Annotated in this window: 62 protein-coding genes, 10 tRNA genes and 1 pseudogene (1 of these 73 cut by a window edge); 62 read left to right on the forward strand and 11 right to left on the reverse strand. The window is 35.5% G+C overall.

Annotation, left to right across the window (positions count from 1 at the left end; genetic code table 11):
- Positions 1-8 precede the first annotated feature (8 nt).
- From ccoO to CQA66_RS04345, 6 genes are all read left to right on the forward strand, one after another.
- A complete protein-coding gene (gene ccoO, locus CQA66_RS04320; RefSeq protein WP_104763527.1) occupies positions 9-707 on the forward strand; it encodes a cytochrome-c oxidase, cbb3-type subunit II in 699 nt (232 codons plus the stop codon).
- A 39-nt stretch (positions 708-746) separates the two neighbouring features.
- Positions 747-989 (forward strand): cytochrome c oxidase, cbb3-type, CcoQ subunit, encoded by a 243-nt coding sequence (locus CQA66_RS04325; RefSeq protein ID WP_104763528.1) that lies wholly within the window; start codon positions 747-749, stop codon positions 987-989.
- Positions 973-1854 (forward strand): c-type cytochrome, encoded by an 882-nt coding sequence (locus CQA66_RS04330; RefSeq protein ID WP_104763529.1) that lies wholly within the window; start codon positions 973-975, stop codon positions 1852-1854. Before CQA66_RS04325 ends, CQA66_RS04330 begins: the two co-directional genes overlap by 17 nt.
- A gap of 12 nt (positions 1855-1866) precedes the next feature.
- The gene (locus CQA66_RS04335) at positions 1867-2070 is read left to right on the forward strand and encodes a DUF4006 family protein (protein ID WP_104763530.1); all 204 of its coding nucleotides are present in this window, start codon (positions 1867-1869) and stop codon (positions 2068-2070) included.
- Positions 2071-2359: 289 nt separating this feature from the next.
- Positions 2360-2881 (forward strand): hypothetical protein, encoded by a 522-nt coding sequence (locus tag CQA66_RS04340; protein ID WP_147289205.1) that lies wholly within the window; start codon positions 2360-2362, stop codon positions 2879-2881.
- A gap of 1 nt (position 2882) precedes the next feature.
- A complete protein-coding gene (locus CQA66_RS04345) occupies positions 2883-3518 on the forward strand; it encodes a hypothetical protein (protein ID WP_104763532.1) in 636 nt (211 codons plus the stop codon).
- A 348-nt stretch (positions 3519-3866) separates the two neighbouring features.
- On the opposite strand, the gene ung is transcribed toward CQA66_RS04345, so the two are convergent.
- Both ung and gatB read right to left on the reverse strand, forming a co-directional pair.
- Complete coding sequence (ung, locus tag CQA66_RS04350) at positions 3867-4559, reverse strand: uracil-DNA glycosylase (protein ID WP_104763533.1); 693 nt, start codon at positions 4557-4559, stop codon at positions 3867-3869.
- Between the two features lie 92 nt (positions 4560-4651).
- On the reverse strand, positions 4652-6079 hold the full coding sequence (gatB, locus tag CQA66_RS04355) for an Asp-tRNA(Asn)/Glu-tRNA(Gln) amidotransferase subunit GatB (RefSeq protein ID WP_104763534.1): 1428 nt from the start codon (positions 6077-6079) through the stop codon (positions 4652-4654).
- Between the two features lie 202 nt (positions 6080-6281).
- On the opposite strand from gatB, the gene CQA66_RS04360 reads away from it, so the two are divergent.
- From CQA66_RS04360 to cmoB, 8 genes are all read left to right on the forward strand, one after another.
- Positions 6282-6357 (forward strand) — tRNA-Ala (locus CQA66_RS04360).
- A gap of 177 nt (positions 6358-6534) precedes the next feature.
- Positions 6535-6610 (forward strand) — tRNA-Lys (locus CQA66_RS04365).
- Between the two features lie 23 nt (positions 6611-6633).
- Positions 6634-6708: transfer RNA gene (locus tag CQA66_RS04370), tRNA-Glu, on the forward strand.
- Between the two features lie 56 nt (positions 6709-6764).
- Positions 6765-6840: transfer RNA gene (locus CQA66_RS04375), tRNA-Val, on the forward strand.
- Positions 6841-6854: 14 nt separating this feature from the next.
- A tRNA-Asp gene (locus CQA66_RS04380) sits at positions 6855-6931 on the forward strand.
- A 100-nt stretch (positions 6932-7031) separates the two neighbouring features.
- The gene (locus CQA66_RS04385) at positions 7032-8204 is read left to right on the forward strand and encodes a DHH family phosphoesterase (protein ID WP_104763535.1); all 1173 of its coding nucleotides are present in this window, start codon (positions 7032-7034) and stop codon (positions 8202-8204) included.
- Positions 8205-8276: 72 nt separating this feature from the next.
- On the forward strand, positions 8277-9629 hold the full coding sequence (locus CQA66_RS04390) for a hypothetical protein (RefSeq protein WP_104763536.1): 1353 nt from the start codon (positions 8277-8279) through the stop codon (positions 9627-9629).
- A gap of 1 nt (position 9630) precedes the next feature.
- Positions 9631-10713, forward strand: a complete 1083-nt coding sequence (cmoB, locus tag CQA66_RS04395) for a tRNA 5-methoxyuridine(34)/uridine 5-oxyacetic acid(34) synthase CmoB (protein ID WP_104763537.1) — start codon at positions 9631-9633, stop codon at positions 10711-10713.
- Positions 10714-10740: 27 nt separating this feature from the next.
- On the opposite strand, the gene htpG is transcribed toward cmoB, so the two are convergent.
- Positions 10741-12579, reverse strand: coding sequence for a molecular chaperone HtpG (gene htpG, locus CQA66_RS04400; protein WP_104763538.1), 1839 nt, complete (start codon positions 12577-12579; stop codon positions 10741-10743).
- 221 nt (positions 12580-12800) lie between these two features.
- Here htpG and fabD point away from each other — a divergent pair, with 221 nt between their 5' ends.
- The 46 genes and pseudogenes from fabD to CQA66_RS04630 all read left to right on the forward strand — a co-directional run bounded on the left by fabD (position 12801) and on the right by CQA66_RS04630 (position 45863).
- Positions 12801-13787, forward strand: a complete 987-nt coding sequence (gene fabD / locus CQA66_RS04405) for an ACP S-malonyltransferase (protein WP_104763539.1) — start codon at positions 12801-12803, stop codon at positions 13785-13787.
- Positions 13788-13794: 7 nt separating this feature from the next.
- Positions 13795-14541: a hypothetical protein gene (locus CQA66_RS04410; RefSeq protein WP_104763540.1), complete on the forward strand. Its 747-nt coding sequence runs from the start codon at positions 13795-13797 to the stop codon at positions 14539-14541.
- Between the two features lie 18 nt (positions 14542-14559).
- Positions 14560-15465: a UDP-3-O-acyl-N-acetylglucosamine deacetylase gene (gene lpxC / locus CQA66_RS04415; protein WP_104763541.1), complete on the forward strand. Its 906-nt coding sequence runs from the start codon at positions 14560-14562 to the stop codon at positions 15463-15465.
- A 196-nt stretch (positions 15466-15661) separates the two neighbouring features.
- Positions 15662-15737 (forward strand) — tRNA-Thr (locus CQA66_RS04420).
- Positions 15738-15794: 57 nt separating this feature from the next.
- A tRNA-Tyr gene (locus tag CQA66_RS04425) sits at positions 15795-15879 on the forward strand.
- Between the two features lie 21 nt (positions 15880-15900).
- Positions 15901-15977: transfer RNA gene (locus tag CQA66_RS04430), tRNA-Gly, on the forward strand.
- A gap of 125 nt (positions 15978-16102) precedes the next feature.
- Positions 16103-16177: transfer RNA gene (locus CQA66_RS04435), tRNA-Thr, on the forward strand.
- Between the two features lie 53 nt (positions 16178-16230).
- Positions 16231-17430, forward strand: a complete 1200-nt coding sequence (gene tuf, locus CQA66_RS04440) for an elongation factor Tu (protein WP_104763542.1) — start codon at positions 16231-16233, stop codon at positions 17428-17430.
- Positions 17431-17456: 26 nt separating this feature from the next.
- A complete protein-coding gene (gene rpmG / locus CQA66_RS04445; RefSeq protein WP_104763543.1) occupies positions 17457-17630 on the forward strand; it encodes a 50S ribosomal protein L33 in 174 nt (57 codons plus the stop codon).
- A gap of 59 nt (positions 17631-17689) precedes the next feature.
- Positions 17690-17766 (forward strand) — tRNA-Trp (locus tag CQA66_RS04450).
- A 78-nt stretch (positions 17767-17844) separates the two neighbouring features.
- Positions 17845-18024: a preprotein translocase subunit SecE gene (secE, locus tag CQA66_RS04455; protein ID WP_104763544.1), complete on the forward strand. Its 180-nt coding sequence runs from the start codon at positions 17845-17847 to the stop codon at positions 18022-18024.
- Between the two features lie 16 nt (positions 18025-18040).
- A complete protein-coding gene (nusG, locus tag CQA66_RS04460) occupies positions 18041-18574 on the forward strand; it encodes a transcription termination/antitermination protein NusG (RefSeq protein WP_104763545.1) in 534 nt (177 codons plus the stop codon).
- Positions 18575-18658: 84 nt separating this feature from the next.
- A complete protein-coding gene (gene rplK / locus CQA66_RS04465; RefSeq protein WP_104763546.1) occupies positions 18659-19084 on the forward strand; it encodes a 50S ribosomal protein L11 in 426 nt (141 codons plus the stop codon).
- Between the two features lie 17 nt (positions 19085-19101).
- On the forward strand, positions 19102-19809 hold the full coding sequence (gene rplA, locus CQA66_RS04470) for a 50S ribosomal protein L1 (RefSeq protein ID WP_104763547.1): 708 nt from the start codon (positions 19102-19104) through the stop codon (positions 19807-19809).
- Positions 19810-19976: 167 nt separating this feature from the next.
- The gene (gene rplJ / locus CQA66_RS04475; protein ID WP_104763548.1) at positions 19977-20465 is read left to right on the forward strand and encodes a 50S ribosomal protein L10; all 489 of its coding nucleotides are present in this window, start codon (positions 19977-19979) and stop codon (positions 20463-20465) included.
- A gap of 1 nt (position 20466) precedes the next feature.
- Positions 20467-20841 carry a 50S ribosomal protein L7/L12 gene (gene rplL, locus CQA66_RS04480; RefSeq protein ID WP_104763549.1) on the forward strand — a complete coding sequence of 125 codons (375 nt, stop codon included), beginning with the start codon at positions 20467-20469 and terminating at the stop codon, positions 20839-20841.
- 154 nt (positions 20842-20995) lie between these two features.
- Positions 20996-29659, forward strand: coding sequence for a DNA-directed RNA polymerase subunit beta/beta' (locus CQA66_RS04485; RefSeq protein WP_104763550.1), 8664 nt, complete (start codon positions 20996-20998; stop codon positions 29657-29659).
- Between the two features lie 68 nt (positions 29660-29727).
- The gene (gene rpsL, locus CQA66_RS04490; RefSeq protein ID WP_104763551.1) at positions 29728-30111 is read left to right on the forward strand and encodes a 30S ribosomal protein S12; all 384 of its coding nucleotides are present in this window, start codon (positions 29728-29730) and stop codon (positions 30109-30111) included.
- Positions 30112-30135: 24 nt separating this feature from the next.
- Entirely contained in the window at positions 30136-30603 is a 468-nt protein-coding gene (rpsG, locus tag CQA66_RS04495) for a 30S ribosomal protein S7 (RefSeq protein WP_104763552.1), read from the forward strand.
- A 13-nt stretch (positions 30604-30616) separates the two neighbouring features.
- Positions 30617-32695, forward strand: coding sequence for an elongation factor G (gene fusA, locus CQA66_RS04500; protein WP_104763553.1), 2079 nt, complete (start codon positions 30617-30619; stop codon positions 32693-32695).
- Between the two features lie 241 nt (positions 32696-32936).
- Positions 32937-33824, forward strand: a pseudogene (locus CQA66_RS04505) (glycosyltransferase family 2 protein); the annotation flags it as partial.
- Between the two features lie 23 nt (positions 33825-33847).
- The gene (locus tag CQA66_RS04510) at positions 33848-34378 is read left to right on the forward strand and encodes a D-glycero-alpha-D-manno-heptose-1,7-bisphosphate 7-phosphatase (protein WP_104763555.1); all 531 of its coding nucleotides are present in this window, start codon (positions 33848-33850) and stop codon (positions 34376-34378) included.
- 153 nt (positions 34379-34531) lie between these two features.
- On the forward strand, positions 34532-34843 hold the full coding sequence (rpsJ, locus tag CQA66_RS04515) for a 30S ribosomal protein S10 (RefSeq protein ID WP_104763556.1): 312 nt from the start codon (positions 34532-34534) through the stop codon (positions 34841-34843).
- Between the two features lie 71 nt (positions 34844-34914).
- Positions 34915-35502, forward strand: a complete 588-nt coding sequence (gene rplC, locus CQA66_RS04520; RefSeq protein ID WP_104763557.1) for a 50S ribosomal protein L3 — start codon at positions 34915-34917, stop codon at positions 35500-35502.
- Positions 35502-36116 (forward strand): 50S ribosomal protein L4, encoded by a 615-nt coding sequence (rplD, locus tag CQA66_RS04525; RefSeq protein ID WP_104763558.1) that lies wholly within the window; start codon positions 35502-35504, stop codon positions 36114-36116. Before rplC ends, rplD begins: the two co-directional genes overlap by 1 nt.
- A gap of 4 nt (positions 36117-36120) precedes the next feature.
- The gene (locus CQA66_RS04530; protein WP_104763559.1) at positions 36121-36402 is read left to right on the forward strand and encodes a 50S ribosomal protein L23; all 282 of its coding nucleotides are present in this window, start codon (positions 36121-36123) and stop codon (positions 36400-36402) included.
- Between the two features lie 17 nt (positions 36403-36419).
- Positions 36420-37247: a 50S ribosomal protein L2 gene (gene rplB / locus CQA66_RS04535; RefSeq protein ID WP_104763560.1), complete on the forward strand. Its 828-nt coding sequence runs from the start codon at positions 36420-36422 to the stop codon at positions 37245-37247.
- Between the two features lie 10 nt (positions 37248-37257).
- Positions 37258-37539, forward strand: a complete 282-nt coding sequence (rpsS, locus tag CQA66_RS04540) for a 30S ribosomal protein S19 (protein WP_104763561.1) — start codon at positions 37258-37260, stop codon at positions 37537-37539.
- A 27-nt stretch (positions 37540-37566) separates the two neighbouring features.
- Positions 37567-37941: a 50S ribosomal protein L22 gene (gene rplV, locus CQA66_RS04545; RefSeq protein WP_104763562.1), complete on the forward strand. Its 375-nt coding sequence runs from the start codon at positions 37567-37569 to the stop codon at positions 37939-37941.
- Positions 37942-37988: 47 nt separating this feature from the next.
- Positions 37989-38669 carry a 30S ribosomal protein S3 gene (gene rpsC, locus CQA66_RS04550; RefSeq protein WP_104763563.1) on the forward strand — a complete coding sequence of 227 codons (681 nt, stop codon included), beginning with the start codon at positions 37989-37991 and terminating at the stop codon, positions 38667-38669.
- A 2-nt stretch (positions 38670-38671) separates the two neighbouring features.
- Positions 38672-39097 (forward strand): 50S ribosomal protein L16, encoded by a 426-nt coding sequence (gene rplP, locus CQA66_RS04555; RefSeq protein WP_104763564.1) that lies wholly within the window; start codon positions 38672-38674, stop codon positions 39095-39097.
- The gene (rpmC, locus tag CQA66_RS04560) at positions 39084-39287 is read left to right on the forward strand and encodes a 50S ribosomal protein L29 (protein WP_104763596.1); all 204 of its coding nucleotides are present in this window, start codon (positions 39084-39086) and stop codon (positions 39285-39287) included. The genes rplP and rpmC overlap by 14 nt, the downstream gene beginning before the upstream one ends.
- A gap of 36 nt (positions 39288-39323) precedes the next feature.
- Positions 39324-39590 carry a 30S ribosomal protein S17 gene (gene rpsQ / locus CQA66_RS04565; RefSeq protein WP_104763565.1) on the forward strand — a complete coding sequence of 89 codons (267 nt, stop codon included), beginning with the start codon at positions 39324-39326 and terminating at the stop codon, positions 39588-39590.
- Entirely contained in the window at positions 39587-39955 is a 369-nt protein-coding gene (rplN, locus tag CQA66_RS04570) for a 50S ribosomal protein L14 (RefSeq protein ID WP_104763566.1), read from the forward strand. The genes rpsQ and rplN overlap by 4 nt, the downstream gene beginning before the upstream one ends.
- The gene (gene rplX, locus CQA66_RS04575; protein ID WP_104763567.1) at positions 39955-40179 is read left to right on the forward strand and encodes a 50S ribosomal protein L24; all 225 of its coding nucleotides are present in this window, start codon (positions 39955-39957) and stop codon (positions 40177-40179) included. The genes rplN and rplX overlap by 1 nt, the downstream gene beginning before the upstream one ends.
- A 12-nt stretch (positions 40180-40191) precedes the next feature.
- On the forward strand, positions 40192-40737 hold the full coding sequence (rplE, locus tag CQA66_RS04580) for a 50S ribosomal protein L5 (protein ID WP_104763568.1): 546 nt from the start codon (positions 40192-40194) through the stop codon (positions 40735-40737).
- A 1-nt stretch (position 40738) separates the two neighbouring features.
- A complete protein-coding gene (locus CQA66_RS04585) occupies positions 40739-40924 on the forward strand; it encodes a type Z 30S ribosomal protein S14 (protein WP_104763569.1) in 186 nt (61 codons plus the stop codon).
- Between the two features lie 34 nt (positions 40925-40958).
- Positions 40959-41354 (forward strand): 30S ribosomal protein S8, encoded by a 396-nt coding sequence (gene rpsH / locus CQA66_RS04590; RefSeq protein ID WP_104763570.1) that lies wholly within the window; start codon positions 40959-40961, stop codon positions 41352-41354.
- 13 nt (positions 41355-41367) lie between these two features.
- The gene (gene rplF / locus CQA66_RS04595) at positions 41368-41904 is read left to right on the forward strand and encodes a 50S ribosomal protein L6 (RefSeq protein WP_104763571.1); all 537 of its coding nucleotides are present in this window, start codon (positions 41368-41370) and stop codon (positions 41902-41904) included.
- Positions 41905-41920: 16 nt separating this feature from the next.
- Positions 41921-42277, forward strand: a complete 357-nt coding sequence (gene rplR / locus CQA66_RS04600; protein ID WP_104763572.1) for a 50S ribosomal protein L18 — start codon at positions 41921-41923, stop codon at positions 42275-42277.
- Positions 42278-42286: 9 nt separating this feature from the next.
- On the forward strand, positions 42287-42727 hold the full coding sequence (gene rpsE / locus CQA66_RS04605; RefSeq protein ID WP_104763573.1) for a 30S ribosomal protein S5: 441 nt from the start codon (positions 42287-42289) through the stop codon (positions 42725-42727).
- A 39-nt stretch (positions 42728-42766) separates the two neighbouring features.
- Positions 42767-43183: a 50S ribosomal protein L15 gene (gene rplO, locus CQA66_RS04610; RefSeq protein WP_104763574.1), complete on the forward strand. Its 417-nt coding sequence runs from the start codon at positions 42767-42769 to the stop codon at positions 43181-43183.
- A 52-nt stretch (positions 43184-43235) separates the two neighbouring features.
- Positions 43236-44495 (forward strand): preprotein translocase subunit SecY, encoded by a 1260-nt coding sequence (secY, locus tag CQA66_RS04615; RefSeq protein ID WP_104763575.1) that lies wholly within the window; start codon positions 43236-43238, stop codon positions 44493-44495.
- A gap of 7 nt (positions 44496-44502) precedes the next feature.
- Positions 44503-45261 (forward strand): type I methionyl aminopeptidase, encoded by a 759-nt coding sequence (gene map, locus CQA66_RS04620; protein WP_104763576.1) that lies wholly within the window; start codon positions 44503-44505, stop codon positions 45259-45261.
- Position 45262: 1 nt separating this feature from the next.
- A complete protein-coding gene (gene infA, locus CQA66_RS04625; protein WP_104763577.1) occupies positions 45263-45487 on the forward strand; it encodes a translation initiation factor IF-1 in 225 nt (74 codons plus the stop codon).
- A 97-nt stretch (positions 45488-45584) separates the two neighbouring features.
- Positions 45585-45863, forward strand: a complete 279-nt coding sequence (locus CQA66_RS04630) for an EscU/YscU/HrcU family type III secretion system export apparatus switch protein (RefSeq protein WP_104763597.1) — start codon at positions 45585-45587, stop codon at positions 45861-45863.
- Positions 45864-46120: 257 nt separating this feature from the next.
- Here the strand turns inward: CQA66_RS04630 and CQA66_RS04635 are convergent, their stop codons facing one another.
- Together CQA66_RS04635 and CQA66_RS04640 are read right to left on the reverse strand one after the other, a co-directional pair.
- Entirely contained in the window at positions 46121-47212 is a 1092-nt protein-coding gene (locus CQA66_RS04635; protein WP_104763578.1) for an NAD(P)-dependent alcohol dehydrogenase, read from the reverse strand.
- A 65-nt stretch (positions 47213-47277) separates the two neighbouring features.
- Positions 47278-48594, reverse strand: coding sequence for a BspA family leucine-rich repeat surface protein (locus CQA66_RS04640; RefSeq protein ID WP_104763579.1), 1317 nt, complete (start codon positions 48592-48594; stop codon positions 47278-47280).
- 81 nt (positions 48595-48675) lie between these two features.
- Here CQA66_RS04640 and galU point away from each other — a divergent pair, with 81 nt between their 5' ends.
- Positions 48676-49500 (forward strand): UTP--glucose-1-phosphate uridylyltransferase GalU, encoded by an 825-nt coding sequence (galU, locus tag CQA66_RS04645; RefSeq protein WP_104763580.1) that lies wholly within the window; start codon positions 48676-48678, stop codon positions 49498-49500.
- Between the two features lie 30 nt (positions 49501-49530).
- Here the strand turns inward: galU and lon are convergent, their stop codons facing one another.
- On the reverse strand, positions 49531-52185 hold the full coding sequence (gene lon / locus CQA66_RS04650; RefSeq protein ID WP_104763581.1) for an endopeptidase La: 2655 nt from the start codon (positions 52183-52185) through the stop codon (positions 49531-49533).
- Positions 52186-52227: 42 nt separating this feature from the next.
- The gene (locus tag CQA66_RS04655) at positions 52228-52920 is read right to left on the reverse strand and encodes an outer membrane protein assembly factor BamD (RefSeq protein ID WP_104763598.1); all 693 of its coding nucleotides are present in this window, start codon (positions 52918-52920) and stop codon (positions 52228-52230) included.
- Between the two features lie 209 nt (positions 52921-53129).
- Here CQA66_RS04655 and fliW point away from each other — a divergent pair, with 209 nt between their 5' ends.
- Positions 53130-53543, forward strand: a complete 414-nt coding sequence (gene fliW, locus CQA66_RS04660) for a flagellar assembly protein FliW (protein WP_104763582.1) — start codon at positions 53130-53132, stop codon at positions 53541-53543.
- A gap of 40 nt (positions 53544-53583) precedes the next feature.
- Here fliW and CQA66_RS04665 read toward each other — a convergent pair whose 3' ends face one another.
- From CQA66_RS04665 to groL, 4 genes are all read right to left on the reverse strand, one after another.
- A complete protein-coding gene (locus CQA66_RS04665; RefSeq protein WP_233707784.1) occupies positions 53584-54240 on the reverse strand; it encodes a hypothetical protein in 657 nt (218 codons plus the stop codon).
- A 190-nt stretch (positions 54241-54430) separates the two neighbouring features.
- On the reverse strand, positions 54431-55270 hold the full coding sequence (locus CQA66_RS04670) for a hypothetical protein (RefSeq protein ID WP_104763583.1): 840 nt from the start codon (positions 55268-55270) through the stop codon (positions 54431-54433).
- Positions 55271-55280: 10 nt separating this feature from the next.
- On the reverse strand, positions 55281-56189 hold the full coding sequence (locus CQA66_RS04675; protein ID WP_104763584.1) for a hypothetical protein: 909 nt from the start codon (positions 56187-56189) through the stop codon (positions 55281-55283).
- Positions 56190-56475: 286 nt separating this feature from the next.
- Positions 56476-57282 carry the final stretch of a chaperonin GroEL gene (groL, locus tag CQA66_RS04680; protein WP_104763585.1) on the reverse strand. The gene runs 831 nt beyond the window's last position, so 807 of the gene's 1638 nt are visible here — the last part of the coding sequence; its start codon lies off the right edge, out of view; its stop codon occupies positions 56476-56478.

The raw sequence follows: 57282 nt of genomic DNA on the forward strand, positions 1-57282 counted from the left end.
GAATTTATATGTTTGCTTGGTTAGAAAAAAATCCATTTTTCTTTACAATTGCTTTCGTAGTTGTTTTTTCTATTGCCGGTTTAGTCCAGATCATTCCAGATTTTAGAAAATCTTCCCAGCCCTTAGAGGGGTTACGGCCTTTGACTGTTCTAGAAACGGCTGGAAGACAGGTATATATGAAAGAAGGTTGTTATAACTGCCATTCACAGCTTATTCGCGATTTTAAAAGTGAAACTATGCGATATGGTATGTATAGTTTAAGTGGCGAATATGCTTATGATAGACCATTCCTTTGGGGCTCTAAAAGAACAGGACCAGATCTTCATAGGGTGGGAGATAATAGAAGCAGCGATTGGCATGCTAATCATATGTATGAACCTACTTCAGTTGTCCAGGGTTCTATTATGCCAAGATATAGACATCTTTATGAAAAAGAGGTTGATTTTGAAACTGCCTATGCAGAAGCACTGACACAAAAGAAAGTTTATAATGTTCCTTATGATGTTGACGGCTTAAAAACAAGCGTTAAGTTGGGTGATATTCATGAGGCAAAAGAGCGGTTTATTAAAGATGCTGCTGAAGTTGTTGAAGATATGAAAAATGAACCTACATCAAAAATATTTGATGGCGGAAAAGGTAAAATTACTGAAATTGTAGCCTTAATCGCCTATATGAATAGCTTAGGTTCAAGACGTATTGTTAAATAGCTAAGTTTCAGTTAAAAGTTTTGAATCTGAGGAAATACTATGAGTCTTGAAATTTATGGGTTTGACCTTATAAGTCTTAATGCAGCCTATTTTTTTTCTATCGTTTTTCTTACTATTTGGCTATATTCTTACATTATTTATCTTTATCGTGCTCAAGCAACGGGTAAAGTGGATTATGAAAAATATGGCAAATTAGCACTTGACGATTCTTTAGACAGTAAACCTATTGAATCAATTCAAAATAATACAATTAAAGGAGATGATAATGGATTGGTTAGATGACCATATTAATCTTATTGGCTTGATTGGAGCGGTGATTATCCTACTCTTAACCATTGCTGTTGGTTGGTTCTATATAAAAAAGATGAAAACAGAAACCAATGACGGTGTTTTGACTGGACATGATTGGGATGGTATTCGCGAATTTAGTAACGACGTTCCGGTTGGTTATTTGTTTGCATTATTTGGGGTGTCGCTTTGGGCTATATGGTATATCCTTTTTGGTTATCCTCTTAACTCCTACTCTCAAATTGGAGAGTATAATGAAGAATCTCAAGCATATAGTAAGAGATTTGATTCTCTTTATGCCAATTTAGATTCTGAAAAGCTTAAATTAATGGGAGAACAGCTATTCCTTGTGCAATGTGCACAATGCCATGGGATTACTGCGGAAGGAATTGATGGAAAAGCACAAAATCTTACTCATTGGGGTAAGCTTGATGGAATTATGGACACTATTAGACATGGTAGTATGGGATTAAAAAATGATGAGGGTGAGGAATATGGAGCAATGCCCGAAGGCTTACTTACTGAGGAAAAAGATATACAAGCAGTAGCCCATTATATTATGAGTGAAATTGTGGGTGATACCAACAATACCTATGATGAAGAGTTAGTAAAATATGGTAAAGAGATTTATCATGGTGAAGGTACTTGTTTTAGCTGTCATGGAGATAATGGTGAAGGTATGGAGGGTGTAGCGCCTTCCCTACAAAATTATGGCAAAACAGAGTTCTTAGCAAATGTACTTAAATATGGGAAAAAAGGAAACATAGGATTTATGCCGTCTTTTGAATATTTAGGACTTAGCAACAAAGAAGTTGAAGCATTACAATCTTTTATTGCTTCTCGACACAAAATTCAATAATGAGGAGCAAAAATGCAGGCAATTATTAATATTTTAAACAGTTTAGTAGGCTTTATATTGGCAGTTCTGATCGTAGTATTGGCAGCAGTTATAGTTGGCTATAATGCTATACGCGTTCAACAATCTACTGCCACTACTTTTTATACTATTGATACACAGAGTTTGAAAAAGAAAGATGGTAATAACCATAAGGCATTTCAAACTGTTCAAGAATAAAGGAGATTTATATGAAATTTACACCGTTTGAGAAATTAGTAGCTTGGACTCTTGTAGGCTTTGCAGTTTTAACTATTGCATTAACACTTTCTCCTTATCAATATCTTCATGCCGTATAAAGATAAAGCCCATAGTTATGAAGGGTATTTTGCAATTATTTAGCTTGTGTATTCTAAGTGTTGTATGCCACAACCTATCTGTTGCAAATGAATTATCACAAGAGACATGTTGTAATAATTATTTTGTGGATGAGGCTAATATATTTTCTGATCTTGCAAAAAGTTCCGTTATGAAAGTATCTAGTTTGATATATAAAAATACAGGGTTTAAATTATTCGTTCATGTTCTTAAAGAAACACCGATTATGACGAAAGTTACTGATAAGAATCGCTTATTAAGTTATCAAGACAAGTTTAAATTGCGACGTGATTATGAAAATAACTTTTTATCTGGAATACAGGGTAATTATGCGGTTCTCTTTCTCTTTTATGACGATCATCATATTACGTTAAAAAGTAATGTTGATTTTTTGGATACATCTTATTTGCTTAATGAATATGCATACCCCTATTTACCTGCGGTGAGTACTTCTTCAAACGAATATAGAGAAGGGGTTAACACAGGGGTATCAAATGTATATTTAGCAATTGCCCACGAAATAGCTTCGCACTATAAGATGGATTTGAATATTCCACAACCAATGCAAAAACCGAGTGGTGGGGTACGTTCTATAATCTATATTATGCTGTTTTCTCTTATTAGTTTGTTTTTGCTTGTGTATTTTGGATTTCTTAGTAAACACAAGGAATAATATGTCTAATAGACGTACTTTTTGGCCATTGGGTATTTTGTTTATTATTCTTTTGGGAATTATATTAATTGTAGTATCCGTACGCATTTCTTCAATTCAAAGCATTGCACCAGATTCTGCTTTTAGCCAAAAAAAACTATTTGTTGATACAAATATCAATGAACTTATGAATATACAAAATCGTTTTGAGACATTTTATATTCCCTATCTTGGTATTAATAAACACCCAAATAGAGAAAGTATTTATAAGATACAGAATCCTTATTATGTAAAACCCCCTGCACCCAAAACAGAGCCACAAGAGCATATTAAATTAAAACCTGAAGACAATATGTTATTTTTGGTTTTTGCTGGACAGGCAACAAATAATAGAGATGGACAATATCCTTTAATAAAGTTTGCAGAATTAGAATTTGTACGTTTAAATATGGAGAGCAAAGAGGTTGAGTCATTTAAAGTTCCGTTACATGAATATAGAGATGAAAAAATAGAAAATAACGATGTTGTATTTGAATCAGAATCTTTCTCTTTACCGCTAAAAGGATTCTATCAAGCGAGATTTAGTATTCACGTGCAATTTCATGGAGATACTAATACACAGAAAGTATTTTTCTATCACTGGGTATTTAATACTTAATGATGCTAAAATTATAGTTTAAATCATAAATTATAATTTTAAGCTCATTAGTTTTGATAATTTAGTAAGTGTTGATATTTAATAAGTCCCGTAAGGTCGTTACTTGAATATAGTTAGCAAGAACTTGTTATTTTTTATGATTATGTACGGCATGAATAGTGGAGTTGATTCTTGTGAAAAATGGAAATTAAGCCAGTCAATATAAATTATATTGTCCTCAAAGCATTGCATTACCCAACTTGTTTTGTTTAATGTGCTTTTGTGGTTTTTGTTTTGGAAAGGATTATATACATTAATCAGAATATTTTACTTTTAGTTTTGTGTTGTATAAGAATTTGTAGAATGTGATTATAGTGACCAATCAATAGGTTCTTTGCCACGTCTTACTAGTTCTTCGTTTGCGCGTTTGAATACATTACTTCCTATAAACCCTCGCGATAGTGGACTAGGGTGAGGAGCAGCAATAACAATATGCTTGTTGCTATCAATCAGATTGCTTTTGCTTTTAGCAAAATTTCCCCATAGCATAAAAACAATCCCCTCAAGCATTTTTGAGATTCTGGCTATCACAGAATCGCTAAAATATTGCCAACCGAAATCCTTATGCGACCCCGCCTTTCCTTTCTCCACTGTGAATATTGTATTTAAAAGCAATATTCCTCGTTTTGCCCAGATAGTTAAATCGCCATGATTTGGCATTACAATATTCAAACTTTGAGAGATCTCTTTATAAATATTTTTGAGACTTGGCGGAATTGGCACTTGTCTTGGTACACTAAAACTTAATCCCATAGCTTGTGGAATCTCTTGTCCATTTGACTGAAAACTTCCATGATAGGGATCTTGTCCCAATATGACAACACGCACTGTGGCAATTGGAGTTAGGTTAAAAGCATTAAAAATTAATTCTCTTGGAGGAAAGATAGTCTGGTTCTGTGCTTGCGCCTGCTTGTAACATTTAATGATATTCGCGAAATAGGGCTTCGAGAATTCTTCACTTAGAAATTCACACCAATCTTTATTGAGCGTTTTTGGATACAAGCTTTTCCTTCATTGTGCGTAATCAGATTATTGTAGCGATTCTTTATAAATTGAAACATTTGTGGATATAAGATAAAGAATACAATATTGGTTTATTGTAATTTTTTTCTTAGAAGCTCATTTACCCTTGAAGGATTTGCGCCTTTGCTTTGTTTCATAACTTGCCCAATGAAAAATCCCAGCATTTTTTCTTTTCCAGCTTTATATTCTAATACTTTATCTGCATTTTTACTAAGAAGTTCATCAATAATTTTATGTATCGCATTATCATCATTAATTTGTTCTAATTTGAGTTCCTGAATTAAGGAGTCTATGTTGCCGCCTTTATTTTGTATTAAGTTATCAAGTAAGATTTTTGCTCCAGCACCACTGATTTTTTGTTCTTGTAGTCGTAGCAGCAACATGTAAAAACTTTCTTGTGTGATTCCACAAGTGGCAATTGTATTTCCATTTTTCAGCCTGCCTTGTAGCTCTACTGTTAGCCAAGAGCATGCAAGTTTTGGTTGAATAGAGCGTTCAACAAGAAATTCAAAATACTTTACTAAATCTATATCTTGTGTAATTACTCTTGCATCACTTTCTTTAATGCTTAATTCTTCTACGTATCTCTTGATTTTTTTGTCTGGCAGTTCAGGAATGTTTTTTCCTTCATCAAGCAGAATGGAATCTATGAATATAGGCAATAAATCTGGATCATTGAAATATCGATAATCGGCACTCTCCTCTTTTCCTCGCATAGATTTTGTAATACCCTTTTGTGTATCAAATAATCTTGTTTCTTGTACAACCTCTTGACTATAAGTATTGGCTTCAAAGGCATTACATTGTCGTTGAATCTCGTAATCTATTGCTTTTTGAATAAATTTAAAGCTATTAAGATTTTTGATTTCTACGCGCGTGAAGAATTTTGTTTCACCTTTTGGTCGAATAGAAACATTGGCATCGCATCTGAAACTTCCTTCCTGCATGTTTGCGTCGCTAATTTCTAAGAATTTGACAATAGAGTGCAGCTTTTTTAAGTAGATAACTGCTTCGTTACTGCTGCGCATGTCGGGTTCGCTTACAATCTCTAAAAGCGGCACGCAGGCGCGATTTAAGTCTACTTTAGAAATATTGCCATCGTGGATATTCTTTCCTGCATCTTCCTCTAAGTGGGCTCGTGTTATTCCAATAGTTTTTGTAACACCATTAATTTCAATGTCAAGATGCCCCTTGCCTACAATTGGAATCTCAAATTGACTAATTTGATACGCTTTAGGTAAATCTGGATAAAAGTAATTTTTTCGTGCAAATAAAGAGTTTTGGTTAATGGTGGCATTAATGGCTGTGCCAAAGGAGATGGCTTTTTTGAGTGCTTCTCGATTGAGTACAGGCAATGCCCCTGGTAATCCTAAACACACTGGGCAGACGTTGGTATTAGGAATGTCTCCAAAGTTAGTTACACAAGTGCAAAAAATCTTAGTTTTTGTGTTTAACTGTACGTGTACTTCTAACCCAATAATTGCTTCAAAACCGCTCATATTTGTCTCCAGTTAATTTATGTTTTGTAATTTTAATAGTACGGAGTAAATAAAGTTAATTTGCAAGTTTTTGAGAATAAATGGTTTTTTAACGCTTTGAGATTTTGGGTATTTTGCGGAAAGTGCTTGAACATTTTTTAAATGCCTAACCAATTTCAACTTGTATTAAGCACAAAGCAGTTATAATGCGCAAAGAGAAAGAGGGGTGTTAGCTCAGCTGGGAGAGCGCGACGCTGGCAGCGTTGAGGTCAGGGGTTCGAATCCCCTACACTCCACCATATTTTATATTTGTGATTTAGAATGTTTTTGACATTGATGAGATAAGGTTTTGCTACTTTTACAAATTTTCTTAATTGAGGTAACTCTATGAAGGATTTGCAAATTTAAAGATATATGAATTAAATTCTTGACTTTATTGGTAAAATGGAGTATAATTCTGGTCTTTTTTGCAAAATGACCCGTTAGCTCAGCTGGTAGAGCAATTCCCTTTTAAGGAATGGGCCGTTGGTTCAAATCCAACACGGGTCACCATTGTTGCAGCTATTTATCGTAATGGCCCCTTCATCTAACGGTTAGGATACCACCCTTTCACGGTGGCTACAGGGGTTCAAATCCCCTAGGGGTCACCATTATGATTATTAAACCTTATAATCTTAAGACGATTAAGATATGTTGATTCTTGCTTGGTCGCTTAACTCAGTTGGTAGAGTGTCACCCTTACAAGGTGAATGTCACAAGTTCGAGTCTTGTAGCGACCACCAATAGGGTTATACTTGGAGCAGTAGTTCAGCTGGTTAGAATACCTGCCTGTCACGCAGGGGGTCGCGGGTTCAAGTCCCGTCTGTTCCGCCACTTATTTTACATAAACGACTTTCTACATTTATTTTATAAAGCGATAAATCCATTTTGGCTATAATACTTCATTAAAGATTTTTATATTAAAGAAGTATTTATGAAAGTTTTTCACCTCTCACATATTGATTTAGATGGCTATGGATGTCAACTCGTTTCACGGGAATTTTTTCAAGATATTACCTTTTACAATGCAAATTATGGTAGAGAAGTCGCAGTTCGTTTAAACACGATATTGAATGCTATTTCTAGTTATAAAAAAACTACAGCCTCAACGGCTATGATTTTTGGTAAGCCCGTTCCAATTCACGTTGATACAAGCGACACGTTAGATTCTAAACAAAAATTTATTATCCTGATTACAGATTTGAATCTTACACCTAGTGAATCGAAGTTTCTCAATGAACAAGTAGCCGCTTTAAAGTTGGCGCAGTTAGATGTTGAAGTTATACTCCTCGATCATCATGCAACAGGAGAAGAGAGTGCAGAGACATACAATTGGTATTATTTAGACGTCAGTCGATGCGCAACAAAAATCACTTACGAGTATTTTTTGAATAGATTTGGATTAGAATCTCATGTGCAAAAGTGGTTGAAACCTATGGTAGAAATGATTAACTCTGTAGATATTTGGTTGGAAGATGGTTTTGGATTCGAATTTGGCAAGGTGGCTATGAGTATGATTGCGACAAGCAATGAAATTAATCGTTTTATGTTTGATAAAGAACATAGAGAATATAAGTTAGATTTATTGCAGCGGGCTTCTCATTTCCTAAGAAAATGCAATTCTAATAAAGCGGGAGGTTTGATTGATGGTATGGCGTTTGATGAGGTAGATTTTGATAATGAATTGTTTTTTCTCAAGAAAGCTGCATTAGGCGGAGATAGGAATAAGGAAACGATGGATAATATTGTTTCCCGTGCGTTAGTGAAGCTCTTGGAAGAAAAAAAAGAAACGTGTAAAGTGTTTTATGAAGATAGAATGGGGTTTTTGAGTTATTGTATGGGCGGAATCTCCGTTGTAGCGAATCGTTTTTTACATAATAATGCTGAATTTGATTTCTATATTGATGTAAGTAATAGGGGGAATGTAAGCTTGCGTTCTAATGGGAAATGTGATGTTAGTATGCTTAGTCAAGCATGTTTTAATGGTGGAGGGCACAAAAATGCAAGTGGCGGACGCATGGATGGTTTTAAGGAGAGTTTTTTGTATGACGATATAAAATCACAAGTACAAGAATTTCTTGAAATGCGAGATGAATGGAATCTCTAAATAAGCGGATTGATGAAATAACTCGCATTTAGATTCCATCAATTATGTGGAAGCAGAAATCTAAGGAAAACCATGAGGTTAGGTAAAGCATTGGATATACTTTATGGGACATTGCTTAATGATCCTTATATTAGTTGTTTTCATGGTATGGCTTCTACGGTTCATGGGGGGAATGTTAGAGATTCTCATATTAAACAAGAATCTTTGCAAGGCGCGCTTTTTTTTGCGGTTGATAAATGCGATATTGCAGAAGCAGTTAAGCAAGGAGTATACGGCATTGTTTTTGAGGGCAAAGCTGATATTACAGACAATGAAATAGCGTGGATTAATGTAGAGGATATTCATGCGAGCATTAAAAGACTCGTTCGTTACTTAATTGGCGAATCAGAATCTCATGTGATGCTTGTAAGTAAGCTGGAGCTTTATATTTTAAAGAGTATTGCCCCTCACTTGGCTATTTGCGATGCGAATTCCTTGCCAGATTCGTTGCAGTTCTTTTATACACATTATAAGTTACATAGTAGCGAAGAATTAGATTGCAAGAATGCGTCCGCTTTTTCTCATTTTGTTTTTGCAAGCATTGAATCTTTGCAAGAAATCGACATACCAAAAATATATTCTTACTATTATAAAATGACATTTCAAGATACAGAGCCTGATGTCATTACCATTCGTAAAAATAACGATACTATTTTTAAGTTATTTTCCTTTAATCTTTTGGAATCCAAAATTATTTATCGTGGATTATCCTATGTGCTGGGTATACCTTTTATTTTTTTGCCTTTTGTTAAAAGTGTGCTTGCATTACTTGAGTGGACTTTGTTGCATGAGTGCGAATCTCCAGGACGCAACGTATCGCATGCGCCAACACTTTTCTCTCAAGATTCTAATATATCGAAGTTATGTTCGTATAATTTAAAGTCTTTGCAACACTTTGAACTTTTTGAGATAGTGCGACATAGACATTTATCTTGCAATTCTTCAGCGTATAAAACTTTGATTTTTTGTAAGAATCCTGAGGTATTAGCTCTTTCACGTTGGGGTGTGCAAGATTTTTATTTCAGTAAGGAAGCTATGCAAATTATGCAAAAAGTATTGCCACGAATCCACGAGCCCTCTGTTGATTTGCTGCTTGCAGAGTACTTTGATTTACAGGCAGCACATTTGCGGCTTCTTTCCCTTTTCCCTCACGGGCATACATTTGGTAAAAATAGAGCAAAAAGCAATCTTAATCATAGTAAGCTCACTTTTGCTCATTATAAGCATTTATATCAGATTCTTTATAAAGCACCTTTTGATATAGCAATTATTTATGGGGTGTCCAAGGTGGAGTTTGCGAGAATAGAATCTCTTAATAAAACCATTATTAATGTGCCTAAGGGGCAACAATATTTTTTTGAAATAAACGATAATATGCAGCAGTAATATGAGCCGTCAATCAACTATACAAGAAGAAACATATCAGAATCTTACCCGAGATTTTACTACACAAGAAATAGCCAATCTTGAATCCGCATATAACCTTACCGTCTTACAAAGAATTGCGAATTTACAATCGAATATCAACATGTGTTTTAGTGTCCTTGATTCAAAATTAAGTGCCTATTTGCGAGGTATGCAATCTCAAACTACATCAGAATCATTGCAACAAATGTCTGTTATAGCACAAGCTTCTACGTTAAAATCTGCTAGCAATTTATTAAACGGAATACATATTGTTTTTGATTTGATTCCGCAAGATACACAATTTGCATTATTGCGTCAACTTGTATTTCTGTTGAAACCATGGCGTAAGGGGCCTTTTTATTTGCGCGATACGACAAAACATTTCCTGTTTATAGATTCTGAATGGCAGAGTCATATTAAAATGCAATTGGTATTGAACGCATTTGAGAAGTTAAATTATCAGATAGCAGGCAAAGAAATCTTAGATGTAGGCTGCAATAATGGGTATTACATGTTTGATTTAGCACTGCGCGGCGCAAAAAGCATTGTGGGTATTGATCCTGTCGCGACATTCTTTTTGCAGTTTTATCTTATTATGAAACTTACAAGATTAAGCAATGTTTCTTACCGTCTTTTGGGCGTGCAAGATATTGAAAGACTTGGCAAAAAATTTGATTGCGTTCTTTGTATGGGTGTTTTATATCATAGACAAGAACCATTACATACACTTAAGCAACTCAAAAGAGCATTGAAGAAGGATGGAATCCTCATTATCGAAACACTTATTATTGATAGTCCAGCACCTGTTGCTTTATTGCCGTATCCGACTTATGCCAAAATGACAAACGTTTTTTATATTTTTAGTCCAACTGCGTTGCAGAATCTTGCATTGAAAGCGGGTTTTAGTGAATGTGAGTTAATAAGCTTTTCTTATACAGAGAACAGTGAACAAAGAAGTACGCAGTTTATCGATAAGCAGAGTTTAGGAGATTTTTTACACGTTCAACATACAATAGAGGGTTATCCCCCTGCTTGTAGAGGGATATTTGCGTTATGTTTGTAAAAGTTTATTGTAGTAGATCTTACTAAATTACACTAAATTTTTCAGTAGTAATTCATGCACATTATCAATATATGCTTTAGAATCTTTAAGGCTTTGCCCCTCTAGGATTTTTGCACCATTGAAAAGTACAAGGCAATATTTATCGCGTAGTTCTTTTTCGAGAGTGTTAATTTTTTGTATCAATTCATGTTGAATGTTTATTTCGATATTTTTCTTTGGTTCGGGCATTTCTTGTCCCATTTGTCGCATAATTTGTTCCATATAGCTCATTTGTGAGTTTTCTTCTGTAAGGGCTAGTGGCGAGTTAATATTATCGATTAAGTGTACTTCATTTACTCCGTCCAATGCCTTAAAGGATTCTATTAAATTTGCAAATTCTTTTTGCTTTTCTTCATCTACTGTCGTTTTGATTTTTTCATCTGCATTTTTATTGGTTACATCAAGCCATTTGATGCCTTCATATTCGCCAATTTGTGGAATGACAAAATTGTCTACTTCGTCAGCAAATAACAAAATATCATAATTTTTAAATTTTTCTAACACAGGATTGTTCTTGATAGAATCTAAATCTTTGCCTATTGCGTAGAAAATGTTTTCTTGCCCATCTTTCATATTCTCTTTGTACTCTTTTAGGCTGATATTCTCACCTTTGTTATATGAGTATGCTCGCATAAGGTTTAGTATTTTTTCTTTATTTTCACCATAGTTATAAAGCCCCTCTTTGAGCACTTTGCCATATTTTGCATAGAAATCTTTATATATTGCCTCATCTTTGCTAAGAGTTTCTATCATGCTAAGGATTTTTTTAACGGAGGCGTTCTTGATTTGCTCTAAAATTTTATTTTCTTGCAGAATCTCACGACTTACATTGAGAGGCAAGTCATCACTATCGATGATTCCATAAATAAAACGTAAATAGGACGGCAATAGTTCTTTGTCATCATCAGTAATGAATACGCGTTTTACATAAAGTTTCACATTTGATCTATAATCCATACGTTGCATATCAATAGGTGGAGTAGTTGGTATATAAAACAGACTTTTATATTGCAAATTACCTTCGGCAAGTGTATGGACATATTTCATGGGTTTTTCTCTGTCGTAGGAGATAGTTTTGTAAAATTCTTCATAGTCTTCTGCTTTAAGCTCATTTTTATTGAGAGTCCACAATGCTTTTGCGTTGTTAACTTGTTCGCTTTTGAGTTCTTTTACGGGGTCTTTGCCTTCTTCCTTTTTTTCTTCTTCATAGTGAATGATAATAGGGAATTGGATATGATTCGAATATTTTTTGATGATGTTTTCTACGCTCCAGCGATTAACAAATTCTTTATGTTCGTCTTTGAGGTAAAGAGTAATTTCTGTGCCATAGTTGTCTTTACTTGATTCTAAAACTTCGTATTCTCCGCTGCCATCACTTATCCATGTCCAAGCTGTAGAATCTAATGCTTTTTTTGTATTAACGATAACTTTTTCTGCAACCATAAAGCAGGAGTAAAATCCTACGCCAAATTGTCCTATAAGGTTTGAATCTTTCTTCTTATCGCCACTTAGGGATTCTAAGAAGTTTTTTGTTCCACTTTTTGCAATTGTACCTAAGTGATTATGCAAGTCGTCTTCATTCATACCAATGCCATTATCTGCAATACGTAGGATTTTTTTTTCAGCATCAAAACTAATATCAATTTGAGGTTTGAAGTCCATTGTTTTGTAGTTATCGTCGCTTAGAGTAAGATGATTAAGCTTGTCTAATGCATCACTAGCGTTTGAGATAAGCTCCCTTAAGAATATTTCTTTATTAGAATATAGTGAGTGTATCATTAAATCTAATAGCTGTTTGATTTCAGTTTGAAAGGCTTTCTTTGCCATAATATCTCCTTTTGAGTAACGTAAATAATTAGCAATTATAACATAACTTTGATAAATAAAGACAAATCTAAATATTTTTAATAAATAAACTTTAGTGTATCAAAGTAAAGTTTATTTATTGATATAATATAATCTACCTACATTCCTCTGCCTAGTTCTGGATGAAAATTCAAGAGTTTTTAGTTATAATCTAAAATTTTTAATTTTATAGGAGATAGAGAATGGCGGATTCTAAAAAACGTTTCGCTTTTATTTATCCTGGGCAAGGATCGCAAGGTCTTGGTATGGGAAAGAACTTTAGGGAGAATTTTAGTATTGCTAAAGAACTAAGTCAACGAGCCAGTGAATGCCTACATGTTGATATGGATAAACTATTAGAGAGCGACGAAGAAAAACTTAATCAAACACAATATACGCAACCAGCGATATTTCTAGTAAGTGCTATGGCGCATGAGATTGTGAAACATGAATACGGAATCGTTCCTGATATTTGCTTCGGACATTCATTGGGTGAAGTGAGTGCCTACTGCTTGAATGGCGATACAGATTTCGAAAGTGCTATTATGCTAACGCATAAGAGAGGTGAGTTGATGTTTCGCGCATGCAGCGGAGAATTGCAGACGGATTCTATGAGTGATAATCTCCATTCTTCAAGTGATGAGGTGGGCATGTTAGTGTGTTTGGGCTTGCATGCGCAGAAAGTCGAATCTCTTTGCGCAGGCTTACAACAGAAGGGCTTACGTGTTTGGCCAGCAAATTATAATCTTGAAACACAAGTTGTTTTAGCTGGCATCAAACAAGATTTACATATAGCCGCAGAGGAATGCAAACGGGCTGGAGCAAAACGCGCAATGTTATTAAAAATGAATGTTGCAAGTCATTGTCCATTATTAAGTGCGGCAATCCCCCCTTTTAAAGGTCTTTTAGAAACGAATATTCAAGATTCAACAACACGGGTTATATCTAACGCAACGTTAGAGCTTTATCATACAAAACAAGAAGCCTTACGTTTTTTGACAGAGCAGCTTATTAGCCCTGTTTTATACTATAAGACAGTATTAAAAGCAAAAGATTTGGGAATCACACATTTCATTGAGTTTGGACATGGGAATATATTGGCTGGATTAAATAATAAAATTGCCGATGTTCCTACAATAAGTGTTAGTAGCGCAGAATCTTTGTGCTTATTTGAGTGCTTGTTGCAATGAGGAATTAATGGTTAAAACAAGACAAAGGCGAATGACAATTTTTGAGTTTCAGGAAGGAACGACACAGGAGATTTTGCGCTATATTCAACATAATAGGGATTTATTGCAAAATCATTGTTTGGCTTTTCATGTGATGCCAAATCAAGAAGTGGAATCCTTACTGCGAGAGTTACAAATTAACTATTTCATTATTCAGAATCAACAATGTTTTCAATCAATCAATGCGTTAAAAGATTCTATAACGTCGCTAGATTCTGTTTCGAATGCTGCCATATCCTATAATAAGACGTATAAAGCTATGTCTTTTATTGTTGACGACAATAATGAAGAGGAAAAGGTTGTTTATACATCACGGCATGCAGATACAAACGCTATGGATGCTAGTCATAATCAAGATAATATTTTTTCTGTTGTTGCAGATTCTAGCCTCTTACCGTGTAAAATTTTTAAACGTCCTATTCGAAGCGGAGAGGAACTTGTATTGCGATCGCATAATGTTTTTCTTAGAGGTATTAATGCCGGAGCATTTATTAGAAGTTATGGAAATTTAGAGATATACGGAAAATGTGAAGGGACATTGGAATGTTTAGGCGAGTATATCATTATCAGACAGTTTACTATGGGAAGAATTAGTTTGCAGGGCATAAATTTGGAAAGGAAAATGCTTGAAAGTTTAAAGGAGAATAACGAAGTAAGAATGATTTTTATAGAAAATGCTACAATAAGGGTCATAACACTTACGGAGTATAATTAGCTTAATAAGGAGTTCTAAATGAATCAAAGGACTATTGCAAAACGCATTGAGCTTGTAGGTATTGGGTTACATAAGGGTGTGCCAGTAAAAATGACTTTAGAGCCATTGCCTAGCAATAGCGGTATTATTTTTTACCGTAGTGATAGTGGCACAAGTATTCCACTTTGCATAGAAAACGTTATCGATACAACAATGGCAACCGTAATAGGTAAAAATGGGGATAAGGTCTCTACAATTGAACATCTGCTTTCTAGTATTTATGCTTATGGTATTGATAACTTACGTATTGTTCTTGACAATGAAGAAGTGCCGATTATGGATGGTTCTAGCATTGGCTTTTGTATGTTGTTGGAGGAAGCAGGCATTCAAGAGTTGGAAATGCCCAAAAAAATTATTGAGATTGTTGAAAACGTCGCAGTGGAAGACGGAGATAAATTTGTGCGTTTAGAACCAAATCAGGACATGGTTTTTGATTTTAAAATCAGATTCCCACATCAAGCAATTCGCGAACAACATTACAATTTTACTTTTACTACGCAACGTTATAAGGAGGAGATTGCACGTGCTAGAACCTTTGGTTTTTTACATGAAGTCAACCAGTTGCGTGCTATGGGGTTAGGACTCGGTGGAAATTTTGATAATTGTATTGTGCTAGATAAAAACAAAATACTCAATAAAGGCGGACTTCGTTATAAAGAGGAATTTGTACGACATAAAATTTTGGACGCACTTGGTGATATGTGTTTGCTCGGCATGCATTTTATTGGGGGTTATTTTTCTTTCGCGGGTAGCCACAGATTAAATCACTTGTTGACAAAAAAACTCTTAGAATCGCCAACCGCCTATAGAGTTATAGAATTGGCTAAGGATTCCTATAAATCTGCTAGTTATGCAAGGCAGGCAGTATCTTTAACTTCATTTTAAATACAAGATGTCAATAATGATATGGCAATTTTTCCCATGTTTAGGTTTTATACGTAGAAAGTGAGATATAAATATTAGATAGTTATGGCACATGATAGTATATTGTTAATACTAATATTTGTGTTTTTGTTTATTTTGCTTGACTTTAGCAACTTTTTTCTCTATAATTCTAGTTTTATTTTTACAATGTTGTTTTGCTGGTTTAGCTCAGTTGGTAGAGCAGCTGCCTTGTAAGCAGCAGGCCGGGGGTTCGAGTCCCTTAACCAGCTCCATGTAGCTTCTCTGTTTTTGAGATAGTATTATAGATTCAGTGTTTGACCGGTTTTTGTGGTGAGTTACTCAAGTGGCCAACGAGGGCAGACTGTAAATCTGCTGTCCATGACTTCCGTGGTTCGAATCCACGACTCACCACCACTCGGATTATTATAGAATTTTGCGGGAATAGCTCAGTTGGCTAGAGCATCAGCCTTCCAAGCTGAGGGTCGCGGGTTCGAGCCCCGTTTCCCGCTCCATATTCTTTAAGTATATTTAATACCTAGAAATAAATTAGGGATAACTGGGAGCTGATTAATTTTGAGTTTCTTCAAGAATTTATCACATATAACACAATATCTTTATAGCTTAGATTGTAAGTTTTGCCCATATAGCTCAGCGGCAGAGCACTTCCTTGGTAAGGAAGAGGTCGGCGGTTCAATCCCGCTTATGGGCTCCAGTTTTGTTTGTGATAATTAAAATTTAGTTTGTTAATTTAATTAGGAGACGATTATGGCTAAAGAAAAGTTTAATAGAAATAAGCCACATGTGAATGTGGGAACAATTGGGCATGTCGATCATGGTAAAACAACATTAAGTGCAGCAATATCGGCTGTTTTAGCCACCAAAGGTTTAGCAGAACTTAAGGATTATGACAATATAGATAATGCTCCAGAAGAGAAAGAAAGAGGTATCACTATAGCAACCTCCCATATTGAATATGAGACAGAAAATAGACACTATGCGCATGTAGATTGTCCTGGTCATGCAGATTATGTAAAAAATATGATTACAGGTGCTGCGCAAATGGACGGAGCCATTTTGGTTGTATCAGCTTCTGATGGTCCTATGCCACAAACAAGAGAACATATTCTTTTGTCTCGTCAGGTTGGTGTTCCTTATATTGTTGTTTTCTTGAATAAGCAAGATATGCTTGATGACCCAGAATTGCTCGAATTAGTAGAAATGGAAGTACGTGATTTATTGAATGAGTATGAGTTTCCGGGAGATGATACGCCAATCGTTGGTGGTTCTGCATTGAAAGCTCTTGAAGAGGCTAAGGCAGGTAATGTAGGTGAATGGGGCGAAAAGATTCTGAAACTTATGGAAGCAGTGGATACGTATATACCTACACCCAAGAGAGATATAGAGAAGACATTTCTTATGCCGGTTGAAGATGTTTTTTCTATTGCTGGTCGTGGAACGGTTGTTACAGGTAGAATCGAAAGAGGTATTGTAAAAGTAGGCGATGAAGTAGAGATAGTTGGGATACGCGATACACAGAAAACAACTGTTACAGGTGTCGAAATGTTTCGCAAAGAGATGGATCAAGGTGAAGCAGGTGACAATGTAGGCGTACTTTTAAGAGGAACAAAGAAGGAAGAGGTTGAAAGGGGCATGGTGCTTTGCAAGCCTGGTTCAATTACTCCACATAAAAAATTTGAGGCTGAAATTTATGTGCTCAAGAAAGAAGAGGGTGGTAGACATACTCCTTTCCACAATAATTATCGCCCACAATTTTATGTAAGAACTACAGATGTTACAGGCACAATACTTTTACCTGAGGGAACAGATTTGGTTATGCCAGGTGATAATCTGAAAATTACGGTTGAGTTACTCAACCCTATCGCATTAGAGCTAGGCACAAGGTTTGCCATTCGTGAGGGTGGAAAGACAGTTGGTGCAGGTGCGGTAACTAATATTATTGAGTAGATGTCATTAAGGTTGAGGGTCTCAATATGGCAAAAGGAAATATAATAAAAATTGGACTAAAATGTTCAGAATGTGGTGATATTAATTATAGCACTACAAAAAACATGAAAACAAACACGGAAAAACTGGAGCTTAAAAAGTTCTGCCCAAGATTAAATAAGCACACTTTGCATAAAGAAGTAAAGTTAAAAACTAGCTAATTTAATTGCTATTAGAAAATTTTATGAAACAAAGTATTTCATAAAATTTTGGGTATAAAAGGTCAGTAGCTCCAATGGTTAGAGCATCGGTCTCCAAAACCGAGTGTTGAGGGTTCGAATCCTTCCTGACCTGCCAAATAATTTTTGAATGTTTAGAATTGTAATGTTTTAGAATCTAAACAAAACAGAAGAATGATTCCAAAGGTTCTGTTAAATGAAATTAATGAAATATTATAGAGAAGCTAAAGAAGAACTAGGAAAAGTTATATTTCCTACTAAAGAGCAAATACGTAATGCCTATATTTCTGTGGCAGTAGTTGTAACCGTGATTACTTTGTTTTTAGCACTAGTAAACGTCATTTTGGGCTTTATAGTAGGAAATACAATATCTTAGGCACGGAGGGAATAGCATGGAATTTGAATGGTATGCAATACAGACCTATTCTGGGAGTGAACAATCAGTCAAAAAGGCTATTGAGAATCTTATTGAACAAAATAATGCAAAACATCGTTTAAAAGATATTGTTGTTCCAACTGAAGATATTTTCGAAATCAAAGATAGAAAGAAAAAAACTATACAAAGAAGTATTTATCCAGGATATGTTTTTGTGCATATCAATTTAGATACAGAGCTATGGCATATGATTCAATCATTGCCAAGGGTGGGCAGATTTATTGGAGAAAGTAAAAAACCTACTCCTTTGAATGATAATGACATTAATAATATTTTGGATAAAGTTCAGAATAGACCCGCACCTCGACCAAAGGTTTCTTTTACCACTGGAGAGGTTATTCGAATTACAGAAGGTCCATTCGCTAATTTTACGGGTATTGTAGAAAGCTATGATATGCAAAATAAAAAGCTTACTCTCAATGTTTCTATCTTTGGTCGAAATACTCCAATAGAAATTAATGATGCTCAAGTAGAAAAAGATTTTAGTTAAGTATGCCCAAGTAAATTGAGTTGATATATTTTATTTGATAGGCTATAAAAATAAGATTTAGTTTAATTTATAAAGGATTAAGATATGGCGAAAAAAATTGTAGGCGAATTAAAATTGCAGATTCCAGCTGGCAAAGCCAATCCTTCACCTCCTGTTGGTCCTGCTCTTGGGCAACGAGGTGTTAACATCATGGAGTTTTGTAAGGCTTTTAATGAAAGAACTAAGGATATGGGCAATTTTAATATACCTGTTATTATTACAGTTTACCAAGATAAAAGTTTTACCTTTATTACGAAAAAACCACCGGTCACCGATTTGATTAAAGCAAATACAAAAATCAGCAAAGGTTCTGATAATCCTTTGAAAAACAAAGTGGCTAAACTTACACAGGCACAATTGGAAGATATTGCTAGGATAAAATTAGAAGATTTAAACACTTCTGATATTGAGGAAGCAAAGCGAATAGTTGCTGGGAGTGCTAGAAGTATGGGTGTCGAAATAGTAGATTAATTTGTGGAGAATGTCTAATGAAAAAAAATAAACTTTCGAAGAGATTACAACTTTTATCGCAAAAAATTGATTGCAATAGATTGTATGATATGCAATCTGCCATAAATACCGTAAAATCTTTAGCTTCAGCAAAATTTGATGAGACTATTGAAGTAAGCTTGAGGCTAGGTGTCGATCCTCGCCATGCAGATCAAATGATTCGTGGCGCAGTAGTTTTACCACATGGAACAGGAAAAAAGGTAAGTGTTGCTGTATTTGCCAAGGATTTAAAAGCTGATGAGGCACGTAATGCTGGCGCAGATATTGTTGGTGATGAAGATTTGGTTGAAAGCATTAAGGCTGGCAATATAGCTTTCGATATAGTGATTGCTACACCCGATATGATGCCTTTTGTTGGTAAAGTTGGTAGAATCTTAGGTCCAAAAGGAATCATGCCGAATCCAAAAACAGGCACTGTAACTTTGGATATTGCGAGGGCTGTTCATAATGCAAAAAGTGGACAGGTTAACTTTCGCGTAGATAAAAAGGGAAATATTCATAGTCCTATTGGAAAGGCGAGTTTTACCGAGGATAAAATTCTCGACAATCTTGTGCAATTTATTAAAACGATTAATCGATTAAAACCAAGCACCGCTAAGGGTAAGTATATTCGCTCAAGCAATCTCTCTTTAACCATGAGTCCGTCTGTCAAGTTAGATTCTCAAGAACTTATGGATATCAAATAATGGGTTTAAAATATTAAATAATTATAGAACTTATGCAATCAAGAAAAGAAAATTTTAGAGAATCTGTTTTTCTATTTTGGTTACAAGCTTTATCTTGGGACTGAAGACTACTGGGGCGTAAGCTTAAAAATTACCCCGTATAGGTTAGATGTCTGAAAGGAGGAAATATGACACGGAAAGACAAAAAAGATTTGGTTGTGCATTTGACAGAAAGCTTTAAAAATGCGAGTGCTATGATTATTTGTGATTATAAAGGTTTGAGTGTTAAACACTTAGAGCTACTTCGTAAAGATTCTAAGAAAGCAGATATTCAAGTGCAAGTGATAAAAAATAAACTTGCCAGTATTGCTTTGAAGGAAGCCGGTTATTTGCCATCCGAGTTAAAAAATACAAACATTTATATCTGGGCTAATGATCAAATTTCGCTTGCAAAAGTGGTTTATAAATTTCAAGAATCACACAGCGAATGGTTTAAAGTCAAATTTGGTTATTTTGATGGTGAAATAGTAGATTCAAAGCATATTGAAGCTGTTTCGAAATTACCAAGTAAAGAGGAATTGATTGGTATGTTGCTTTCAGTGTGGACAGCACCAGCACGTTATTTCGTTACTGCATTAGACAATTTGAAAAAACAAAAAGAAGAACAAGGAGCTTAGTATGGCAATTTCAAAAGAAGAAGTATTAGAGTATATTGGTAGTTTGTCTGTTTTAGAATTATCCGAGCTTGTGAAAGCTTTTGAGGAGAAATTTGGCGTAAGTGCCGCCCCTACTATCGTTGCCGGAGCAGCGGCAGCAGGTAGTGCTGCTCCAGCTGATGAAAAAACAGAATTTGATGTAATCTTGCTTGATGCAGGTGCTAATAAAATTAATGTTATTAAAGCCGTTCGTGAAATTACAGGTTTAGGCTTAAAAGAGGCTAAGGATGCCACAGAAAAGACACCTAATACCCTTAAAGAAGCGATAAGCAAGGAAGATGCAGAGAATTTTAAGAAAAAGCTTGAGGATGCTGGTGCAAAAGTAGAAATAAAATAATTCTATTTGACAGTAGCGCGTGGCTTGATTTAAACAAAGCCATGAAACGAACTTATTTTAAGCAGAAATGCTTTTTAGAGTATTCTATATGCTTTATTGTGTGAGATAGGGCATATAGAGTATTTGGTTTAATAATGAGTAAAAGGTTGCAGTTATGGGCAAAAGATTGACAAACACTAGACTAAGAGTTGATTTTTCTAAGAATCAAAAAGAATTGGACGTTCCTAATTTATTAATGCTGCAAAAAGCTAGTTATGATTCTTTCTTGTATTCTGATAATGGCAAGGAAAGTGGCATAGAAAGAGTTTTGAGGTCTATATTTCCCATTCAGGATTCTGTAGGACGAGTCACGTTAGAATATGTTGGTTGTGAGTTTGGCAAACAAAAATATACTATCTTGGAGACAATGATAAGAGGACTTACTTATTCTATCCCACTTAAGATTAAAATTCGCTTGATTCTATGGGACAAAGATGAAAAAGGAGAGCAAATAGGGGTAAAGGATATTAAGGAGCAAACTATTTATGTCCGTGAAATCCCTCTAATGACTGACCGCGTGTCTTTTATTATTAATGGTGTAGAAAGAGTGGTTGTGAATCAGTTGCATAGAAGTCCTGGTGTAATTTTTAAAGAAGAAGAGTCGAATACTTCGGCGAGTAAATTAATCTATACAGGGCAAATTATTCCTAATATGGGCGCATGGCTTTATTTTGAATATGATACAAAGGACATTATGTACGTAAGAATCAATAAACGTCGAAAAATGCCTGTTACTATTCTTTTTAGGGCATTGGGTTATAGCAAACAACAGATTATTCAAATGTTTTACCCCATTCTTAGTGTAAGCACTAAAGACAACAAGTTTTTTATTCCTTTTGAGCTTCTTAATTTAGAAGGTAGCCTTGAGTATGATTTAAAAAACGAAAAAGGACAAGTTATTTTGCCTGCTGGGAAAAGGCTTAATAATAAACGCATAAAAGACTTAAAAGAAAAGAACATCAAATATGATAAAGTCGAATACTATACCCAAAATCTTATGATGTCGTATCTTGCAGAGCCTTTATATCATCCAGATACGGGTGAAGTCATTCTAGATTCACTTACAATTTTAAACGAAACAAATCTCAAAAAAATCACTGATTTGAAGATTAAAGAATTTAAGGTTATTAACGATGCCGCGCCGGGTTATGATAATTCTATCATCAATTCCTTCCTTGCTGATATGGAAAGTCTTAAGGTTATTCGACAAACTGAAAAAATAGACAATGAAAGTGATTTGGCTGCAATTAGGATATACAAGGTAATGCGTCCAGCTGAACCTGTAACTAAAGAGGTAGCAAAGAAATTTATTGAGCAGTTATTTTTTGATCCATCTCGTTATGATTTAACGGGTGTTGGTCGTATGAAAATGAATCATAAACTCAATCTTGATATTCCAGAGTATATTACAGTTTTGACTTACAATGATATTATTGAGACTGTAAAATATCTTATGCAGGTTCGTAATGGCAAAGGGAGAATTGATGATAGAGATCACTTGGGGAACAGAAGAATTCGTGCCATTGGAGAGTTGCTAGCAAATGAGTTGCATACTGGACTTGTTAAAATGCAAAAGTCTATTAAAGATAAGCTTACCCAGCAAACTTCATTTGATAACGTTATGCCACATGATTTAATAAGCTCTAAAATGATTACTAGCACAATTATGGAATTTTTTGCTAGCGGACAGCTATCGCAGTTTATGGATCAGACTAATCCACTATCTGAAATTACGCACAAGAGGAGATTATCTGCACTTGGTGAAGGAGGACTTGTAAAAGAAAGAGTGGGGTTTGAAGCAAGAGATGTACATCCTACACATTACGGTAGAATTTGTCCTATTGAAACACCAGAGGGGCAGAATATTGGATTAATCAATACACTTTCAACTTACACACGAGTCAACGATTTGGGGTTTATTGAATCTCCCTACAAAAAGGTTATAGACGGTAGAGTAACCGATGAAATTGTTTATCTAACTGCCACACAAGAGGATGGCAAGATTATTGCACCAGCTAGCACACAAATAGATTCCAAAGGCAAAATTACTGAAGGATTGATAGAAACTCGTTGCGGCGGTGAGATTTCTCTACGAAAGGCAGGGGAAGTAGAGCTTATTGATTTAAGCCCCAGAATGCTTGTGGGTGTTGCTGCTTCACTCATTCCTTTTTTAGAGCATGATGACGCAAACCGTGCCCTTATGGGGTCTAATATGCAACGTCAAGCGGTTCCATTATTGAAGCCAGATGCACCAATCGTTGGAACTGGTATCGAAGGCGTGATAGCAAGAGATTCTTGGGAAGCCATTAAGGCAAAACAATCGGGAATAATAGAAAAAGTCGATGGTAAAAATATCTATATTCTAGGTGAAAACGAGAACGGTGCTTATATCGATAGCTATTCAATGCAGAAAAATATGCGCACTAACCAAAATACAAGCTTCACTCAACGTCCTATTGTAAAAATAGGAGATAAAATTGAATCCGGACAAATTATTGCTGATGGTCCAAGTATGGATAATGGCGAATTGGCATTGGGCAAAAATATTCGTGTAGCTTTCATGCCTTGGAATGGATATAACTTTGAGGATGCGATTGTGGTTAGCGAAAAACTCATTAAAGATGATGCATTTACTTCGATTCATATTTATGAAAAAGAAATTGAAGCCAGAGAATTGAAGCATGGTGTAGAAGAAATTACCACGGATATTCCCAATACAAGAGAAGAAGATATTTTACACCTTGACGAAAGTGGGATTGTTAAAATTGGAACTTATGTAACTGGTGGCATGATTTTGGTAGGCAAAGTAACACCAAAAGGAGATGTTAAACCAACACCAGAAGAAAGGTTATTGCGCGCTATTTTTGGTGAAAAAGCGGGACATGTTGTTAACAAATCCTTATATTGCCCACAAAGTATGGAAGGCTATGTCGTTGATGTAAAAATTTTTACAAAGAAAGGCTATGAAAAAGATGCAAGAGCACGAAGGGCTTATGAAGAAGAGAAATCAAGTCTTGATATAGAACATCATGAACAGCTTACTATGCTCAACAAAGAAGAAATGCTACGAATTTCATTTATGTTGTCTAAAGAGCCTTTAAGTGCTGAAGCAAAGATTAATGATAAGTTTTTTCAAAAAGGGGAGTTGATTCCTAAGGGAGAGCTAGAAGACATCAATCGGTTTGCGCTTAATACACTTATTAAAAGTTATTCAAAGAAGATTCAAGACCAATATGAACAAATCAAGAATAATTTCTTGGAGCAGAAAAGAGTATTGGGTGTAGAGCATGAAGAAAAACTCTCTATTTTAGAGAAAGACGATATTTTGCCAAATGGTGTTGTGAAACTTGTAAAAATTTATATTGCCACTAAACGTAAACTCAAAGTTGGAGATAAAATGGCAGGGCGACACGGAAACAAAGGCATAGTAAGCAATATTGTTCCTGCAGTGGATATGCCATACACTGCGGACGGTGAGCCAGTAGATATTGTTTTGAATCCTTTAGGTGTGCCAAGTCGTATGAATATAGGACAAATTCTCGAAGTGCATTTGGGGCTTGTTGGCAAACGTTTGGGAGAGCAGATTGAGCAGCAATTAAAAGATTCGCAGTATAAATTTAGCGCAAATCTTAAAGCCAAATTGTTGGAAATTGCTCAAGTAGTCAACGAAGAACAAGGTATTATTGATATATTGCATAAGGCAAGCGAGGAAGAGATTCTAGCTTATGCCAGAGATTGGAGTAATGGCGTGAAGTTTGCCATTCCAGTATTTGAGGGAATTTCTCAAGAAAAGTTTGATAGGCTTTTTGAGATGGCAAAAATTGACACCGATGGTAAAACTACTCTTTATGACGGTAGAACCGGTGAAAAAATTAAAGAACGTGTTAACGTCGGTTATATGTATATGCTTAAATTGCATCATTTAGTGGATGAAAAGGTACATGCAAGAAGTACGGGACCTTATTCATTGGTAACACAACAGCCTGTTGGAGGAAAGGCATTGTTTGGCGGACAACGATTTGGAGAAATGGAAGTTTGGGCATTAGAAGCTTATGGTGCTGCGCATACGCTCAAAGAAATGCTTACTATAAAATCAGACGATGTTAATGGTAGAAAAGAAGCTTATGAGGCTATTACTAAGGGATTTCCTGTTGGAGATTCTGCAATTCCGGAGACTTTTTATGTTCTTACAAAAGAGCTGCAATCCTTAGCCCTTGATGTTAATGTTTATGGAGATAAAGTAGATGAATATGGTGTGAGTAAACCGCTCGTTGTTAGTGAAGATGAAAGGGAAAGACCCAAAGATTTTAATGCCTTTCAACTTGTTTTGGCTAGCCCAGAAAAGATTCGTTCATGGAGTAGGGGTGAAGTAAAAAAACCAGAGACAATAAATTATCGTACGCTTAAACCTGAACGAGATGGATTATTTTGCACAAAGATATTTGGACCAGTACGTGACTATGAATGTCAATGTGGCAAATACAAGAAAGGGCGTTATAAGGATATAGTGTGTGAAAAATGTGGGGTTGAAGTAACTACTGCGAAAGTTAGACGTTCGCGCATGGGACATATTGAGCTTGTAACACCTGTTGCACATATTTGGTACGTAAGTTCCTTGCCAAGCCGTATAGGCACTCTTATTGGAGTAAAAATGAAAGACTTAGAAAGAGTGCTGTATTATGAGGCATATATTGTGAAAAATGCAGGAGAAGCTTTTTATGACAACGAATCTACAAAAAGGGTTATGAAATATGACGTGCTGAATGAAGAACAATTTAAAAATATTAACGGACGTTTTGAGCATACAGGCTTTGAAGCGCAAATGGGCGGCGAAGCAGTCAAGGATTTGTTAGAGGAGTTGGACTTAGTTGCGTTATTGCAGTCGTTAAAGGCAGATATTGCAGCTACAAGTTCAGAGGCAAAGAAAAAAATTCTTGTTAAACGATTAAAGGTTGTAGAAAGCTTTCTTAATTCAGGGAATCGTCCCGAATGGATGATGCTTAGTGTATTGCCTGTATTGCCGCCTGATTTACGTCCGCTTGTCGCCCTTGATGGAGGAAAATTTGCAGTTAGCGATGTAAACGATTTGTATCGACGCGTGATTAATCGTAACCAAAGACTAAAACGATTGATTGAGTTGGATGCGCCAGAGATTATTGTACGCAATGAGAAAAGAATGTTGCAAGAATCTGTAGATGCTTTATTTGACAATGGGCGAAATTCTAACGCGGTTAAAGGAGCGAATAAACGTCCACTTAAGTCTCTTTCTGAAATTATCAAAGGAAAACAAGGTAGATTTAGACAGAATCTATTGGGTAAACGTGTAGATTTCTCTGGGCGAAGTGTTATTGTTGTAGGTCCAAATCTGCGAATGGATCAATGCGGATTGCCCAAAAACATGGCTATCGAGCTTTTTAAGCCACATTTGCTTGCCAAACTTGAGGAGAAAGGGTATGCAAAGCATATCAAACAAGCCAAAAAGATGATAGATCAAAAATCCAATGAAGTTTGGGAGTGTTTGCAAGAAATCATTGAGGGGTATCCTATAATGCTCAATCGAGCACCTACTTTGCATAAGCAGTCCATACAGGCTTTTCATCCTAAGCTTATCGATGGAAAGGCTATTCAACTGCATCCTCTTGTTTGTTCGGCATTCAATGCTGATTTTGATGGAGATCAAATGGCTGTGCATATTCCCTTAACTAAAGAGGCTATTGCGGAATGCAAAATCCTCATGTTGAGTTCTATGAACATTTTATTGCCAGCAAGCGGTAAACCAGTGGTAGTCCCAAGCCAAGATATGGTTTTGGGGCTTTATTATCTAAGTCTCGAGAAATCTGATTCTAAGGGCGAACATAAATTATTTGCAAACTTTAATGAAATTGCTGTTGCCCTTGAATTTGGTGAGCTTGACATTAATAGTGTGATTCGCGTTGTAATCGATAGGCATGTTGTAACCACTACTGCGGGTAGGATGCTTATTAAGTCGATATTGCCGAGCTTTGTTTTGCCACATCTTTGGAATCGCGTTTTGAAGAAAAAGGATATCTCTAATCTAATTGATTGTGTTTATAAGGAAGGCGGCGTAGGTTTAACTGCTACTTTTCTTGATAATCTCAAGGATTTAGGATTCAAGTATGCTACAAAAGCAGGAATTTCTATTTCTGCTGCAGATATTATTATCCCGGAATCTAAGCAAAAGATGGTTGAAGATTCTAAAGAAAAAGTAAGACAGATTCAAATTCAGGCAGAACAAGGTGTGCTTACGACACAGGAAAGATACAATAAAATCATTGATATTTGGACTGAAACAAACGATAGAATGGCAAAGGAGATGATGAAAATCATAGAGCAAGATAATGGGGGTTTTAATCCCATCTATATGATGGCTGATTCTGGTGCTCGAGGAAGTGCGACTCAAATTAGACAATTATCAGCAATGCGCGGACTTATGGCAAAGCCAGATGGCAGCATTATTGAGACACCAATTATCTCTAATTTCAAAGAGGGATTAAATGTCTTAGAGTACTTTACTTCTACGCACGGCGCTAGGAAGGGTTTAGCAGATACTGCACTTAAAACTGCAAATGCTGGTTATCTTACAAGAAAACTCATTGATGTAAGTCAAAATGTTAAAATTACGGTAGAGGATTGCGGTACACATGAGGGCGTAGAAATCACTGATATTGCGGTTGGAAATGAAATGATTGAGCCGTTGCAAGAACGGATTGTTGGTCGCGTAACGGCCACAGAAGTTCACGATCCGATTACGCGTGAAGTGTTAGTCCATGAGGGCAAGTTAATTAATGAAGAGATTGCTGAACAAATTAAAAATGCAGGCGTACGTTCTGTCAATATCCGTACTTCTACGACTTGTAAGGCACCACGCGGTATTTGTGCAAAGTGTTACGGACTGAATCTCGGTGAAGGTAAAATGAGCGTGTCAGGTGATGCTGTGGGTATTATAGCGGCACAATCGATTGGTGAGCCTGGTACGCAGCTTACATTGCGAACTTTTCACGTTGGTGGAACTGCTAGTAGAAGTCAAGAAGAAAGCCAAGTTATCGCAGAAAAAGAAGGTTTTATTCGTTATTATAATATTGAACCTTACATTAGCAGAGAGGGTAAAACCATTATTTCTAATAGAAGAAATGCTTCCATTTTGCTTGTTGAACCGAAAATTAAAGCCCCATTTAGTGGAATCCTACAAATTGAGAATGTGCACGACAGAATAATTTTGATTCTGAAAGGAGATAAACAAGAAAAAAAATACGAACTTAACAAAAATGATATTGCCACTCCAAGAGAATTAGCGGGTGTTATCGGAAAGATTGAAGGAAAAATTTATATTCCGCATGAAAGCGGATATGAGGTAAAGGAAGGCGGTAGTATTGCAGATATTATAAAAGACGGATGGAATATTCCCAATAGAATCCCCCATGCTAGTCAGTTACACATTAATGATAACGAGCCAGTACCACAAGATATTTATGCAAAAGCTGATGGCATTGTGAAGTATTATAGATTGCATTCTGACCAGCTTGAACGTTTTAGAGATGTTGTAGAGGGCATGGTTGTGAATGAAAAAGGTCTTTTTGCCGTTATAGCAGATTCCGATGATAGAGAGGCTTGCAGGCATTATATTGCTAGAGGATCTAAAATAGAAGTTAAAGACAATGAGCAAGTTAGTAAAATTACAAAGCTAGCAAGTAAAAATAGTCAGAAAGATTGTCTTATTGCTTCTTGGGATGCTTACAATACTTTAGTAATTTCCGATATAGCTGGAACGGTAAAATATCAAGATATTGTAGCAGGCACAACCGTAATCGAGAAAGAAGATGAAAAAACACATATTAAATCGCTTACTGTGCAAGAGTATATTCCACAGGGTTATAAGCCAGCAATTATGGTCATTGATTCTAATGGTAAAGAGCAAACTTATAATTTAGAGCCAAAAAGTGTTCTTTTGATTGACGATGGGGCAGAGGTACAAATTGCTGATGTACTTGTAAAGGTCCCTAAAGCCACAATTAAATCCAAAGATATTACTGGCGGTTTGCCTCGCGTATCTGAACTTTTTGAAGCTAGGAAACCAAAGGATATAGCGGTATTAGCTGAAATTGATGGATATGTGAGTTTTGGTAAGGTTGTGCGTGGCAAAGAGAGAATTACTATTACTGCAGATGACGGTAGAAAAACAGAATATTTAATCGACAAATCAAAACAAATTCTTGTACGCGAAGGTGAATTTGTACATGCTGGCGAAATGTTAAGTGATGGTATTATGAGTAGTCACGATATTTTGCGAATTAACGGTGAGAAAGAATTGCATAAGTATATTGTGAGTGAGGTGCAACAAGTCTATCGCAGACAAGGCGTAAGTATTGCTGATAAACATATAGAGATTATTGTTTCACAGATGCTGCGACAAGTTAAAATTTTGGATAGTGGAGACACTAAGTTTATTGAAGGCGATTTAGTAAGCAAGCGATATTTTAGAGAGGAAAATGAAAAAATATTACAACAAGGTCGTAATCCTGCTATAGCCGAGCCTGTATTACTTGGGATTACAAGGGCTGCTATCAGTAGCGACTCTATTATTTCTGCGGCTTCTTTCCAAGAAACTACTAAGGTATTGACCGAAGCAAGTATTGCAGCAAAAAAAGATTTTTTGGAAGATTTAAAAGAAAATGTTGTTTTGGGTCGTATGATTCCAGTCGGAACAGGATTATATAAAGGAAAAGATATGTTGATTAAACATAATAAGGAAAGTTTATAAATATATTTTCTATACTTTGAGTATAATAGCAAGATATTTTTTTAAAATTTAGCATTAAGGATGTATGTGTGCCAACAATTAACCAGTTAATTCGTCGAGAAAGAAAGAAGATTGTCAAGAAAACAAAGTCGCCGGCATTGGCAGAGTGTCCACAGCGAAGGGGAGTTTGTACAAGGGTTTATACTACTACTCCAAAAAAACCTAATTCTGCAATTAGAAAAGTAGCGAAAGTTCGTTTGACAAGCAAATTCGAGGTGATTAGTTATATACCAGGTATCGGACATAATTTGCAGGAGCACTCTATTGTACTTGTGCGAGGCGGACGTGTTAAAGATTTACCAGGCGTAAAATACCATATTATCCGCGGAGCATTAGATACAGCAGGAGTTGCTAAACGTTCCGTGTCTCGCAGTAAATATGGTGCTAAAAGGGCAAAAGAAACAAAAAAATAATTTTAAAATAGGAGCAGTGATTTAATGAGAAGAAGAAGAGCACCAATTAGAGAAGTTTTAGGCGATCCAATCTATAATAATAAAGTTGTAACTAAATTTATCAATAAAATGATGTATGACGGTAAAAGAAGCGTAGCTGAAAAAATTATCTATGCTACTTTTAATAGAATCCAAGAAAAAAACGGAGAGAAAGGTATCGAAGTTTTTGAAAAAGCTTTAGCAAATATTCGCCCTCTTGTGGAAGTGAGGAGTAGGAGAGTAGGAGGTGCTACCTATCAGGTGCCTGTGGAGGTACGACCAGAAAGACAACAAAGCCTGTCTATTAGATGGCTCTTAGAGGCAACACGAAAAAGAAACGAACGAACGATGGTTGAAAGGTTGGCAAATGAATTAATAGATGCAGCAAATGATAAGGGTGCTGCATTTAAGAAAAAAGAAGACGTGCATAAAATGGCAGAAGCTAATAAAGCATTTGCACATTATCGTTGGTAATTAAGGGGTAAGAATGGCTAGAAAAACTCCGCTTAATCGGATACGTAATATCGGTATAGCTGCGCATATCGATGCGGGTAAGACAACTACTTCAGAAAGAATTTTATTTTATACAGGTGTGAGCCATAAAATTGGAGAAGTTCATGATGGTGCGGCTACTATGGATTGGATGGAGCAAGAAAAAGAAAGAGGCATTACTATTACTTCTGCTGCTACGACTTGCTTCTGGAAAGATTATCAGATTAATCTCATTGATACTCCGGGACACGTCGATTTTACTATCGAAGTGGAACGTTCCATGCGAGTATTAGACGGTGCTATTGCAGTGTTTTGTTCTGTTGGCGGTGTGCAGCCACAAAGCGAAACAGTTTGGAGACAGGCAAACAAATACGGTGTTCCACGTATGGTATTTGTCAATAAGATGGATAGAATTGGTGCAAATTTTTATAATGTAGAATCACAAATCAGAGAAAGGTTGAAAGCCAATCCAGTACCAATTTGTATTCCTATTGGTTCAGAGGATTCTTTCATTGGCGTTATTGATTTATTACAAATGAAGGCTATTGTCTGGAATGATGAATCTATGGGCGCAAAGTATGATATTGAAGAAATACCTGCAGAATTACTAGATAAAGCGAATGAATATCGCGAAAAACTCTTAGAATCTGCTGCCGAACAAGAAGAAACATTAATGGAAAAATATCTTAGTGGTATCGAATTAAGTATAGACGATATTAAACGCGGTATTAAAATTGGTTGTCATAATATGAGTTTGATTCCTATGCTCTGTGGTTCTAGTTTTAAGAATAAAGGAGTGCAAACACTACTTGACGCTGTTATAGATTATTTGCCTGCGCCTACTGAAGTTACAGAAATAAAAGGCATTGATCCAAAAACTGATTCTGAAATTTATGTAGAATCTACCGATAACGGTGAGTTTGCTGGGCTTGCATTTAAGATTATGACGGATCCTTTTGTCGGACAGCTGACATTTGTTCGTGTATATCGTGGAATGTTAGAGTCTGGTAGTTATGTATATAACTCCACTAAAAACAAAAAGGAACGTGTAGGAAGATTGCTAAAAATGCATTCAAACAAAAGAGAAGATATCAAAGATGTTTATGCTGGAGAGATTTGTGCTTTTGTTGGGCTAAAAGAAACTTTAACTGGGGATACGCTTTGTGATGAAAAGAATCCTGTGGTTTTGGAACGTATGGAATTTCCAGAACCTGTTATACATATTGCAGTAGAGCCTAAAACTAAAGCTGATCAAGAAAAAATGGCAGTGGCACTTGGAAAGTTAGCTGAAGAGGATCCAAGTTTCCGTGTGAGCACACACGAGGAGACTGGACAAACGCTTATAGGTGGTATGGGTGAATTACATCTTGAAATTATTGTAGATAGATTAAAGCGAGAATTTCGTGTGGAAGCCGAGGTGGGGCAGCCTCAAGTGGCATTCCGTGAAACTATTCGGTCTAGTGTAACCCAAGAATGCAAGTATGCAAAGCAATCAGGTGGTCGTGGGCAGTATGGACATGTGCACATTAAGCTGGAGCCAAAAGAGGCTGGTTCGGGTTATGAGTTTGTTAATGAGATTACTGGTGGAGTCATTCCAAAAGAATATATTCCAGCTGTGGATAAAGGTATTCAGGAAGCAATGCAAAGCGGTATCTTAGCTGGTTATCCTGTAGTGGATTGCAAGGTTACACTTTACGACGGTACGTACCATGAAGTTGATTCTTCTGAAATGGCATTTAAAATCGCTGGCTCTATGGCGTTTAAAGACGCGTGTCGTAAGGCGAATGCCGTACTTTTAGAGCCTATGATGAAAGTAGAAGTAGAAGTGCCAGAAGAATATATGGGCGATGTTATTGGAGATCTAAATCGTAGAAGAGGACAAATTAGTGCGATGGATGATAGAATGGGGTTAAAAATTGTCAATGCTTTTGTACCATTAGCCGAAATGTTTGGCTATTCTACCGATTTGCGTTCAGCGACACAGGGTCGTGGAACATACAGTATGGAATTTGATCATTATGGGGAAGTTCCAAATAATATTGCTAAGGATATTATGGAAAAACGACAAATGTAGTTATGTTTAATTTGATGACTCATTTGGGTTAGTAGCTATTGAGATATTGAGTGGTTATTTATGACGTTTAGCAGCAGTTGTTATTTTGAACAATATGAAGTTGATTGATTTTGTATATCCTTGTCAAAGGCATTACGTGTAAATAATGCTTTTTATTATTACAAAATATATTGTGATAGCGTTTTTATCATTATTGTGGAAAGTTTTGGAATCAATGCTGAAAAGTATAAACAATAAACCAACTTGTTCTCTTATTATCACTACCTATAATCAAGAAGAAAGATTGTGTCTCGTACTCCTGTCTGTATTGGCATTACAACCTTTACCTGATGAAGTACTTATTGCGGATGATGGTAGCACAGAAAAAACACAAGATCTAATACAATTATTTCAAGCTATTTTTCCTTGTCCTCTCTTGCATGTGTGGCAAGAAGATAAGGGGTTTCGTTTAGCGCAAGTGAGAAATAAAGCTATATCTAGTGCGAAAGGGGAATATATTATTCTTATTGATGGAGATATGATATTAGAATCTCATTTTATTGCCGATCACTTGAAATTTGCTAAGCAGAGAACATTATTACAAGGTTCAAGGATTATGCTTAGTGAACCAATAAGCAAAGGTATTCTTTTCAAAGTACCAAAAATAATTTCTGATATATATATATATATATATATCAGAAATTATTCTCAAGCCAAGACATACCTACAAGAATTTGACACAAATGGCTTTCCTTATGCCTTGATCGATAATTCCTATACGGTCTATTTACCAAAAGAGGCGAAAGCTCGACGTATCTTACCTTTAGCGGCTTTTTTATATAAAGTTTCTAAGATTACTTCTAGGTACTTCGACAAGAAAGAGATGATTAGGGGCATTCGCGGTTGTAATATGGGGTTTTACAAAGCGGACTTTTTGCGAATAAAAGGATTTAATGAGAATTTTATAGGTTGGGGACGAGAAGACAGTGATTTTGTTGCGAGATTTTTATTTGCTGGTGGAGAGATGCGCAGATTAAGATTCTATGGCATTGCTTATCATATTTACCATCCAGAAAATGAAAGAAATATGCTAGAAAAGAATCATAAGATATATCTTGACACTATTCGACATAAAAAAGTACAATGGTAATGTTTTTTGAATGAGGATAATTTATGCAGTGTCAAAAGGCGATTTTCTTTGATAGAGACGGCGTAATTAACGAAGATTTAGGTTATGTGCATAAAATTGCGGATTTTAGATTCTATGAAGATTTTTTTCCCTGTGTTGCAAAATTTAAACAACATGATTATAAATTAATTGTAGTGACTAATCAATCGGGTATAGAACGTGGATTCTATACGGTTAAGGAATTTTTAGCGTTGAGTGCTTATATGCAGGAATGTATTTATAAAAAATTAGGATTTTATCTTGATAAAATTTATTTTTGCCCATCATTTCGTGACTCAAGTCGCAGAAAACCTGCACCCGGTATGTTACTAGAGGCTAAAAGAGCATATAACTTAGATATGGATGATTGTATAATTGTGGGCGATAAGTTAAGTGACGTGGAAGCTGGGCATAACGCAGGATTAAAAAAAGTGTTTTTATTGCAACGACAACATGAGTGTTTTACGCATTCGGCATCTTCACATTATTGTGTTATTACCACATTGAGTCAGCTCACGCCCCATGCAATAATTTAGCAGTATAAATTTCCTTATATCAAGGATAAATATTTTCAAGATTTTAAAGAATATATTGACTCTGCAGGGGGATTTTTGTTAATATTCATTCAAATTTTAGAATCAATTTAAGATACATTAAAATCTTTAGCCATATTGATGTTAAGGAAGGTTATGCAAAAAATTAGACTAAGATTAAAGGCTTATGATCACAGAGTACTTGATCGGTCTGTGGCTGCTATTGTAAGTGCGGTAAAGCGGACAGGATCGGAAATTATTGGACCAATTCCTCTACCAACACATAAAAGAAGATATACAGTATTGCGTTCGCCACATATTAATAAAGACTCGAGAGAACAATTTGAAATTAGAATACATAGCAGAATGATAGATATTATGTCAGCAACAGGAGATACCGTTGATAGTCTTATGAAGCTTGATTTGGCACCAGAAGTTGACGTTGAAGTTATGTCCATGGACAAGTAGTAATGGAATCTTAGAAATTTAGAATTGTGAATTTATAGATTTTTAAATTTATTCTGTAAGGATTAAGTAAGATGGAATTTATAGTCCAAAAGATTGGTATGAGTAGAACTATTGTAGCACCTAGTCGTGCCGTTACCCTTTTAAAAATTATACCTACAAAAATATGTAAAATACATGAAGGAAAGGCACTTGTTGCATATCCTCGGGGAAAATGTTTTAACAAAAGTATTGAAGGAAATCAAAAAAAATATAATCTTACTAAAGAATATAACCGTTTTGCAGTACTTAACATTAAGCAAGCCACAGAAGGCGATATCAACACTTCTTGCCTTAGTGAAGGAGTAAGACTAAAAGCGACTTTTAGAACGAAAGGAAGAGGTTTTAGTGGGGCAATTAAACGATGGAATTTTCAAGGCGGTCCAAGCAGTCACGGAAGTAGATTCCATAGAAGATTAGGATCTATTGGCAATAGAGAATGGCCGGGTAGAGTACAACCAGGGAAAAAAATGGCAGGACATTATGGAGACGATAATGTCACTGTACAAAGTCAAGTTGTTTCTTTTGATAAACAAAGCAATATTCTTGTATTAAGTGGTTCTGTATCAGGATATAACGGGGCATACGGAAAGATTACTATTTTAGAGAAAAAGAGGCAATAATGAGTCATGCAATTATATTAAATGATAGGCTGATAGAAACTGACGTACTACAGCTACCAGAACGTTATAACGGAATCAAAGAGCATAATCTTTATTTATATGTAAAGTCTTATCTTGCTGAAACTAGGGCAAATAATGCCCAAGTGAAAACTCGCGGTAAGGTTAGCGGTGGAGGCAAGAAGCCTTGGTCACAAAAGGGTGGTGGTAGAGCTAGAGCTGGAAGTATCACATCTCCTGTATTTGTGGGCGGTGGTGTTAGTCATGGTCCTAGCAATATAAAAAATTATTATCTTAAGATCAATAAAAAGCAAAAAAAACTAGCCCTAGAATTTGCCCTTAAGCAGAAAGCAGATTCCAAGGCTTTGTTTATTGTGGATTCTTTAAAAATTCCAACCGGGAAAACAAAAGATGCTTACGCTAAATTTAAAGCAATTAAGCAAAAAAATACGTTATTTGTTATGCAAATGAGCGATGAAAAGACTTTTTTTGCGTTTCGTAATATACAGGATTGTTATTTAATTGATGCAAATGAGTTGAATGCTTATCTTATAGCCACGTTCAGAAGTGTAGTGATAGAAAAAGCTGTTTTTGATGAAATCATAAAAAGAGGTTAGAAAAATGGCAGATATAACGGATATTAAAACAATTTTATACACAGAGAAATCTTTAGAATTAAAAGAGAAAGGTGTGTTAGTTGTGCAGACTTCTACGCGAATGACAAAGAACAAACTTAAAGAAATTTTTAAAAGTTATTTCGGTTTTACTCCCATTAAAATAAATTCCTTGCGACAAGAAGGAAAAGCTAAACGTTTTAAAAATAAAATGGGGCGAAGAATAGATTTTAAAAAGTTCTATGTTAAGGTTCCAGAAGGTGCGAATGTCGATTCGCTTTCTATGTAATCACTAAGGAGAAAGATATGCCAATTAAAACTTATAAACCTTATACTCCTAGTAGAAGATTTATGTCTAATCTCAGTTCAGATGATATTACAGCTAAGCCTTCTGTGCGAAGATTGCTTACAAAGCTTGCTGTAAATGCTGGAAGAAATAATAATGGTAGGATCACTAGCAGGCATAAAGCAGGTGGAGCAAAAAAATTATATAGAATTATTGATTTTAAACGTGATAAGTTCAATGTTGAAGGTAGAGTTAGTGCTATTGAGTATGATCCTTATAGGAATTGTCGTATTGCCTTGATTAATTATGTAGATGGCGAAAAGAGATATATTATTCAGTCAAGTGGGCTAAAGGTAGGGGATCTGGTGCTTGCAGCTGAAGGCGAACTCGATATAAAGGTTGGTTTTGCAATGAAGCTTAAAAATATTCCTGTTGGAACTATTGTACACAATATCGAATTACAACCAAAGGCTGGTGGTGCTATTGCTCGAAGTGCTGGCTCCTATGCTCAAATTATGGGCAGGGAAGGTAAATATACTATTTTACGTATGCCTAGCGGCGAAATGCGTTATGTTTTAGAAGAATGTATGGCTACTATAGGAGTTGTTGGTAACGGAGATTTTATTAATATTTCTATTGGCAAAGCAGGACGTAATAGGCATAGGGGTATTCGACCTCAAACTAGGGGCAGTGCTATGAATCCAGTTGACCATCCGCATGGTGGTGGTGAAGGTAAAACTGGATCTAGCGGACATCCTGTCTCACCTTGGGGTATGCCAACAAAGGGATATAAAACTAGACGTAAAAAAGCAAGTGATAGATTAATCATTTCAAGAAAAAAGAAATAAGGAATAAGTAATGGCGAGATCGATAAAAAAAGGACCATTCATAGATGAACATCTTGAAAAGAAGATTCTAAAGGCGAAGCAACTGAAAGATAATAAGCCCATTAAAACATGGTCAAGAAGAAGTACGGTTCTTCCCGAAATGATAGGACTGACTTTTAATGTGCATAATGGTAGATTGTTTGTACCTGTATATATCACTGAGAATCATGTTGGTTATAAATTGGGTGAATTTGCCCCCACAAGAACTTTTAGGGGACATAAGGGAAGTGTGCAAAAAAAGATTGGAAAATAACAATTAAAAAAGATTAGAGAGGATTTTATGATTAATGCGGATAAGATACAAGGCAGCAGAGCAGTTTTAAAACATATAAGACTTTCTCCTACAAAAGCAAGACTTGTCGCGAGACAAGTACAAGGATTGAATGCAGAAGTTGCTTTAGCTATGTTAGAGTTTACCCCCAACAAAGCTGCGAAGTTTATTTATAAGACAATTGCTTCTGCAGTTGCAAATGGTAGTTACGAGGCTTCGAGTGTGGAGATTATTTCATGTCGTATTGATAAAGGTCCCGTGTTGAAACGTTTTATGCCTCGCGCTAGAGGAAGAGCAACCCCTATTCATAAGCCAATGTCACACATTTATGTGGAAGTAGGTGAAGTGAAGAAAAGCTCTAATACGTCAGTTGCAAAAAAATAAGACTATTATTATGATATTGGATAAATAAATTAAGGTGAGGTTAATATATGGGTCAAAAAGTTAATCCGATAGGACTAAGATTGGGTATTAATAGAAATTGGACTTCAAGATGGTTTCCAGATTCTAAAAATACACCAGAGAGGATAGGGGAAGATTATATTATTCGCAAATTTTTAAAGAAAGAACTTTATTACGCCAGTATCAGTGAAATTATCATTGAGAGAATGGCATCTAAGTTGCGTGTGAATATTATTGCTGCAAAGCCCGGTTTAATCATTGGTAAAAAGGGAGCTGATATTGAGAAAGTGAAAGAAACCTTGAAAAAACTTGTCAATAAAGATATTTCAATTAATATTAAAGAAGTTAAAAAGTTTCAAGCAAATGCACAGTTGGCAGCTGAAAACATAGCCACACAATTAGAAAGAAGAATTGCTTTTAGAAGAGCTATGAAAAAGGTTATGCAGCAGGCAATGAAATCCGGTGCCAAGGGGATCAAGGTTAAAGTCTCTGGTCGCTTGGCCGGAGCAGAAATGGCTCGCACAGAATGGTATATGGAGGGTAGAGTGCCTTTGCATACTTTACGTGCAAAGATTGATTATGGATTTGCCGAAGCCTCTACTACTTATGGGATTATCGGTGTTAAAGTGTGGATTTTTAAAGGTGAGATTTTACAAAAAGGTATACAAACAGAGAAAGAAGATTCACGTTTGAAAAGTAAGAGGAGATAACCATGTTAATACCAAAAAAGACAAAATATAGGAAGCAGATGAAAGGTAGGAATCGTGGAAAATCCTTTCGTGGAAACAGTATTGCATTTGGAGATATTGCTATCAAAGCTGTAGAGCATGGCAGGATAGATTCTCGACAAATAGAATCTGCAAGAATTGCAATGACAAGACATGTTAAAAGAGCTGGGAAAGTTTGGATACGAGTTTTTCCTGACAAACCGCTTACCGCTAAACCACTCGAGGTAAGAATGGGAAAAGGTAAGGGAGGCGTTGAAAAATGGGTAATGAATATTAAGCCCGGTAGAATTATTTATGAGATGACTGGAATTGATGAACAAGTTGCGAGAGAAGCTTTAGCTTTAGCGCAGAGTAAGTTGCCTTTTAGGACAAAAATTATTACGAGCGAGAATGAAAATGAAATATATTGAGTTACAAGATAAAAGTTTGACAGAGTTGCAACAATTATTAAAAGATAAAAAAGCCGAATTGTTTACTCTAAAAATTCAGCTTAAGACTATGCAGCTTACCAAAACTAGCCAAATAGCTAGCACGCGTAAAGATATAGCCAGAATTTCCACTGCTATTTCACAGAAAGCAATGCAAAGTTCTTACAATTGAAAATAAATCATTAATATTGTTTAAAGGAAATGTTTAATGGGCAATGAACACGCACATAAGAGGGTTGTACAAGGGAAAATAATTAGTATAGCAGGTAATAAGAGTCCTGTAGTCCTCGTAGAGAGAAAGGTTGTACATCCTAAATATCGTAAGATTGTAAAAAGGTTTAAAAAATATATTATTCATGATGAAGAAAATAGGGGAAAAGTAGGTGATATAGTTACTGCTGTTGAATGTAAACCTATTTCCAGACGTAAAGCTTTTAACTTAAAAGAAATCGTTATAGTTGGAGTATCAGAATGATTCAGAGTTTCACAAGGTTAAATGTTGCTGATAATAGCGGAGCAAAAGAAGTTATGTGCATTAAGGTATTGGGCGGTAGCCATAAACGATATGCTTCTGTTGGGGACGTTGTTGTTGTCTCGGTTAAAAAGGCTATTCCAAATGGAAAAGTGAAAAGACGACAAGTTTTAAAGGCGGTAGTTGTTAGAACAAAGAAAGAAATTCATAGAGATAACGGTTCACTTGTTCGTTTTGATGATAATGCCGTTGTTCTTTTAGATGCAAAAAGAGAACCTATCGGAACACGTATTTTTGGACCTGTAAGTAGAGAAGTTCGTTATGCTAACTTTATGAAAATTATTTCATTGGCTCCGGAGGTATTGTAATGAATAAGATAAAAATCAAGAAAGGCGATACAGTAAGTATTATTGCTGGTGATGATAAGGGTAAAGTAGGTGAAGTTCTTGCTGTTTTACCTAAGAAAAATATGATTATTGTGAAAGACTGTAGAATAGTAAAAAAAGCAATTAAGCCAACAGAAGAGAATAAGAAAGGCGGTTTTGTCGGTAAAGAAATGCCAATTCATATCTCTAATGTGAAAAAATCTTAGGGAGGTTGCTCTATGTACGCGTTAAAAGAACGGTATAAGCAGGAGATACCAAGAGAGCTTGCAGAAGAACTTGGTATCACAAATCCCCATTTATTACCTAAGCTAGAAAAAGTTGTTATTAGTGTAGGTGCTGGTGAATATGCTAAAGAGGCGAAGATTATGCAAAATATTGCTGACACAATATCTCTTATTGCTGGACAAAAAGCTATTATGACTAAAGCTAAGAAATCTGTTGCCGGTTTTAAAATGCGCGAAGGTATGCCTATGGGGGTAAAGGTAACTCTTCGTAATAATAATATGTTTAATTTTCTTGAAAAACTTATTGTTATCACTTTGCCAAGAGTAAAAGATTTTAGGGGTGTTCCTCGTAATGGCTTTGATGGTAGAGGTAATTATAGTTTTGGACTAACTGAACAGCTTATGTTTCCAGAGGTTGTTTATGATGACATTCTAGTAACACACGGTATGAATATCACCATTGTTACTAGCGCACAAGATGATAAAGAAGCGTTTAAGCTTTTAGAACTGCTTGGCATGCCTTTTGCGAAAAGGAGATAAAATGGCAAAAAAATCTATGGTAGAAAAAGCAAAAAGAAAGGCGAGATTCCGTGTTCGCAAGTATACAAGGTGTCAGGTATGTGGAAGACCGCATTCTGTATATAGGGATTTTTCTTTATGTAGGGTGTGTTTGCGTAAAATGGGTAATGAAGGATTCATTCCCGGTCTTAGAAAAGCAAGCTGGTAACTAAATAAAAGATTAAAGCACGAGGAGTTTTTCCATGGTAAACGATATTATTGCAGATTCTATAACAAGAATTAGAAATGCAACGATGAGAAGACTTGATAGTACAGAACTTTATTACGCAAAAATTGTTACGCATATTTTGGATGTTTTTAAAGAAAGAGGGTTTATTAAGGACTATAAGATTAATAATAAAGATTCCAAGCAGAGTATTTTTGTTCAACTTGCTTATGATGATAGAGGCATATCTATAATTAATGAAATTGTTCGTATAAGTAAACCAGGCAGACGTGTTTATAAATCACGCGACGAACTTAAGCGATTTAAAAATGGTTATGGAATTATTGTCGTTAGTACAAGTAAGGGCGTGATTGCGAATGATGAAGCATATAAACGAAATGTTGGTGGCGAAGCACTCTGCAGTATTTGGTGATTAGGAGATAATTATGTCGAGAATTGGTAAGAAACCAATCACTATTCCTAGTGATATTGAAGTAAAGATAGAAAAGACAAAAATTGTTTTTAAAAGCAAAAAAGAGATTAAGGAACTTGAAACCTATGGCCGTGTTGGAATCAGCATAGATTCTGGTTCGCTTATGTTTTCAAAGATAGACGAAAATATGCAGTCTCGTGCTTTTTGGGGAACTTATCGTGCGCTTGCAAATAATATTATTGTCGGATTACAAAGTGGCTTTAGTAAGACTTTAGAAATTAATGGTGTAGGGTACAAAGCCTCCGTAAATGGGAAAATTTTAGAGTTAGCACTCGGTTTCTCCCATCCTATTAAATATGATATTCCTGATAATATTACTGTGGCAGTGGAAAAAAATAACATTATTATTAAAGGTGGCGATAAACAGCAAGTAGGACAGATTGCTGCTGAAATTAGAAAATTTAGACCTCCAGAGCCATATAAAGGCAAAGGTATAAAATATAGTGACGAAATTATCTTGCGTAAAGCAGGAAAAACATCTAAAAAATAATTAGAGGTAATTATAAATGACTCCTAAAGTTCTACAAAAAAAGAAAACCTTACGATTAAAAAGAAAGTTGCGTGTGAGACAGAATCACAGAGGATCTGCTATTAAGCCAAGAGTAAGCGTGTTTCGTTCAAATAAGTATTTTTATGCGCAAGCTATTAATGATGAGACGGGTCATACTATAGCAGCGATTGATTCTAGAATATGTGGTCTTGGCAACAATAAAAAAGATGCACAGAAGCTTGGTGAAGAATTCGCGAAATTACTATTATCCAAGAATATTGGTGAGATAATTTTTGACAGGAATGGCTATCTTTACCATGGTGTAGTAGCTTGTTTTGCGGATAATTTAAGAAATAACGGAATAGTATTTTAAGGAGACTGGATGGAAATCAATCGAGAAGAGTTTAGTGAAGTTGTAGTAAATATTGGTAGAGTTACCAAAGTTGTCAAAGGTGGTAGAAGATTTAGATTTAATGCTCTTGTTGTAGTGGGCAATCGTAGTGGGCTAGTTGGTTTTGGCTTAGGTAAAGCTAAAGAGGTTCCAGATGCTATAAAAAAAGCTATTGATGATGCTTTTAAAAATATTGTACAAATTAACATAAAGGGTACTACTATTGCCCATGATATTGAGCATAAATATAATGCAAGTAGGATTTTGCTCAAACCTGCAAGTGAAGGTACAGGCGTAATTTCCGGTGGTAGTGCTAGACCAGTCATAGAACTCGCAGGAATAAAAGATATTTTAACCAAGTCGCTTGGTTCAAATAACCCATACAATGTTGTACGTGCTACTATAGAAGCTTTAACGAAAATTAAATCATAGAAAGTAGTTTAATTAGATTTTAATATAAGGATAGAGATTATGTTGGAAAACATTAAGCCCGCGAGGAATAGTACAAAAAATATAAAAAGAATTGGTAGGGGACAAGGTTCTGGTATGGGTAAGACTTCTACTCGCGGTGGAAAGGGACAAACAGCGAGGACTGGTTATAAAGTAAAAAGAGGGTTTGAAGGAGGACAGCAACCTATACAGAGAAGGCTGCCCAAGGTTGGTTTTAGTTCCATGATAACAAAGCCTTTTGTTATCAATGTAGATAAGCAAAACAAAATTAAAGATTTAGCGTCTATTGATTTAGAGTCTCTTAGAACTATTTATAATATTCCAAAATATGTTCGACAGGTGAAGCTTATAGGTACAACAGCAAAAGATTTTAAAGTAAAAATCAAGTCGAATAACGTTATTACTAGCCGTTCCTTGAAAGAGATAGATAATAGATAACTACACATCATGAAAAGTCTGAATTTATAAAAATCCAAAGTTGGAATATCTAATGAATAAATCCGTTCTCAATAAAATTCTGATTACTTTAGCTTTTCTATTTGCTTATAGAATGTTGTCTTATGTCCCTGTTCCAGGTGTGGATGCATTGGAGATTAAAAAATTTTTTGATATTAATGCAGCCAATGCGTTGGGTCTATTTAATATGTTTAGTGGCAATGCCTTAGAGCGCGTAAGCATTATTTCGCTCGGTATTATGCCTTATATTACAGCATCTATCGTTATGGAACTTTTATCGGCAACGTTTGCTAATATAGGTAAAATGAAAAAAGAACGCGATGGTATGCAGCAGTATATGCAAATAGTACGTTATTTGACAATATTTATCACAATAATACAATCTATAAGTGTTTCTTATGGTCTTAATAGTATAGATAGCGGCAATATTATTACTTTGGAAAACAAAACACTTTTCATTGCCCTGTCTGTCTTTTCTATGCTTACTGGGACCATGTTACTTATGTGGATAGGGGAACAAATTACCCAACGTGGAATCGGGAATGGAATCAGCCTGATTATTTTTGCTGGTATTGTTTCGGGTATTCCAAGTGCAATTGCATCTGAGTTTGAAGCCGTAAGTGTTAATGCCCGTAGCATATTAGATCTTATAATTGTTGTCGCTGTGATTTTTTTGACAGTTTTTGTAATTATTTATATAGAGCTTGGCGAAAGAAGGATTCCAATATCTTATGCGCGCAAAGTAATCATGCAGAATCAAAATAAGAGGATTATGAATTATATTCCTATTAAAATGAATCTAAGCGGTGTTATTCCTCCTATATTCGCATCTGCTTTGTTAGTGTTTCCTTCCACGATTTTGCAGCAAGCACCGGTAGATTCTATTTGGTCAAGGATAGCTGATTATATGAATCCTGCCTCTACTTCCTATAACCTCTTAATGTTTGTTTTCATTATATTTTTTGCTTACTTTTACTCTTCTATTGTATTTAATTCAAAAGATATTGCAGAGAATTTAAAACGGCAGAATGGTTATATACCAGGATTACGTCCAGGGCAGAATACTTCCTCATATCTTAATGCGGTTGCAGGAAGATTAACATTTTGGGGTTCTTTATATTTAGCAATTATTTCTACTGTTCCATGGCTGTTACTAAAAGGCATTGGTGTTCATTTTGTTTTTGGTGGTACATCAGTCTTAATCGTAGTGCAGGTTGCTATTGATACAATGCGCAAAATTGAAGCACAACTTTATACAAGCAAATATAAAACTCTCAGCGTAGTTGGAATATAGGTTTTTCATGGGTATTGCAATTAAAAATAAAGACCAATTGCATACTATTGAAGAGGCAAGCCGTATCGTAGCTGTTGCTCTTGATTATGCGACAACAATTGTTTCTGAAGGTATAAGTCTTTTAGAGATTGATAAGGCAGTTGAAAACAAGATTATTTCGTTGGGTGCTATCCCAAGCTTTAAGGGATTATATGGATTTCCTAATGCAACTTGTATTTCAGTTAATGAAGTTATAATTCATGGCATTCCCACTAATTATTATTTGAAAAGTGGAGATATTGTAGGTATTGACATTGGTACAAAATATAAGGGTTATTATGGTGATGGAGCAGTTACTGTTGGTGTAGGGGTTGTTCACGAGCAAGATAAGAGATTAATGGAATGTTCTTTACAAACCCTGATAAATACTATCGATTCTATAAAAGCTGGTATGAGATTTAAAGAAATTAGTGCAATATTACAGGAGAATATTGAAAGTAGGGGGTTTGTTCCTTTGTTTGGCTTTTGTGGGCACGGTATAGGTACTAGTCCCCATGAAGAACCTAGTATTCCTAATTATTTAGAAAGTGGTGTGAAAATTGGTGGTCCTAAGGTAAAAGAGGGTATGGTTTTTTGCTTAGAACCTATGGTATGTCAGAAGAGTGGAGAGCCAGTTATATTAAACGATAAATGGTCAGTTGTGAGTAAAGATGGGTTAAATACTTCTCACCATGAGCACACAATTGCAATAATTGATGGTAGAGCAAGAATTCTTACGGAGTTATGAAATGGCAAAAGACGATGTAATTAAGGTAGATGGCAAAGTGGTTGAAGCGTTACCTAGCACAACCTTTAGAGTAGAGTTGCAAAATGGACATATTGTACTCTGCCATATTTCAGGAAAGATGCGCATGCACAACATTAAGATATTGCCCGGCGATAATGTACAAATTGAGCTTACTCCCTACAGTCTTGATAAAGGTCGTATCGTACTGCGTTATCCTCGTGATTAGCATTATTAACAAGATATTTGAGTGTGGATTACGTATTATTCATTTTAGAGGATAGCTTTTCTTGTTTTGATTTACTAAGATGTAGATGGATTTTATTATGCGTAAAAAGGCAGCAGCATTAGCTTATGAAGAGTTAAAGGATTATGCTCCAAGAATTGTAGCCAGTGGACAGGGTAGAATAGCAGAGGCAATTATTGCAAAAGCGGAAGAGTTTAACGTACCTTTGTTTTGCAATGCAGAGCTAGTTGATTCGTTGGTTAAGATGGATATAAATAGCAATGTACCACCTGAATTATACCAAGCGGTTGTTGATATTTTTATATGGCTACAAAATACCGAAAATGATTCAACTATAAGTACAGGAAAGCAACATTAGGATAATGAAATCTTGTAATATGTCTAAATTCCAATAATTTATATGCAATGCACAATAAAAATAAGTTCGAGAATATAATAACATAACAACGTTGAGCAAAAAGAATAAGATAAATTGTCTATGTGAATTAGATTCAAGAATATTAACAGCAATTGTATTAATGAAAGAGCTTACAGTATGCTCAAAAATACAAATGCAAGCAACTGTGTATCTAAATGTGTTTTAGTGTTCCCATGAAAATAAGAGTTTGTAAAAATTTAGCACTGCAATGTACTCATATCAATTACATACCGGAATCTAGCTTTCCCATTTGTAAGGTTGTTGTATGCCTTATCAATATCTTTTATGCTAATTATTTCTATTTCTGGGTAAATTTTGTGTTGCAATGAAAAATCAAGCATCTTTTGAGTTTCTTTCATACCACCGATAAGAGAACCATAGACTTTCTTTCCTCCTTGAAATATAAGTTGAGTAACATCAACTTTAATTGCGTTTTCTACGGGTGGTAATCCCACAATTGCTAATTCACCGCCGAATTTTAATAATTCAATATACGCATTCACATTGTAATTTGTTGGGATTGTAGAAATGATAAAATCAAACTGACTTTCTACATTCTTTGTATTTGTGTAAAATGCTTTTGCTCCAAGTCGCAATGCTTCATCTTTCTTTATCTCATTTCTCGCAAAAATACTTACTTGAGCACCCATTTGTAAGGCGTATTTTAATGCCATGACGCCTAATCCACCAAAGCCAGCCACGGCGATGTTGTCGCCTTTTTTGACATTACTAAATTTAAGTGGAGAGTAAGTTGTAATACCCGCGCATAATAAAGGAGCAACTTTTTCTAACGGCGCATCTATTGGCACATTTACTGCAAACCTTTCATTAACTACAATACTATTGGAATAACCGCCATAAGTCGGGTTGTTCTGATGAAAACAATCAAGACAATCGTAAGTGAAGACAACTTTACCGTTTTCACAGAATTGTTCTTGGGATTGTTTGCAAGCCCTACATACTCCACAGCTATTTACCATACATCCTACTCCAGCATTATCCCCAATTTTAAATTTAGAAACATTATGTCCTACAGCAACAACTCTTCCTGCAATTTCATGCCCTGGTACCATAGGGTAAATACCCTCTTTCCATTCACTTCGGACACTATGTATGTCGCTATGACAGATTCCAACAAATAATATCTCAATTAAAATATCAGTATCTCCTAGTGCATGCCTTTTAAATCTAAAAGGTTTAAACGTGTCGTCTTTATGTGCAACTGCATAGCCTAAACAGTCAATTTCCGTAGCATTTTGTGCTTGCAATAGATTGCTCTCTAGTAACATATTATTCCTTGCGTAGGTAAAATCGTTAATCTCTAAAGTCTTGCGGGCAGTATACCAAATGAGTTTTATTTGTTTGTAAACCAACTAGGCAAATCCAACATGCCAGAATCTTTAAAAGCATCTTTCATGCTTTTAACATTCACAGGAGTCCAATATTGTAGATTCTGGTTAAAGCTACGTGCCCCGGCAAACATGAGATCCATATAGCGTACTTCACTTATGCGCCAAAAACGTAAGGGTTGGTTAAATGCACTTGCATTGTTAAACATCTCGCTAGCATTCCAAACATTCACAGTATTCCAATTATCAAGCGGCTGATTGAAATTTTTTGCATCTTTAAACATAGCTTTCATATTTTGTACACGACTAACATTCCAGTTGTTGAGCGGTTGGTTAAAGCTACGTGCCCCGGCGAACATTTCGCCCATGTCATTTACTTTAGAAATATTCCAGCTGTTGAGCGGCTGATTGAAATTTTTTGCATCTTTAAACATAGCTTTCATATTTTGTACACGACTAACATTCCAAGTTATAAGTGGTTGATTAAAACGACGCGCACCTTCAAACATACTGTGCATATCTTTTACAAGTCCTACGTTCCATTTACGCAATGTCTTATCAAAATATATTGCATTTTTGAACATACTACTCATATCGATTACGCTGCTGACATCCCACTCGTTAAGTGCTTGATTAAACTCTTGTGCGTCCAAAAACATTGCCCGCATGCTCTCTACGTTGCTCGTATTCCAATTATCAAGCGGCTGATTAAAAGCAATTGCTCCAGCAAACATTTCATTCATATATTTCACGCGACTAACATCCCAGTTATTCAGTGTTTGATTGAATCTTATAGCGTCTCTAAACATACTCTGCATGCTTTCTACGTTGCTCGTATTCCAATTATCAAGCGGCTGATTAAAAGCAATTGCTCCAGCAAACATGAAATCCATATTATTGACGTTGGATACATCCCATGAATTGAGTGAAACATTAAAATACTTTGCCTTATCAAACATGCCGTACATGTTTTTCACGCGACTAACATTCCAATTTTCTATGCCATTAAAATCATGTCTTGCAGAGTTTTTAAAAAGTCCACTCATATCTGTAATAAGACTTGTGTCAACATCTTTAAGCGAAACATCAAGTTGTTCTACAATCTGTTTAAGTTCAAGTTTTGTGCGAGGCTTGTAGGTTTTAGTAATGCTTGTATTGGCATTATATTCCAGCGAATAAAGCTCTATGGCATTTTGCGTTTGTAATTGTGAATCTTGATAGGCTTCTTGTTTGATAGAGGTGGTTATTTCTTTTGAGGATGTACAACCATGATAAGTAATTGCACAGTATATTGCTAGCAGCATGATTACGATCGAGCGCATATAATTTCCTTGTAGGGATTATAACACAATTCCATTCATGTCCGTAATTTGTTGTATAATTTGCTTAGGTAAGGAGATACGATGATAGAAACATGTTTATTCCCAGCTGCAGGTTACGGTACAAGATTTTTACCTGCGACAAAGGCAATGCCAAAAGAAATGCTACCCATTCTTACTAAGCCACTCATACAATACGGTATTGAAGAGGCACTTGATTCGGGGTGTAGAACTATGGCGATTGTTACAGGTAGGGGCAAGAGGAGCATTGAAGACCATTTTGATATAAGCTATGAATTAGAACACCAAATAAAAAACACTTCAAAAGAAAGTCTTTTGACAGAAATTCGCAGCATTATGGAAACAGCTACTTTTAGTTATACAAGACAAAAAGAAATGCGTGGATTGGGGCATGCGATTTTGACAGGAGAAACTCTTGTAGGCAAAAATCCTTTTGCTGTAATTTTGGCTGATGATTTATGTTATAACGATGGCGAGGGTGTTTTGACACAAATGATGAGAGTTTATGAAAAATATCGTTGCTCCATCGTTGCAATTCAAGAAATAGATTCTAATGATGTGCATAAATATGGAATTATTGATGCAGATATATTGGAAGATAGAATCTATAAAGTAAAGTCTATGGTTGAAAAACCAAACAGAGAAGATGCTCCATCGAATCTCGCTATTATTGGTCGGTACATTCTTACACCTGACATTTTTAATATTTTACGTATGACACAACCCGGTATTAATGGAGAATTGCAAATTACCGATGCTCTTTTAGAACAGGCAAAATTAGGTCGGGTTGTCGGTTATAAGTTCAAAGGAACTCGTTATGACTGCGGAAGTCTCGATGGTTTTGTAAAAGCTACAAACGATTTTTATCAAAGGATACAAGACAAATAATAGTTGAATAATTCATTTCGGTATTTTAATTTATTGAAAACTCTTTGATTCGCTTGATTTTGACGGGTTATCAATCAATACATATTTAAAAACTTCATCTATATTTTTTACAGGAATTATTTCAAGATTTTGTTGCACTTCATCTGGAATGTCCTCTAAATCACGTTGATAATTTTTGATTGGAATGAGTGTTTTTTTAATATCTGCTTTATATGCTGCAATCAGTTTTTCTTTCAAACCACCAATAGGCAGTACCTCGCCGCTTAGATTTAGTTCTCCAGTCATTGCAATGTCTTGTTGCGCCTTTTTATCAAAAAGAATGGAAGCAATTGCACATGCCATTGTAATACCGGCACTTGGACCATCCTTGGGCGTTGCTCCCTCTGGAATATGCAGGTGAATGTCTAACTTATCTGTGGGGCTTTGATATTCTTCTAAGTTATTAGGATTCTTGTTGTTTGTTGGGTTTGTAGATTGTATTTTTTTACTTTGAGGAGTGATATGTGAATCCTTTGGGTGAGACAGAGATTGAGAATCTTTAGCGCAAGGAAGTAATTGCTTTTCTTTGTCAAGCCTATTTTTTACAACTGAATAGGCGATATAAGCCGACTCTTTCATAACGTCACCTAATTGCCCTGTAAGTTTTAGATTTCCTTTGCCAATCAAAGATAATGCCTCAATTTTGAGTACATCACCCCCGACTGCCGTCCATGCCAAACCGTTAACAATGCCTAGTCTTGGTTTCCTGTCAGTTTTATCAATCTCAAAGACCGTTTTCTTTAATAATTCTGGCAAATCCTTTGCCCCGACGCTTAAAGATTCTATTTTACCGCTTAGAATTTTTGTAGCGGTTTTGCGCATAATTTGTGCAATCTTACGTCGCAAATTTCGCACACCAGCTTCTCTTGTATAATTATGAATCATTAAGTCAATAGCTTCCTTGGATATTTTTATTTCATTTGATTTTAGTCCATGATTTTTAGTTTCTTGAGGGATAAGATATTTTTTAGCGATTTCGTATTTTTCTTGAGGCGTATAACTACTAATTTCGATAAATTCCATTCGATCTCGAAGTGGCGCAGGTATTAATGCAATATCATTGGCAGTTGCAATAAAAACAACTTGTGATAAATCGATACTAAAATTAGTATAATAATCCCTAAAATTTACATTTTGTTCTGGGTCCAGAATCTCGAGTAACACACTTGTAGGATCGCCACGTATTCCTCTTGCGAGTTTGTCTATTTCATCTAAAACCATTACGGGATTCATTTTTTTTGAATCTATTAAGCCTTGCACAATTCTCCCTGGCATTGATCCAAGGTAAGTTCGTCTATGTCCTCTTAATTCGTTTACGTCTTCTAATCCTCCAAGCGCTATGCGAACAAGCGGCCTGTTGAGTGCTATGGCTATAGAGTTGGCAAGACTTGTCTTACCAACGCCCGGTGGACCATAAAAGCACAATATGGTGCCTTTGTGTTTATCACTCACCATGCGAGATGTTTGTTCCCTATCTTTTGAGTCTTTGTTGTGAGAATCTATTTTTTTTGACACGTTACTAGAAGTTGCTGGGACATCAATCTTTTGTTGGGCGGTTTTAGAGGATTCTTTAGTAGCCTTAGAATCTTTTAAAGAAGCTGCCTCTTCTTTATTCCGCTGTTCTAAAAGTTGCTTGACTGCAAAATATTCTATGATACGTTGTTTTGGCTCTAGGAGAGAATAATGATCGGCATTAAGTTGTTTTTCGACATTTTTGATACTAAGTTTTTTGCTACTTATGCTCGTAAATGGAATTTCCAACATCCATTCAACATAATTTTGCACCATATTGGCATCTGAACTATCAGGATGAGCACGCGCTAATCTGTCAATCTGTTTTTTTACTTCTCTATATGCGTCCTCATGCATACCTACCTTCAGTTCTTCTAATTTTGTATAGTATTGCTCGATTTCTTCATCACGTTGCTTGTCGATACCAAGTTCTTTTTGAATCTGTTTTAATTGTTCTTTTAAGAAAAATTCACGATTAATCTGATCCATTTTTGTATGAACTTTAGATTTTATATCTTTTTGTAATTTTTGTGTTTCAATTTCTTCTAACACCATTTGTGTAGCAAGCATGAGCCTATCTTCAGTGTCATTGCTCGCAAAAAGCATATAACTTTGTTCTTTTTTTAAGCGAAGTGTGGAGGTAACCAAGTCTACTACTTTGTTAGGGTCATCTGTGTTTTCTATGTTGCGTAATAAGTCAGGGGAAATATTTTGACTAAGATGTGCCAACGCATTAACTTTTTCTAAAAATACTGCAAGCAAGGCTTGGACTGTATGCGGCTCGTATTGCTTATAAAAAATAACAGAAACTTTGGCTTCTAGTGGCTCAAAATTGATAATTTCTGTAATTTTTCCCTTTGAAATACCTTGAAAGAGGATTTTTATTCTCCCATCTGGTAAGCTTACTCTACGCATAATTTTACCAATAACGCCGACGTCATAAAATGGCATGTCGTTTTCTTTATGGCTGTTTTTTGCACACACAACAAATACTGTTTCGTCCCTTTCTTCCGCTATTTTTGTTGCAGCGATATTGGACTTATCAGCTATAAAGATGGGCGCAATAGTAAATGGGAAAACAAACATTTCGTCTTCGAGAATAACAGGCAATATGATTGATTGATTGTCTTGCATCTTTGTCCTTATATTTTTATTGGAATTATTAGATGAGATTGGCTACCAATTTAGAAGTAGCATATACCATGGTACTTTTGAAGGTTTTGGATTTGTTGCTATTTGTAAATCAGAATCTATTCTCTCATTATAGATTTGTTCGGCTTCTTTTTTATTATTTTTCGCATAAACACGTGCAATGGCGGTATTGAGTTCATTTTGTCCTAGCGCAAATTTTACTTCCATTTCATAGACAAATGGAAGATAACGGCTATTGGGATATTTTTGTATAAATTCCTGTATTAACGCGATGCTATCGCTCATAAATCGTTGATCTTTTGACGAATTTTTAAAAGCATATAAGTGAGACTTCAAACGTAAATAACTAATATAATCTGCATTGCTAGAATTACCGTATCTTTTAAGATATTCCTTAAAATAAAAATCGGAAAGAATATATTCTTCATTATTTAAATGCGCTTGTCCCAGTGCAAGCATAGATTCTGGAAGAAGCGGGGAATTGAGATGTTCGCTTTGTAACGATGAAAAATAACTATCAGCAGTTTCAAGATTCCCTAAACGGATATTTTTGAAGATTCCTTCGTACCAAAATGTTGCAGGTTGATTATAAATAACTTCTTTATTTTTAGAGCAACCTAAATAAGCGAGAATACAGCAAGTATGCGCAACAAACAAGATGTGCTTTAGAAAGAATGCGAAACGTATTTTATGAGTGACTGTGGTTATGTTTTGCATTGTAAATGTTTGTTGTTTCGGAATGTATTTAACAAATAATGCCAATATAATGCTCCAAGAAAATATTTGTGTATTATATAAAAAATTCATGTTTATATTTTGCATATTTATAAAGTTTTTGGTAAAATATTGTCTTGCTAATTGATTACCTAATAGCACTATTTGATACTTTAGTGTAGTTTTATTTGCTAATTCTTATGGAGAATATTATGGTTTTTGAAGTAAAATCCCCAATTTTAGGTTTTGAGCATGTCGATAAAATGAAGTTAGAGAAATTGGATGATATTTTTTTACGACTTACTAACGCAAATGATGCTACACCTATTTTTACTTTAGTAAATCCGTTCGCTTTGCGAGAATATGAATTTGAAGTTCCCATGGCATTAAAACTATTACTTGATTTGGAAAACAGTAAGAATATTTTAACCGCAAATATTATGGTTATGCAGAATCCTATTGAACGTTCCACGATTAATTTTCTTGCGCCATTAGTCTTTAATTTCGATAATTTATCGATGGCACAAATTGTACTGGATAGCATTAAATATCCTGATTATAGTTTGGCAGAGCCTATTCTCAATTACTATCCACAAGATAAGCAGCCAAAGAATCTTGGGGATTGAACTATGCCTAAATTGTAATATCTCTCAACCTATTTTTTTGTTAGTGGCTGTTTTGGGCAAGCGAGCCGTCATAAATATACTGAACAGGTCGTCTAAATTCCATGCGAGTAATAGTATCATTTAAGAGTGTTGTAAGCACTTGCAAATCGGAATATACCCCACTATTCACAGCCGCACTTCCCGCAACATAAAGAATACGTGTTTTCTTGTAGACGTCATACCAATCAAACGTAACTCTATACGCATCTCGTACGATACGTTCTACACTACGTTGTGTGGCTCCAGCATTACGCGTATCAATACTACATGACGGCACACCGTTAACTACATTGCAAACACCTTTTGCATTAAAGGTATATTGATAGTTGCTTGCTGGGTCAAGCCTCTCTTTTGTTACTTTTACATAGATTACATTGCGGATAAATGAGTTATCAATTTGTCCTGGGAGATAGATATTATTAAACCCCCTTTTTTTGAGTGCTTGCAGTGCTTCCCCTGCATAATACTTTGAAGATAAATCCCAAGGATCAGCAACAATCATTGTTGGGGCATTAGTGTCAAAATCATAGGTAGGTAGAACGGTCGAGTAATATTCTGCTTTCCAATTGGATGATGAACAAGCACTTATAAAGCATGCCGTTGCAGAAAGTGCTAATAGCATTAAAATATAATATATATGTGCTAAAGGCTTTACCATTTATATCCTTTTACTGATTGAATTATTGGGATAAAGCAAAAAAAATTCCTTAGAATCTTTATTTTATTCCTTTTACTAAATAATAATAATTTTAATATTATGCGGAAATTTTTTACGTTCTATAATCATATATGTATGGTTACACAACTTGGGTTAAATACTAATGAACAATAAAGAGAATCTAGTTAGCCTAAAACGACCAAATATATTGCAACATAATAATATGTGTGCTATTTTTTGGCTCATACAAATTTACGTTTTGTCCTACATAATCAATTAGAGCTGCGCTTGGCGAATCCCCAATACTCCAATACTCATAAGCAAGTCGAATCGAAATTGCATTTCCCACGTCGTTTAATCGAGTAAAACCAATATACCCATTAGCACCAAAACCTTCTTTTTGTAAGGTATCTAAGTTTCCGCTAAAATGCACCCTTGTTCCCCTTGAAAGATGATGCCCAAATAAAAACCAATTAAATCCGCCCATGAAATTGAGTGCCCATGATTCAGTAAAAATAATTTCCCCCTCTAATTGCACAGGAATAGACATATAGCCTTGCAGTCGTTCTAATGGGGTTATATCATTGCGATTAAAATAATAATGTATTCCTGATTGCAGATAGAGAGTTAAACTTTTTATCTCAAAAGGTTCTAAGAAGTTGTATCCAAATTTAAGACTTGTATGATAAAAAGAATTTGTTTCGAAAGAAGTTACTGCCTGCCCATTTTTATCGGGATTTGCTGTGTCCAGAATACTTCCTGTATATTTACCCATAGAATAATTTGCATCTACTGCCAAATCTACTTTGAAGCCGTTTGTTATATATCCGAGATTCCCAACGATATTCAATAACGCCGTATCTATACGCATGAGAAACGCATCATTGTTTGCTGTGTTATACTCTGTATAGCGATAGTATCCTGTGCCTATACCCAATGATTTATAGAATCCCTCTAGTTTTACACTATCTCTTCCATAGAGCAAAGTTGTTTGAAACATAGCCAATACAATAGTGAAATATTTTTTCATTTTGCCACCTTTAGAATCCAAATCCAAATTGTAATCCCGTATATAACGTATTGCTATCGGGGTATTGCACGATTGAGGTTTGATTTGCTTGAATGCCATTTGTTTCTGGAGTTGCTTTTGTGGTGAGTGTTTTTGGCTCGGCTTTATTGATGAATTGGTAAGTAACTAAGACATTTGTGAAAAAATAAGCTCTCTTGCTGAATTTGTAGTGTATTCCTAGACCAACTTTAACTCCGTAACCAAAAATATTTTGAGATGTTAATTCTTTTTGTGTTTGAATAATGTTTGCTGTGGATGCGCCTAGTGTTAGTGTTGCGTTAGAAACGCTCAATCTCCCTAAGTATTCTATTGACCATTTCTCTCCAATTGATTTTCTTCTTTCTAGTTCGACAAAAGCATTGACAATATCCATAGAAGTGAGATACGGCACGTAAGTTGCAGCATGCAAAAGAGAGGTGGTTTCTAGTCCGACATTAATGTAACATGTATGTTCCCAATGCCCAAATGCAGAAGCGATATTATATCCCCCTTTGCTTTCAAGCCTGATAACATAAAATAATCCTCCACTGAAACTAAGGTTGCTAAGATTTGTAGCGTTTATAGGATATTCTCCTTTTATATCGTTAGGTCCTGCACCATGACTTATGAGAAAATTTATTTTTGCATAATCTCTCCAAATCCAGCCAAGCTCACCGTTGAGCGACATTGCCACTCCATTAATATTTGTGGTACGTGCTTTGTGCTGTATATAGTCTGCACCTATACCAATACGCGCCGTAAAACCATTTCTTTGCTCTGCGTATAAAAATTTGCAGATTAAAGACAATAAAAGAATATAGAAAGTCCTATATAAGAATCTTTTGTCTCTTGTTTCGACACAATACTGCTTTTTGTAATATGTTATATGTATTTTCTTCACTATTAAGAACCTGCAATATAGAGATGAGATTTATATTCTAGCAAACAAAATACGTTTAGAGATATTTGAAATAAGAAATATTCTATATAAATGTAATTTAAATATCATTAAAGTAGTGAGTTTCACAATATTGCAATAAATGAGATTCTAAGTAATTCTTAAGTAGTAATATGAGAGGGTTTATTCTTAAGATTAATTTTAGTGGAAATTCAAGAGGGGCTTGGGGTTATTCCAACCCCCCTTTAGTTTATTTAAAGAAGATGTTATTTGATGTTGTATGGCTTGCTTACATCATGCCGCCCATACCCCCCATGCCGCCCATATCTGGCATTGCAGGAGCTGGTTTGTCTTCCTTAATATCTGTAATTGCCGCTTCTGTTGTAAGCAATAGACTTGAAATAGAAACGGCGTTTTGTAAAGCTACTCTAGCCACTTTTAGAGGATCAATGATTCCAGCTTGGAACATATCAACATACTTGCCCGTACTAGCATCAAATCCTGTTTTAGAATCGCCCGATTTTGTTACTTCGTTGATGACAACGCCAGAATCATATCCTGCATTGATTGCAATTTGTGCTAAAGGAGCTTTAATAGCTCGGTGGATAATGTCATACCCTATAGCTTCATCTCCCGTTAGAGAATTGGCGCTAATTTTATTTGCCGCATGAATGAGTGCTGCACCACCACCAATAACAATACCTTCTTCAACAGCGGCTTTTGTTGCGGATAACGCATCATCGACTCTATCTTTTTTCTCTTTCATTTCTACTTCACTTGGAGCACCCACTTTAATAACAGCGACACCGCCAGAGAGCTTTGCTAGTCTTTCTTGGAGTTTTTCTTTATCATAATCACTTGTAGTGGATTCAATTTGTGTGCGAATTTGTGCGACTCTTTCGTCTACCGCTTTTTTCTGTCCCTTACCATCCACAATTGTTGTGTTGTCTTTATCGATAACAATACGTGAAGCTTGTCCCAAATGAGATATATCTACATTTTCTAACATGAGTCCGACTTCTTCACTAATAACTTCACCACCTGTAAGGATTGCTATGTCTCTTAACATTTCCTTTCTTCTGTCGCCAAATCCCGG

Source organism: Helicobacter aurati, from assembly GCF_003364265.1.
In the GTDB taxonomy this organism is placed as follows: domain Bacteria; phylum Campylobacterota; class Campylobacteria; order Campylobacterales; family Helicobacteraceae; genus Helicobacter_A; species Helicobacter_A aurati.

Excerpts from the sequence above, each read along its gene's own strand:
- ccoO (WP_104763527.1), top strand. The coding sequence starts at position 9 with ATGTTTGCTTGGTTAGAAAAAAATCCATTTTTCTTTACAATTGCTTTC.
- CQA66_RS04325 (WP_104763528.1), top strand. The coding sequence starts at position 747 with ATGAGTCTTGAAATTTATGGGTTTGACCTTATAAGTCTTAATGCAGCC.
- CQA66_RS04330 (WP_104763529.1), top strand. The coding sequence starts at position 973 with ATGGATTGGTTAGATGACCATATTAATCTTATTGGCTTGATTGGAGCG.
- CQA66_RS04335 (WP_104763530.1), top strand. The coding sequence starts at position 1,867 with ATGCAGGCAATTATTAATATTTTAAACAGTTTAGTAGGCTTTATATTG.
- CQA66_RS04340 (WP_147289205.1), top strand. The coding sequence starts at position 2,360 with ATGAAAGTATCTAGTTTGATATATAAAAATACAGGGTTTAAATTATTC.
- CQA66_RS04345 (WP_104763532.1), top strand. The coding sequence starts at position 2,883 with ATGTCTAATAGACGTACTTTTTGGCCATTGGGTATTTTGTTTATTATT.
- gatB (WP_104763534.1), bottom strand. The coding sequence starts at position 6,079 with ATGAGCGGTTTTGAAGCAATTATTGGGTTAGAAGTACACGTACAGTTA.
- CQA66_RS04385 (WP_104763535.1), top strand. The coding sequence starts at position 7,032 with ATGAAAGTTTTTCACCTCTCACATATTGATTTAGATGGCTATGGATGT.
- CQA66_RS04390 (WP_104763536.1), top strand. The coding sequence starts at position 8,277 with ATGAGGTTAGGTAAAGCATTGGATATACTTTATGGGACATTGCTTAAT.
- cmoB (WP_104763537.1), top strand. The coding sequence starts at position 9,631 with ATGAGCCGTCAATCAACTATACAAGAAGAAACATATCAGAATCTTACC.
- htpG (WP_104763538.1), bottom strand. The coding sequence starts at position 12,579 with ATGGCAAAGAAAGCCTTTCAAACTGAAATCAAACAGCTATTAGATTTA.
- fabD (WP_104763539.1), top strand. The coding sequence starts at position 12,801 with ATGGCGGATTCTAAAAAACGTTTCGCTTTTATTTATCCTGGGCAAGGA.
- CQA66_RS04410 (WP_104763540.1), top strand. The coding sequence starts at position 13,795 with ATGGTTAAAACAAGACAAAGGCGAATGACAATTTTTGAGTTTCAGGAA.
- lpxC (WP_104763541.1), top strand. The coding sequence starts at position 14,560 with ATGAATCAAAGGACTATTGCAAAACGCATTGAGCTTGTAGGTATTGGG.
- tuf (WP_104763542.1), top strand. The coding sequence starts at position 16,231 with ATGGCTAAAGAAAAGTTTAATAGAAATAAGCCACATGTGAATGTGGGA.
- rpmG (WP_104763543.1), top strand. The coding sequence starts at position 17,457 with ATGGCAAAAGGAAATATAATAAAAATTGGACTAAAATGTTCAGAATGT.
- secE (WP_104763544.1), top strand. The coding sequence starts at position 17,845 with ATGAAATTAATGAAATATTATAGAGAAGCTAAAGAAGAACTAGGAAAA.
- nusG (WP_104763545.1), top strand. The coding sequence starts at position 18,041 with ATGGAATTTGAATGGTATGCAATACAGACCTATTCTGGGAGTGAACAA.
- rplK (WP_104763546.1), top strand. The coding sequence starts at position 18,659 with ATGGCGAAAAAAATTGTAGGCGAATTAAAATTGCAGATTCCAGCTGGC.
- rplA (WP_104763547.1), top strand. The coding sequence starts at position 19,102 with ATGAAAAAAAATAAACTTTCGAAGAGATTACAACTTTTATCGCAAAAA.
- rplJ (WP_104763548.1), top strand. The coding sequence starts at position 19,977 with ATGACACGGAAAGACAAAAAAGATTTGGTTGTGCATTTGACAGAAAGC.
- rplL (WP_104763549.1), top strand. The coding sequence starts at position 20,467 with ATGGCAATTTCAAAAGAAGAAGTATTAGAGTATATTGGTAGTTTGTCT.
- CQA66_RS04485 (WP_104763550.1), top strand. The coding sequence starts at position 20,996 with ATGGGCAAAAGATTGACAAACACTAGACTAAGAGTTGATTTTTCTAAG.
- rpsG (WP_104763552.1), top strand. The coding sequence starts at position 30,136 with ATGAGAAGAAGAAGAGCACCAATTAGAGAAGTTTTAGGCGATCCAATC.
- fusA (WP_104763553.1), top strand. The coding sequence starts at position 30,617 with ATGGCTAGAAAAACTCCGCTTAATCGGATACGTAATATCGGTATAGCT.
- CQA66_RS04510 (WP_104763555.1), top strand. The coding sequence starts at position 33,848 with ATGCAGTGTCAAAAGGCGATTTTCTTTGATAGAGACGGCGTAATTAAC.
- rpsJ (WP_104763556.1), top strand. The coding sequence starts at position 34,532 with ATGCAAAAAATTAGACTAAGATTAAAGGCTTATGATCACAGAGTACTT.
- rplC (WP_104763557.1), top strand. The coding sequence starts at position 34,915 with ATGGAATTTATAGTCCAAAAGATTGGTATGAGTAGAACTATTGTAGCA.
- rplD (WP_104763558.1), top strand. The coding sequence starts at position 35,502 with ATGAGTCATGCAATTATATTAAATGATAGGCTGATAGAAACTGACGTA.
- CQA66_RS04530 (WP_104763559.1), top strand. The coding sequence starts at position 36,121 with ATGGCAGATATAACGGATATTAAAACAATTTTATACACAGAGAAATCT.
- rplB (WP_104763560.1), top strand. The coding sequence starts at position 36,420 with ATGCCAATTAAAACTTATAAACCTTATACTCCTAGTAGAAGATTTATG.
- rpsS (WP_104763561.1), top strand. The coding sequence starts at position 37,258 with ATGGCGAGATCGATAAAAAAAGGACCATTCATAGATGAACATCTTGAA.
- rplV (WP_104763562.1), top strand. The coding sequence starts at position 37,567 with ATGATTAATGCGGATAAGATACAAGGCAGCAGAGCAGTTTTAAAACAT.
- rpsC (WP_104763563.1), top strand. The coding sequence starts at position 37,989 with ATGGGTCAAAAAGTTAATCCGATAGGACTAAGATTGGGTATTAATAGA.
- rplP (WP_104763564.1), top strand. The coding sequence starts at position 38,672 with ATGTTAATACCAAAAAAGACAAAATATAGGAAGCAGATGAAAGGTAGG.
- rpmC (WP_104763596.1), top strand. The coding sequence starts at position 39,084 with ATGAAATATATTGAGTTACAAGATAAAAGTTTGACAGAGTTGCAACAA.
- rpsQ (WP_104763565.1), top strand. The coding sequence starts at position 39,324 with ATGGGCAATGAACACGCACATAAGAGGGTTGTACAAGGGAAAATAATT.
- rplN (WP_104763566.1), top strand. The coding sequence starts at position 39,587 with ATGATTCAGAGTTTCACAAGGTTAAATGTTGCTGATAATAGCGGAGCA.
- rplX (WP_104763567.1), top strand. The coding sequence starts at position 39,955 with ATGAATAAGATAAAAATCAAGAAAGGCGATACAGTAAGTATTATTGCT.
- rplE (WP_104763568.1), top strand. The coding sequence starts at position 40,192 with ATGTACGCGTTAAAAGAACGGTATAAGCAGGAGATACCAAGAGAGCTT.
- CQA66_RS04585 (WP_104763569.1), top strand. The coding sequence starts at position 40,739 with ATGGCAAAAAAATCTATGGTAGAAAAAGCAAAAAGAAAGGCGAGATTC.
- rpsH (WP_104763570.1), top strand. The coding sequence starts at position 40,959 with ATGGTAAACGATATTATTGCAGATTCTATAACAAGAATTAGAAATGCA.
- rplF (WP_104763571.1), top strand. The coding sequence starts at position 41,368 with ATGTCGAGAATTGGTAAGAAACCAATCACTATTCCTAGTGATATTGAA.
- rplR (WP_104763572.1), top strand. The coding sequence starts at position 41,921 with ATGACTCCTAAAGTTCTACAAAAAAAGAAAACCTTACGATTAAAAAGA.
- rpsE (WP_104763573.1), top strand. The coding sequence starts at position 42,287 with ATGGAAATCAATCGAGAAGAGTTTAGTGAAGTTGTAGTAAATATTGGT.
- rplO (WP_104763574.1), top strand. The coding sequence starts at position 42,767 with ATGTTGGAAAACATTAAGCCCGCGAGGAATAGTACAAAAAATATAAAA.
- secY (WP_104763575.1), top strand. The coding sequence starts at position 43,236 with ATGAATAAATCCGTTCTCAATAAAATTCTGATTACTTTAGCTTTTCTA.
- map (WP_104763576.1), top strand. The coding sequence starts at position 44,503 with ATGGGTATTGCAATTAAAAATAAAGACCAATTGCATACTATTGAAGAG.
- infA (WP_104763577.1), top strand. The coding sequence starts at position 45,263 with ATGGCAAAAGACGATGTAATTAAGGTAGATGGCAAAGTGGTTGAAGCG.
- CQA66_RS04630 (WP_104763597.1), top strand. The coding sequence starts at position 45,585 with ATGCGTAAAAAGGCAGCAGCATTAGCTTATGAAGAGTTAAAGGATTAT.
- CQA66_RS04635 (WP_104763578.1), bottom strand. The coding sequence starts at position 47,212 with ATGTTACTAGAGAGCAATCTATTGCAAGCACAAAATGCTACGGAAATT.
- CQA66_RS04640 (WP_104763579.1), bottom strand. The coding sequence starts at position 48,594 with ATGCGCTCGATCGTAATCATGCTGCTAGCAATATACTGTGCAATTACT.
- galU (WP_104763580.1), top strand. The coding sequence starts at position 48,676 with ATGATAGAAACATGTTTATTCCCAGCTGCAGGTTACGGTACAAGATTT.
- lon (WP_104763581.1), bottom strand. The coding sequence starts at position 52,185 with ATGCAAGACAATCAATCAATCATATTGCCTGTTATTCTCGAAGACGAA.
- CQA66_RS04655 (WP_104763598.1), bottom strand. The coding sequence starts at position 52,920 with ATGCAAAACATAACCACAGTCACTCATAAAATACGTTTCGCATTCTTT.
- fliW (WP_104763582.1), top strand. The coding sequence starts at position 53,130 with ATGGTTTTTGAAGTAAAATCCCCAATTTTAGGTTTTGAGCATGTCGAT.
- CQA66_RS04665 (WP_233707784.1), bottom strand. The coding sequence starts at position 54,240 with ATGGTAAAGCCTTTAGCACATATATATTATATTTTAATGCTATTAGCA.
- CQA66_RS04670 (WP_104763583.1), bottom strand. The coding sequence starts at position 55,270 with ATGAAAAAATATTTCACTATTGTATTGGCTATGTTTCAAACAACTTTG.